Raw genomic sequence first — 57,671 nt, 5'->3', positions numbered from 1 at the left:
CCTCTTTTTCGATCACATTTTACGTTCGGCCATATTAGCATATAATACTCTGTACGTAGCTTATAATTTACAAACCATCCTTCGACAGGAAGCATCCACCCTCTCTGCAACGAATTAATCTCAAAAGCAAACGTATCAATATCTGCATTACTATAATATAGTGCCGCTTTCTCGTCGATAAGAAACTTTTTTGAATCAACGTCAATGCAAACATCAATTCCCTCTAACTGCTCTTTCGCATCATGCTTTCTCTCATATTTTAATTTACTGTCATCTTTAGTAGGTGTAATCCTACTATATAAATACGAATCCATAAATTCAGCTAATTTGCTCTCTGCTCTCATGTCTTGCTGCCTTAATGATCTAGTCAATTTCTGCCTCCCCTATCGTTGTCTCAAATATAGCTTCTTCTATTACTTTTACGCATTCATCAGTTTTATTTAAAATATCTTTTCCCCAAAAATGTATTACCGTCCATCCAAGGAATAAAAGTTGTGCATCTTTCTCTTTGTCCCTGCTACGATTTCTTTCAATCTTCTTTATCCAATAATCAGGATTCTTTCCCTTCTCGAGCTTTGGTCTAAGAACTTCCCAATCTTTTCCATGAAAAAACTCTCCATCACAAAATATAGCAATGCGATACTTAGTCAGAGCAATATCAGGACATCCTGGTATAGTCTTATAATTCTTCCGATATCGATACCCTTTTTCCCACAGAGCTTTGCGAAGCACGACTTCAATCTTCGTGTCTTTACCGCGAATCTTACTCATATTCCGTGATGTCTTTTCAGTTGTTGTTCCGTGAAAACGTGGTTCTTTTTGATGTAAACTCATAATTTTTCTAAGTTAAATACTATTCAAAATGATTTATTCTGTTATATGTCTTTAGTGAATACATCAGTAATTCATAGAATGATTTATCCAATCGATATTGTACAAATGTTTCATCCCCATGCTTAACTAGACGCAAAAAAATGATAGGATTATGATTAAAATATTTCTGTTGCAAGTATCCATATAAAAAATCCGTAGTTTTCTCAATTACTTGATTTCCATTCCGGGTAAATTCCCTAATAAAACTAATCTCTTCAGCCTGCAATTCATCCATAAAAGTCCAAATATTCTCAACTGCTTCCCTCATCTGTTTTTTCTCATATTCTTTATCTTCAGCATAATCTTTATATACTGAAAGCCAATGCCTTATGTAATATGTAAGAGTTTGAATACACGTAAGTACAAGAAAAACAATACCAGCCCACACAAGCCCATAACCTATTTTCCCAAGTTTGATAAGCAACCAATTATTTTCAGAGCTAAAAGCATAAATCAACGCACCTGAAACAAGAGCTGCAACTGTTGGAGTCAATCTTTTTTCTAGCAACACTTTCAATACCGTTGAAAAATCCTGCACTATATAATCTCCTTTTACTATAACAATTTTATTGATACACGTTTTCCTCAGTTAAGTATTCAAAACTCTTCTTCACCATCTACCTTAACAATTATATACTTAATCTTCAAATCCTTTAAATCAATTTATCGTTCTCTTAAACAAAAAATCAGGGAGCCCTGCATCCCTACAAAGCTCCCCAAACCAATTCCCACTATTTAAACGGAAGTCCATCAAAGCCCTCCGGGACTTCGGCGTACTCTTCGCTGAATCCGGCATCTGAAGATTTTTTGCTCTCAGCAAACTCAATCTGCTCCGCTATGACATCCGTGGTGTAGACACGGTTTCCGTCTTTTTCATAACTGCCGGTCTGAACGCGTCCGATCACTATGAACTTCACGCCTTTTTTGCCAAACTTCTCAAGAAAGTCCGCGCGATTTTTGAATCCGACGATTCCGATGAAATCTGCTCCGGGCTCTTCTCCCTCTTTTTTGTAATCTCTGTTTACCGCAAGAGTACATCTTGCTACCTTCTTGTCGGAGTCGGCATTTCTGATCTCCGCATCTCTTGTAAGTCTTCCAGATAACAGTATTTTATTCATGTATCTATTCCCTCCGTTCTCTAATTTTGTTTCCATAACATCTCAGCTAAAATCCAGTCGTAGCGCCGCTTCTCAAGAATCCCTACGAGGGCTATAAAAGAAGTGGCAAGCAGTGCATTTGTGGGACAAATGCTCTTGCCGCTTGTTGGAGGCGTACCGCCCCAAACCCCTTTAACCGAAAAATTCGGAACGGCGCTAACGCTTAATAACTTCGTTTTTATATCACCGAGAAGGCTTCGACCTCTCGATTTTCTTTTCTGTATCTTTTGCTCCAATCTGCAAAAACATCTCCACGTTTCTCTTAGCTTCCTGAAGATTTTTATTATCATCCCGCTTAATGTAATAGTCTTTGTATAAAGATTTTTTCTCTTGCAAGAGACTTCCGATTTCATTGTTCAGCTCTTTTATTGAAGGAAGCTTTTTCCCATATTCGTTAAAAGCATTTTTTGCCGCTCTGCACTTTGTGATTTCCTCACGATGAGCTTCAAAGAACTTTTTGCTGTAACGAGATTTCTTGTATTCTTCGAAAACAGCTCGCGTCTTATTGAAGTTGATCATGTGTTTACGAAGCTTTCCCGGCCCATCAATTTTTGTTTCAAGAGCTCTTATGCCATCAGTAAGTTTCCTAAAATCTGTAGCCGATACATCTGCCTTTTCCTTGAGCTGCGCATAACTTCTGATTCCCCTATCATTCAAGAAGAGCAAAGTTTTCATCATAGCCTTATTGTTGAATTTTTTACTCCAACGAACGTAACCTGTGCCCTTTCCCTGCTTGATTTTTTCCTGAATATCAACGAGAAGGTCAAAAGAAATATCTTGCTTGGAATCTTTAATCTCAAGACTTCCTTCAATCTTATTTTTAAGAGCTTCCAACGAATACTCTTTTCCCAAAGATTTAAGCCTGACAAAATTTTTCCTTCCATGGCCTCTTAGTGCCAAGTGCTTTCCGCGCTTTATCTCATACCCCGATTTAACAAGTTCGGATAAAAGAGCTTCAAGATTTTTGGGCTTACCTTCAAGAATCTTATCAATGGCATCTCTTATATCCTGCCGATAGCTCTTTTGATAAATTGGTTTCTTTCCCTTGTGCTTGTATGGTTCTATTACAGATAAGCCATGTTCAAGACAGATCATATCGGACAGGCGCCTAAGACCAATCCCGCAAAACCATGAATCTCTGAACTTCTTGTCGCAGTGAAGATTGACAGAGTTATATATAACATGATTGTGGATATGATCCTTATCAACGTGAGTACAACAGATGAATTGATGATTTCCTTTGGTAAACCTCATGGCAGTTTCGAAGCCAATCGCATTTGCTTCTTCAGGCGTAACTTCGCCGGGTTTAAAGGATTGCCTGATCTGGTAAGCAATAATATCGCCCTTATATTCTCTGCCTGTAGTTCTTATGTATTCATTTCTTGAATCCAAGAACTCTTTTTCCACAATATCCACATTGCATGCATAGGCAGTTATGTACTTTCCATCTTCGGTCTTATCTTCATCCTTGGCATAATCTGTTCGAGCAGCCAAGCATTGTCCCACCGACTTTCCTATATTCTTATGCATAGCAATCAGTCTCGTCGCTGCCATTTCCGTTTACCTCATTTCACTCATTGCATGTTGTTAAACTTATCGAGAATTTCTCCCAAAAGGCGGATAAGCTCCTTATGAGATTTCTGCAAGCTTTCGATATCCGCCTTGTAGATACTTCCGGTCTCGTTCGCTCGTCTTGCATATTGATTGAGATTATTACTCTCGATACTTACAAGTCTCCTTAACTCCCTAAAGTCGGACATGTCCACTTCTATCACATGCCCCGTTAGCACAAGTCTTCGTATATAGGCACTGATATTTTTTTCGCCTACACGCCCAATCTTTTCACTGATTATCTCCTGCTCTTCCGGTGTAATTCGCACCTTCAGATTAATCACACGGTTACTCATCATCCCTCACATCCTCTGCTTCAATCCTGTTAAGATAATCATTCTCATCATCCATGTAGTCCACATCGGGATCTGGTTCATCCTTTGGCTGCTGTCTCTTTTTCTTAAGAGCAAAATATGCAAATATCATTCCGATCGCAGTAATGGGAAGAACGATAAGAAGCAGAGTATAGTCTTTCTTCGCAGGCTCAGGAGCAGGTGTCGGCTCTGGTTCTGGAATAGGCGCGGGAGTCGGTTCAGGCTCAGGCTCTTTATTCTCTTCCTTCACAAGTTCCATATACTCTTTTACTTCCTCATCATCCATCAGAGTAAGAAGGTCTCTTTCATCAACCATATTCAAGAAATGAACATTCTCGTTACCCTCATCATCTCTGTCGATTATGATGTAGAAATAATTTCCGCTCTTGGTAACGACCGTTATGAACTGCTTGCCGCCGCACTCCAAACTTCCGTAATCATCAACAAGCTCCATATTTCCGTCGGGTGTAAGCGGCCCATATTCTTCAGGTAGCTCATCCGTTTCTTTTCCCTCACAATCATGGAAATCATTTCCGCATACCTTGCATTCTTTGTTGATGCAATCCTCGGTACATTTTGTTTCACAAGTACACTCCGGTGCATTCGCAGATACATTTACCGGAGTCATTCCAATAAAAAGAGCTGCAGCACCCGCCACAGCTTTCATACCAAACTTATTAAGCTTAAGATTCCTCATAACCCGTTTCCTCACTTTCATCATAGTCTTTACCCAAGTCCGCATCGTTTACATTTGCAGTACCCTCTACAGGATTTCCCGACAAAAGAGCTTCCAACCTTCCGTCAGCCGCTATCTGAAGAAGTTTAGCCAGCTCTTCGGGGCGAAGTTTTCTTTTGGCAACTTCCGATATGATCTGATTATTCTCAGCTTCTTTTAACTTACTCTCACAAACTTTGACTCTCGCCTCCGCCTCAGCTCTCCGCATCTTGGCTCTCTCAAGTTCGTCTCTTAATCTGTCAATTCTCTCAAACATAATTACCTCCTTCATCCGTTTATTCTTCCATAGGTGTAAAAGTGCTTTCGCCAATAGTTTGTATTTATAGACGTATACTGAATCGGATTTCCTGCATGAAGCATCATCCCATTCCCGACGTATATTGCAACGTGACTCGCACCCTTCACATCATAAGTTCCTTTGAAAAAGATAAGGTCTCCCGGCTGTGCTTCCGATGCAGAGACTCTTGTACATCTTCCAAGAAGTCCGTTCGCAGTTGTCCTTCCGACATTCCATCCGTTGTTGCTATGATTGATTACCCAGCACACAAATCCTGAGCAATCAAACGACGTTGAAGGTTTGCTTCCTCCCCAGACATATGGATATCCAAGATACTTCTCAGCCTCTCTTATCATGTTGGAAAATCTCGTATTGGTAAGAGCTTCAGGCGGAACGTCATACTCACCGTATCTTCCCGGCTCCACAATGGAATAAATATCTTCCTCAAACAGATATCTCTTATTTCCATATGTCTCAAGAAGAACTTCATACCTTGCCATCTGGTCTGCAGATAATCCAAGCCCTCTTATAACAGTATCCAGCGTTCGATTGACCAACGTAACCTTTAGGATCCTATATTCGTACTGAGCTCCCTTATCTTCATCAGTTCTTGTCTCCGTAACAGGGTTAAAAGAAAGATAATACTGCCGCTCAAATATCTCAGCCAAAGTTCCCCTCACATAACTGTCTTTATACTGTTCATAAAGAACTGTGAGCACTGCCGCAAGCTGATACGGATTATGCCCGATGTTATCAAGGTAATATTGATACTCGTCATAACCGGTATGATCGGTCTCAACATTGTCTATTATTTCTTGCAGTGCCTCTTCAAGTTCCCTGTAGTCATCCTCAACCTCATATATATCCTCATCATCGGATGTATAACTTGTTGTGACTCCCACATGGGAAGTACCTGTAAGCGCCGAACCGCACGAGGAGAAAAGAGCTCCGATTACAAGGATCAGAACCATCACGACCATGACAACAAAACTTTCCTCAAAATGTTCCGTTATAAATTCGGCAAACTTTCCCGTCAGATCTTCGGCTTTATCCACAAATTTTCTGCTGATATCCCCAAACTGATTTGCCGCCTCTTTGGAGCTTCGGTTCTGTACTTTTCTCTGAGCCTCTTTTTTTACCTGTGCGCGCTGCCTTGCTTTTGACTGAGGATTGGATTCAGACTTCTGCACAGCTCTGTCCTCTGCCATATGCTTACGAAGCTTTCTTGCTCTCTGCTTTTTCTTATAGTTATATTTCTCAAGCTTTTCTGCATAGACATGAGCTACAGATAATCCGGCTTCAATACTTTGGACACCGGAGTTCTTATCTTCACTATTCTTTTTTCTTTCATCATCCATTCTTCTGCTCCTTTGCTTCATGAATCTCCTGCGGCTTCGTAGTCATGATTCGATAAAGTTCAAGGTCTTTAGGGAATCTGTCCACAAACGGCAGAATGACATTTCCATAAAACAACAGCCCTTCACCTTCTCCCGAATGTGTTACATACGAGAGCTGATGAGGGCTTATGTTAAGCTGCTTGGCAAGAATCTGCCTGTCTCCGACCGCCTGATTGAGCATGAGAATAAAATCCGAGTTTTCAAAAACGTTCTCAATCTCGCGCGAAGCAAGCAGATCCTTAATGTTCTGAGTTATACCTGTCGGGATTCCTCCCCACTTTCTGAATCGCTTCCAAATCTCTACCGTATAAGCGGCTGTCTGCTCTTCTTTAAGGAGCAGGTGCATCTCATCCGAATAGTACCTTGTAGACTTTCCGGCTTCTCTGTTGGATGATACCCTTCCCCAAACTTGATCCTGAATTATGAGCATCCCAATCTTTTTGAGCTGCTTTCCAAGTTCCTTTATGTCATAACAGACTATCCTGCTCTTTATGTCCACATTTGTTCTGTGGTTAAAGACATTAAGTGAACCCGATACATAAATCTCAAGCGCCGTAGCTATGTGTATAGCCTCCGCTTCTTCCTGTTTAAGGAGCTCATTGTATAAATCTTCAAGTATAGGCATATTCTCAGGCACAGGATTTTCATAATACCTTCGGTATATCTGGTGAATACATCTGTCGATGACCGTCTTCTCCACAGGAAGAAGTCCCTCTTTTCCTCCGACAATAAGCTCACATAATGATAGGATAAAATCCGCCTTTAGCATGACCGGATCGTCATCATCGGAATAATTGTTGTTGATGTCCATTGGATTGATGTACTGCGTCGATGTCGGACTTATCTTTATGACCTGGCCTCCGAAATGCTCGACAAGCGGACTGTACTCGCGCTCGGGATCTGATATGACGATATCGTCATCCGTAACAAGAAAAGCATTAGCAATCTCTCTTTTTGCCGCAAAAGATTTACCGGAACCGGGAGTTCCAAGTATAAGTCCGTTGGGATTCTTAAGGAGCTTTCTGTCTACCATGATGAGGTTACTCGAAAGTGCATTCACACCGTAATACAGAGATTCTTTTCCCGTCTGGAACAGCTCCTGAGTCGTAAACGGAACAAAGATAGCCGTCGAAGAAGTGGTCATTCCTCTTCTTATCTCGATAAGATTGCTTGCAAGCGGAAGCATACTCATAAGTCCCTGCTCCTGCTGAAAATCGAGTCTTATAAGATTGCAGTTATGCTTCTGAGCTATACTGTTTGCCTGAAAGAAATTGTTCTCAAGCTCCTGCTGTGTTGTCCCGGTGTTCATGACAAGAAATGTCATAAGGAACATTCTTTCATTCTGTGACTGTAATTCCTTCAGGAGTTCTTTTGCATCTTTTCCGTAAGTCGCAAGATCGGATGGAATTATATCCATGTCATATCCGGAGCGGACAGCCCGTTTCTGCTCATCTATCTTGGATCTGTCAAGTTCAGTGATGGTGTGTTTTATGGTCTTTATCGCTTCATTTTGATTGACCGACTGCAGATGTATCGAAACTATCTGACTTGATTCCATGGAAAGAAAATCAGCAAGCATCCTGTCGCTTATATCAGATGCCGTTATATGCAAAAAACTCATGCAACCGTAAGTACTTCCCATCTTAAAGACTCTTCCGTTCTTGAAGTAGAAGCTGCTTGGTGCAATGGCATCCTTAACGGAGGATCCCGCTTTAAAAAAATCATTCCAGTCAAAATAGAACTTGGAATCATCCCCCATATGGAACTGAGCATGCATAAGCTCAAGTCTCTCCATTCCATTAAGAGTTGCGGCTACCGCTCCTATTCTCTTAAAGTTGTTGAGAAGATCGTTCTCAATATGTGCAAGCCTTGGCTTAGCCTCTTTCATACCGTTTGCATGTATTCCAAAGGTAAGGAACTTCGTCTTGGTAAGTCCGTTGTTTCCTGCCTGCATCTGATGAAACAGCATGTAACTGTACTCGTCACGAACTCTGTCGTAGCCGTCGCCCCTGTGCTTTATGGCTATCTTTTTCTCAAACTTCTCCACATCTGTCGTGAGGTTCAAGAATGATAGCTGGAAGTGCACCGAACTATCGAAGAAGTTAAGGAAACTGCACCATTCCTCAAATATCTCCGTCTGATCTTCCTGCTGAGCAAGTTGGTAATTGATATCCTGAAACTGTATTGTCTTAGTGTAAAAGTTCTTCCCTACGCGGCATATGCCATCGGGAAACAATCTGTCAAAGGGAATGCTTTCCTGTGCGGTCTGAGGCACGTCTCTTTTTTTCTTTCCCTTTTGAAATGGTTTTATCATCTGTCTTCCTTTCCTGCTCTGCTATTGTTTCAAGCAGTGCATAATAATTTTGTGTTCTATACGGGCGTACTTTAGGTCTTTTGAACGTAGCATCAATGAAATGCTCTATGTACACCTCAAGCGGCTGCTCATTCTTTTCATACATGGCAAGAAAAAACAGCGGCATCATGGTGATCATCATCCCAAGAGTTGCCACTGTTACATTTCCAAACCGTTTTATGAGAAAGAAGGTGGGAACACCTATCATTGCTCCCAGCGAAAAGCATATGAGCTGTCTTTTTGTCAGATTAAAAAATACCTTGGATTTCACTTTGGAAAAATCACGAGGTACACTGATATAATTTGCCATAAATCCTCCTTATGTTGCATGAAGAATCGATTTTGCTATCGAACCCGACTTAAGCAGCGTAAAGCCAAGAAGCACCGTAAATCCAAATACTTTCCACATTGATGCCATGATGTCTGAGCTAAATGCGACAGACTGTATCATCACGGCATATATGCCAACGCAGACCATGATAAGAAATCCCTGAAGCCCAAGAGCCCACAGAGCCTTAAAATAGTTCTGTCCCATCTGCGATTGTTCCTGATTTCCAAACGTTGCGAACGGGATTGGAGCCATTGAAACGTACAGATAAATCTCAATCATCCTTCCATTCACCACAATGAAGATGAACACCGCCGCCAGTTTTATAAGGAACTGTAAAACAAATGTCTGCAAGAAGATACTGAACAGTTCTCCAGTATCCATTGCTTCAAGTACAGGTTGCATTGATGCAAGAGTAGATGCATCCACTGCCGTGCTTGCGGCTATGATTCCTCCACTTCTTTCTATAACCCACTTGGCTACATCAAACACCGCCATTGTTATCGTAAAAGTATTTGTTATAAGTGTTACCGCCACAAAAGTCTTAAATACCCATTTGAAAAATATAAAGGTCTCGAAATTGGCAAGGTTGTTGTGACTTATCACGAGCTGGATAAGCTCATAACATGCAATGATAGTCAGGATAATCCCCGCTATCGGCATTATCAGATTCTCTGACAAGGTTCTTATCAGGTTATATACCGACGGTAAGAACTCTGCAGGTGTCTGCCCAACTACATTTGATATCTCTCCAACCTCTGTATTCAACGATGAAAAGGTATTTGTAAGATGTTCCATTATTCCTTCAATGAGCATGTTTCTAAACCATTCTTCAATCTGTTCTAATACTGATTCCATGCATGCCCTCCATTACTTTTAAATACGACCGGAGATTTCTCTCCGGCCGCTGTCTGATTACTCCTACCAATCTTAAAAAAGACCTGCAAGAAGAGGTACAAGAGTAGTTCCGATAAGTGCGATTCCGCCTCCTGCCATTAGCTGCTTCATCCCCTGGCTCTTCGCGGCGGGATTGTCTCCGCCGTATCCTTCCATAAGGTTTATGCCGCCCCAGATGCCAAGACCTGCTCCAAGTGCAATCACGAGTGACTGAAGTACTGTTACTGAACTCTGAAAAAATGCCATAATAAATTCCTCTCTTTCTTTTAAACAAAAATGAGCGCCTCGAAAGATCTTTATTCCTCTTCCGGTACGCTCTCCAATTCATCTGCTTCGATGACTTCATATTCGTCATCGGGTCTAAGTATTAAGTTGTCTCCGCGCTTTACGAACTGCTCAACATCAAAGTAGTTCTTTGCGCTGTAGTCTGCAGTCAGGTGATACTTGGGATGTTTGGTAAGGTCATACTTATTTGATATGAACGGCCTTACACCTCTCACCTGAACTATGCACTTGCCTCCGTCAAGGACAGCAAGCTCATCCATACTCATAAGGTCATGCCCTACCTTCTGATAATTTGTAGATATCGAAGGCTGCATCCCTTTGGTATCTTGGATGTTGTAATAGTCAATTGTCTCTTTTCCAAGGACTGCACTTAAGTCTTTTAATGTCTCAGTCTCACTTCCTCCAAGGAATATCTGCGCATCCATGTTTCCTATGATTGTTTCACACTGCTCTTTGTACAATGCTTTTAGCTGTGACTTCGCCTGAAGGACTAAACAAGCCGATATCTCCCTGCTTCTTATCGTAGCTACGATACGTTCAAGATTCGGGATTGTTCCGCAGTTGGCACACTCATCAATAAGGCACCTTACATGAACAGGCAATCTCCCGCCATACTCATCATCTGCTTTTTCGCAGAGTAGATTAAAGAGCTGCGTGTATATCATGCTTATAAGGAATGAGAATGTACTTTCCGTATCAGACATGATGAGGAAAAGAGCTGTTTTTTCATCTCCGAGAGTATCGAGCTCAAGGTCGTCATAAGCCGTTATCTCACGAAGTTCCGCGATATCAAACGGAGAAAGCCTTGCGCCGCAAGATACAAGGATTGATTTCGCTGTCTTTCCGGCAGCCAACTTGTATTTCTTGTATTGTCTTACAGCAAAGTGATCGGGCTTCTCTTTTTCCAGATCTTCGAAGATAAGGTCTATCGCGTTCTTAAAATCCTCATCATCCTCCCTGACTTCCATAGCATTGATCATCTCAAGCAGCATCTTGAAATTCTGCTCTTCTTTGGGAGCTTCATAATGAATGTAACCGATAAGCGCCGTATAAAGCATTGTCTCTGCTTTATCCCAAAACGGATCTGAGCTCTTTCCTTCACCCTTCGTGTTCATCATTAGCACGTTAACCATCTTAAGGATGTCTTTCTCTGAACGGATGTATTGAAAGGGGTTATAATGTTGGCTCTTTGCAAAATTTATAGTGTTGAACACCTTTATCCTGTAGCCGTTCTTATATAGCGCCATACCCGTTTCCGGAAGGAGCAGCCCCTTTGGATCCGTTACCACGTATGATGAATGCATCTGAAGGAGATTTGGCTTTATGAAAAAGCGCGTCTTACCTGAACCGGAACCGCCTATCACGAGGACATTTTTATTCCTCGCATACTTGGGATTTGACGGTCTTGAATTCATGGTAAGCATCTCACTTTCAGAAAGAATAACGTTATTTTCAAACACAGGGTCAATGTACGGCTCTATGTCTTTCCTTGTGCCCCACCGGGCTGAACCGAATTCCACCCTGTGCCTGTATTTCTTTTTATTCTCCCTTTTATCCCAGATGAAAAGAATGAGCATCAGAATCGCAAATCCAATAATTCCGACAAGAACTCTTGGACTCTTGAGCAAAGTTTCATACGTTATCATCTGCTCTTCTCCTTTGCCTTGCTTCTTGTTCTCTTTGGTCTTTCCGCAAGCTTTTGTTTAAGCTGCTTTATCCTCTCGTGAAGCGAAGGTCTCTTCTCTTTCATGAGCTTCTTTTCTGTATAATAACGGATAACATCAGCAATCGCGTCCTGATCCCTTGCCTTAAAGAAAACGGAGTAGACAGGCGGTTCCGAGCCTTTATGCTTGACCACCGCAAAATCTACTCCGTATCTTTTGGCAACCTTCTGAAAGTCCCGCAACTCCGTCTTGGCAATATCTACGCTTGTTGCGCCCTCATCTTTACGAATAAGGTGTTTGATTTTCATCTTGCCATGTCTTACCTTGGGATTTTTGCTTATAAGTTTCTTTGCACCCTCCCTCAGATTTTTTTCAACCTCCAAAAGCTTCATCACATTCTTTTCCGTAAGCTCATATGACTCTCTTGTAAATCGATAGCAAAATCTGATTGCATCCTGTGTAAGCTGCTCATTTTCCACGTATTCATCACCTCCCTTCGCTTTTTACAAAGGAAAGCCAAAGTCACTCCAAGCTGATATTTGGATTCTCCTCCTTCCACTCCTGTATTCCTTTCTGCCCCAAAAGATTCTTGTAACAAGGAAAACATATCCTGTGGTCTCTGCCATATGGGCAACCACGGCACGGATAATCGCTCCTTATGTAAGCTTCCAGCGCCTTTTGTCGGTACACACAATTTCTTTTTATGCCATTGCAAACAGCCTTATGTTCGCATCCTCGGCAGTTCTTTGGCTTATCCTTTGAAAAAATCATATTATTTTACTTTTCCTTCCTTTGCCTTTGGCTCTTTTCCGGGCGCTTCCTTCTTTGGAGCCTTGGCAATTTCTTCTTTCTTTGCTTTTATCTCAGCAGAAAGAGATTTCTTAACTTCCTTGGTACTCTGGCGTTCCACAAACTTCTCCCCAAGCTCAAAGATCTTGTCCTTGGCATCATAGTGATAAACGCTGTCCGTAAGCTTATCTGCAGGATCTACCGTTGTTGTATTCACTTCTTTGACCATATTCTTCAATTCCTGAAGATCGAACTTTCCATTGTCAGGAATGATCAAAAGCTCATGGATACTGCTCGGAAGAATAAAGAACGAGCTGTTTCCAACACGCTCAGAAGCCTTCTCCATAAAATCCTGATAAGCAATAACTCCGGCGCCGTTCACATATCCCTCGACAGAAGCAACATATGTCTGCTCCTCTTTAGGAAGATTGCCAAGGCCAAGCACATCCACATCATCAATTCCCATCTGCTTAGCAAGAACATTAGCCATGCTCTCGATAACGATTGGCTTAAACTCCTGAGCATTACTAAGCGCATCCACATGAAGCTGCTCTGCCGTGATCCCGTACTGTTCGATCATCCTGTTCGTCACAAGCACGGAAGTTCTTCCCTCATCGGTCTGTGTAAGCTCAAAACGATAAACAACCGACATATCCTCGATATCCTTATGCGGAACTTTCTGCAAAAGATCTGCGTTTCTCTCAGAAGAGACAACCTCCATGGTCAGCTTTTCCTTCATCTTGCCGTAGTCATTAAAAGAATCGATATCAAAACCAGGCCCGCTATGAAGTGATCTGTTGGCAAATTCCGCCGCAGTAGAAGCAATACAATCAATGCTTTTTCCCTGTTCATACTCCTTAAAAAGCTCGTTAGCATTGAGGTTCACACCAATATTGCTGCCATCCGGCTTTACTGTTATCGCTTCGTAAGACTCATTCATCTTCTCCACTGTTCTCACATCCACAGATGTTTCCATTCCATACTTGGAATCGAGAGCCTCCTTGATTTTTTTTGCCATTTCCTCCTTAAATTGTTCAAAGTCCATATGCTTTCCCTTTCCTATTTCTTCTGAGCCGTTCTTGTTGCATGAAAAAAGCGCCAACCCATGACTTATTAGTCACGAGCTGACGCTCATTCTTTTATTATCTTCTACGCAAAAGAAAACAAGGAAGCACTTGGCTCTTACCTGCTCCCTTGTCCACTATAATAATAACATGCCTATTTTAAGGTATCAACGGACAATAGCGGGACAAAACCGAGACAATTTAGGGACAAATAGGGACAAAATCGGGACATTACTAATTATCTTGCCTGGGTGGAACATATTCCGAATCCTTTTCATATTCTTTTAAAAGTTCAATAACATCGTTATAACTTAAATCATCATAAAATTCATAGCCCTGTTTTTGAAGGAATGCATTTAAGCCTCTACCAAAATCACGTGTTTTATCCTTATAGTTCAGAAACCAGACAATATAATTTTCAACATTTTCCGGGCGCGAAAAAACTCTTAACTTACCATTCGAAGAATATTCATCACCAAGATAATCTATTATTTCTTCGAGCGATAATCTTAATTGTTCATCTGACCGATTGTAATTATATGCATACAAATCAACAACAAGCATAGATAAATCTATTTTTTCACTCGTCTGAAAGCAACACCTTTCTTCATATATACCATGGATTTCAAAGGCCTCATTCTGTAGCTCATATAAATATGCTATTCTGCTTTTCTTCTCTTCCGACTTCTTAGTTTGATATATATAAAAGCTAATAACAGAAAATATTGCTATTATAGCCATTCCTATAAATATAATTTTTTTCTTCATAATCATTTTCCAATTAAAGCAGATATTTCTTCCTCAAGTTCTTCTGCGCTCAAAGAATCAACATATTCATCCCCTAATTCACGTTTTATCTTTTTAATAACTCATGTGAAGCATCTGTTCCATATTTTTATCAATCTTAAATCCCCTCATAGTACAAAAAAGCACCTACCCTTTTGCAGATAAGTGCCTTGATACAAAGTACAATAAAAATTGAAATAGGGTATAAAAGTTCCTTTTGAATTGATATTCCCAATCTGCGATATTCAGCCAACCCCAAGCCTTACCATTACTATATTGTAGTGGTCTTCACATCTTGACGTAGAACTATTACTCTGATTCCTTACACTCATCAGTAGCGTTAACAAAAATTAGTTCTTTTTCACTATTCTCTTTGTATATATCCATGAGATTAGCTTCGTATTTCTCAAGTTCAGCTTTTTTCCTCTTTATCGCTTCGAGAATAACCTCATTTTCTACAGGCACTAACACTTCGTATGCCTGAATTCTACTATTTTCGACAATATTATTTAATTCTTCCTGTGTATATTTACAAGGCAGCTCCTTTGTCAAAATCTCTTCAAAATTTTCGCTAAGCTTTATACAGCAATCATGCTGCATAATTGCCCCCATTAACTTTGCCGAAAGATCAGGATAATCAGAAACAGCCTCACTGACCTTTCTGTATTTTTCATCTTCTTTCAAACATTCAAGATATGTCATACACTTCTCCTTCTTGAACAAAAAACTTTTCTTACATTATCTTCTCTTGGTACCACATAGTCCTCAAAAATATTTGTGAAATATTCTCAATGCCCCCTCAAATCAAACTCACTGGATATCCCGTAATAGTCTCCCCAAGTATATAGAATGTAATAATTATCACCATCAATATTTGTATCAAAGTACACAATCTGTGTCTCAATTTGTTTTATTTCGCTATCACTTTGAGGTTTAACATGGTATTTTTCACTGAACTGAGTATAGTATAAATTTAAATCATCCTGTGACAACTCACTTTTTAGTAATAGTGCTCCAAAATATTGCATTCCATTGCCATTTCCACACAGTTTCGCCGCCATAGATTTTTCTTCAACTATGACTGTTTTTTCGGGAAGAGGAATCTGTTGTAATTCATTTACAATATTTTTTGCGACATTATCATTATTGATAGGGCACAAAATATATAGCAAAAGTACTCCTGCTACTATTAATACGGGAATAAATTTAATAATTTTAAAAAAAACTTGATTTTTCAATATAGTTTCTCCTTACAATTACAGTGTATCAGTTATTATATTCAGAAAATGCATTATAGTAATCTTGTACCGTATAACCGTATGCAATTGCCATGGGATTTTCCGGATCCCCATTATATCTTGTAAAAACTACTCTTTGTTGTTCAGTTGATAAATTGTTTATATCATACCCAAATTCATCAGCACCTGCACATAACACCAGTGCAGCCATTTCTACATTAAATTCTTCATCCTGTAGTTTGTTCCAAAAAAATTCTACGTCCTTCCAATTTTTCCTATCATAATTTGTTCCGTAATGTAAATTATATGAATCTATTGCAGTTTTACCGAATATTTGTCCTACTCCAGTAGATGAATCTGATCTATATTTAAGAGGACGCGTAGGTGGTTGCTTAGATGGCTTTTTCCAATAATTCTTTGGATCTATGTTTGAAAGCCATTCGTCATATTCTTCTTTTTTATGCTCGTAAGCATATGTTTGCCTAACTTGTGCATCGCCAAGTGGATCGTCATATCCATAGCATCTTATTTCTCGAAAAAGGACAGCTTGAATCATAGCTTTATCAACATGATATTTTTTTGAAGCACTTTCTATATAAGCATCCAAAGAAAACACTTTATTTAAGGCCCTAGCATCATCATAAATGCTATCCTTTATTTTTTGTGGTGCTGTCATATCTCTATCCGAGATAGCTTTTAATTCTTCTTCTAATTTTGTAGGCTTTGGTTTTATGGGGATTGAATGTAATCCAGGCGGATAAAACGGTATGCTAAATGGATTCAAGGAATTTACGCTTGCTCCCAGCGCCATAAGACTTACTTTTTGCTTATCTATTTCAACAGCCTGAGGATTTATTAAATCAAGCCCCGCTGTTATTTCTGATACCTCATCTATATGCTCAATTATCGCATTCTTAAGCCCAGAATTAATTACTCGTCTACTCGCTTCGTCATCGAAATCCTCCATTTTTCTGATACAATCCTGAAGGAAACCACCAGTACCGCAGTAATCATCATACTTAACTATCGTGTTTCTGAAATATACTTCCTCTACGCCACAGCCGTATTTGCTAAGCCTATCAAAGACATCCATTGATTTTTGCTGAATATTAAATCCGCTTCTTTCAAGTCCTTCAAGTTGTCCCTGAAAGCGGGCTTGTACCTTTTTAACTACATCGGTATCTATTCTTGCATCAGCGGCAGGGTCGACCATAACCTTGAATGTTTCATCAAGATCCGTATATTTTTTGAGCATTTCTTTTGAAAGTTCGTATTGTTGGCGGTTTACTTCTTTTTGCTTTAACCCTATAAATGTCTTGGATTTTTCAGCAGCCTGTCCCACAAAAGTCTCATTGTTCTCATATTTTTCATAAGCTGCACGAGCCGCCGCTAATGGCTCCATATAATTATGGACTGCGTGCTCAAAATATTCTATAAAATCATTTACTTTCTTTGTATCCCAACAAATCCCCATTTCTGTTTCCTCAATCCTACATTTTACTTAAGCTGCTTTCTCTTGCACGAAGCTCCTCTTCAAGAGCTTCAATCTCTTCTTCACATTCTCTTATGAGCTCTTGGAGCTTTTCCATTGTCCGTTCAATGGCAGATAAGAGATTCGATGTTTCAGATATCTTTCCGCTAAGCTCTGAACAGATATCATTCCTATGATCATCTGCATCTTGTTCGAGTTTGCCAAGCCACTCGCCGGAATTTGTAATATCATATGCTTTATCAGGATTATAGATATCATCCTCAATAACTCTTAGGTTTTGGCTGATATATTCATACGCTTCTTCGCAATAAGCAAGGTCGCGTTCATAACCTCTTTTTTCTGCTTTCTTTTCTTCTATTCTTGAATGAAGTCCCATTTCTTACCTCCGATTTGTATCTACAGTAAGTCCGTTACTTAGAATCCTATCTTGCTCGATCATACTATCGCGTAGAGTAAGAAGAGCCCTCGGAAGTGATTCGGAAGCTTCGTGTCTATACGTATCTGTAGACTTATAAAAAAGCTTAAGAATCTCGTTCATCTCACGACCAACTTTTGTTTTTTCGAATACGTCAATCTTGCTAAGTGATTCTTCTGAGAGAACGCAATTAGCAGTCGTGCCGCCTATTTCTCCAACTATATCGGTAAACACTCGCGTGTCCATGTATACGCTATTTTCTGCCATATTACTCCTTATTGTTTATTTTATAGAAAACTATTTTAATAAATCAGTAACATTTTATCACGCCAAAATACGCTTTATCAAGCAAATTTATCGCCACACATCAAACACAAATGGTCACCAGCACCATCTATATTTCCCCCATCTCTCTGTCTCTGCATGCTATAAATGGAGATTTCTTATACTGTTCAGCCTGTTTACCACAACTAACTTCATTCTTGAAATAGTTCAGATAATTATGATATGATGTTAATACTATTTTTACATGCTCGTACTATAGTTTTATAAAATCAAAATAATGAGGTAGCAAAATTGAATCGAAGCGATAAACGCTCAGAAATTAATAAGCTGGATGAGCAGATAAAAGAATATGAAGCAAAAATCTTTAAACTCGAAGAAACATATAAAGAAGTAAAGATACATTACAACAATATTATAAAAAAAGTCTATGAGCCGCAAAAGGCTTACGATATGTCCCCTTTTGCCGTCTGTGGAAAAGAAGCCCAAGCCGAGGCAGAAAAATATAAAGAAAGAATCGTCACTGAATTAGAAAAAAGTCTCAGTGATACTTCTAAATTCTTGTCTCAAATTGTTGCTATCAAAGAAAAGATACTAAAAGAAAAAAAGGAATGCGAAGATAGGAAAAAAGCACTTGAAACAGAACTTGACGCAATTTCATAACGCGTCCGGAATTCATAAAAGCGCACTGTTAGAAAATGCGCTTTTACAATTCTCTCTCATATCCGTACCAATACTGCAGATTCCATATTGCAGCTATGATAGTGCCAATAACAACTACTGTAAGCTGCGCATGCCTTGAATCATAGCTTTTCCAAATAGCGCAAAGAAACGCTATAGCTACGCAACTTATCACTGAAGCAAGTATTTTGGCAATCGTAAACATATGCTGTATTATCAATGCCAAAAGCACTGCTATCCCGAAGATAATCAAATTTGTCTTTTTATCAAATCCCTGTTCTCTTACAAGAAATACCGGGATAGCTCCGATAACCAAAGAATTTGTCAAATCAACTCGCTTTATCAGGACAACCACGATTCTAATTATAAATTCGGTTACCAACAAAAGAATATATAAAAAAACTGTCATTTGATTTCCTCCTTTTTCAATTTACTCCGCCTTTCTTACACGATCATACATATACTCTGCCTGATAGTAACTTCCCATAGTTGTTGGCGCATTAAATAGCGCAGATAACAGATAGTTCTTTATATTCCTAACCTTAGTCGTATTATCCTTCATACATCCCATGACATACTCAAGATGCATATGGTTGAGCTTTAGAAACTTGGACTTAACCAGGTTGGTCGGATACTCATTCTTTGAAATCCAGATTGTAGGCTTTCTGCAAAGAACTGTCTCAAGTACAAGGTCATAAATCCCCTCAATAATATCTACATCTTGTGGATAGCGTTCACTCATACTATCAATATCTAGATTTTCTCTTACAATTTCAGCATACGCACTGTACTCATCATTCATATCCTGATTCATCGAATAGATATGATTTGTATGTATAACTAAATTATTATTATTTATATTATTATAATTAGCATTGGTTTTTCCCATGTCTAGACCTTGTTTTTTCCCATCTCCAGACATTGTTTTTTCCAAGTTCTTGACCTTGATTTTTCCCATGTCTGAACATTTCTCTTCAGAACTTGTTTTTTCCAATATCTGCTCTTGAACAAAGTCCTTAAGATAAATCAATGACGGTTTACCTTGTCCTTGCTTTCTACGTTCCAATAGACCTATCGCCTCCAACTCCCTAAACAAATTGATAGCTTTGTTTTCCTTACAATTAAGCATTTCCATTGCTTCAAGCTGAGAATATATGATATAGGCTCTATTTTCGGCATCTAACCACTTATTCTTCTGTGAAAGTGACATTCTATCAAGCATTAAGCCATATAGAATCTTGGCATCAGAGCTTAGCTTCTTAAAATGCGCATTGGTAAAAAGAAGCTTTGGAACTCTGTAAAAAGCATGCATCTCAGATTCTTGACCATAGAAATAATCAAATATTATCTTTTCGCCCATGCTTCCATATCCTCCCTACAATTACTTTCTATTACTTTTAATTCCCTTAGTGGTGCAATATCTGCACTACCCTATCAATTGAAATCTACACATCCTATTGAAATTTTTAACGTAAATCTTACTTGGTTTTCCTTTAGTTTGAATCTTAAAAATGAGTCCTATATCTTCAAGCTCATTCATACAATCAATAACTGTATGTTTTGAATAATTGATATCTTCTTCAATCTCTCTTAGCGGATATATAATGTAAATCCTATTATCTTCATCAAACCAATTATGCCTTCCGGCTTCTTCCATCTTTGCTAAAAGAACCGCATACAATATCTTTGCCGATGGAGATAGGGAAGAAAACTTCTCCCCTGTCAAAATCTCTTTAGGTATCTCTACAGAAGCAAATTGCTCTGATTGTGTGTTATAAAAATATTCCAACATCATTTGTTGCCCTCTCCTTCCTGTGATTCCTTCCACTGTTCCAATAAGCCTACTATTATCCTTTCTATTTCTGGCTGAGTATAGTAAGCCGGAAAGTACTTATTAAGCTTCCTCTCCGAAAACGTGATCTTTTTTCGTTTATCTGTAGAAGAACGTCCCTGAATAATGATTTCCAAAAGCTGTTCATGTGTTAATGAACTATCTTCTCGGTACTTCCTCAGATCCATTAACTGTTCCTGTTTTATCATTCCGTTTTCGCAGATATACTCATATATCCACTGCTGATAAGCATGATTGAGATATGATAATTCTACCGCCACCCCTAAAGCTAATCTTTTTACATCAACTAGATTTAGAAGATTGGGAATTAAATATGTTAGTCGTATGAACCTTTGTACTTGAGATCCACTTACTCCGGAAGCTTCTCCTACAATATCAGCCGCTTCCAACTTCCCCCCAGTCTGGGGGGAAGTTTCTCTTTTTGCTCCCTGATGCTTTATTGCATCTAATTTCATCTTGTAAGCGAATGCTCTCTCACTTGGAAGTATCTCTTCCCTCTGCATATTGGCATTGACCATTGCAATAGTCGCATCATCATTAGTCATTTCCTTTATAATTGCCGGAATCTTTCGAAGTCCTGCTCTTCTAGCCGCATGTAACCTTCTGTGACCAGAAATCATTTCATATGTCCCCTCATCATCCGGTCTTACAAGGACAGGAGTTAAAACTCCGCTTTCTTTTATGCTTTCTACAAGTTCATCCATCTTCTCATCATCGACAACCTTAAATGGATGATTTTCAAAAGGATATATTGATAAAACTTCCAAATCCACTGTACCTTCTGTACTTGGAACCCCAAGAAGTTCATCTATACTTGAAAGCTTTACTTTCTGTCCAATCCTACCTGCCATTTTCCACTACCTCCTCAATCAGATATGTATACGCCATCGCTGCTTTGCCCTTTGGATCATATACATAAAGACTACTTCCTGATGCACTTATCTCAGCTGCTCGTACCGATAAAGGTATTTCTTCTTTAAAAATTCTTATATTTGATGAATAGTTCTCGTATATCAGTGTTGTGATATCCTTTGCATAATTAGTTCTACTGTCTACCATCGTTATAAGTATTCCTTCAATCTCAAGCTTTGAATTAAGCTGCCTCTTTACTCTTCCGATTGTCTTAATGAGCTGCTGAAGACCTTTTACAGGAAGGTACGCCGCCTGAACAGGAATCAATACTGAATCTGCACAAGCCAATGCATTTATAGTCATCATTCCAAGAGATGGCATGCAATCGATTATGATATAGTCGTAAAACTCTCTTGCTTTATCCACATATTCTCTTAAAATGGTTTCTCTGCTGATAACACCTGTCAGAGTTATTTCTAAACTGGACAGATCTATATTACCCGGAAGAACATCTACATCCTCCATATGATGAATAAGCCCCTTTTTCACATCTATGGGTTCATCATTAATAATGTCTACCATCGCATCTGCAAGTGAATAATCAAGACTGTCCGGTTCACTACAACCAAGACTTATTGTCAGAGACCCCTGTGGATCTGCATCTATCATAAGAACCTTATTTCCTTTTCTGGCCAATCCAATGCCAAGATTCACGCAAGTTACTGTCTTTCCGACTCCGCCTTTCTGATTTGCTACCGCAATAACTCTGCACATATCAATAATCCTCCTCAAATGATTCTATGAACGCATCGATCTTATCTGTATTTACAAGTACAACTCCTTTTATCCTTCTTGCTGCTTTAGCTTCCTCAACCCAAGATTCAAAGGTATGTTTTCCGACTGAATAGAGCTCAGCTCCTTCTGCTATACGAACATATTTCTTTTTACCTGAATTAACCAATTCATCGATGTTGTCTATCTTTTTTCTTTTTTTAGGCATATCATTTCCCTCACTTTTGCTTTTAAACTCGTATGGATATTTCTCTATGTATTTTTCAACGATATCCATATCTACTATTGATGTTTTTCTTAATGGAATATTTGCCCCAATCTCCTGACAGAATCGGACAAAGCCCCAATAAGCCATTCCCAAAGCTCTTGCTCCGTCTTCATATGTGACGTAATGATGCTTTCTTCCTCGGGCTTCTAAATATTTTTCTAAATCTACTGGTGGGGATTTTGATTTGTTCATCCAGTGCCTCCTTTTTGCTCCGGATGTGCAAGAAAAAAGAAAATAAAAAAGGACATATATTATTCTCCATTTCTTGGAGAACACATATGTCCTTAGAATATTTGATCATATAAGGTTTTAATATAATAATTGCCTTTTTCGCTGAAAGAATTCTTTGCAGATAACCGGTATTATCTCTTTAATTTTCAACTGTTCCTCATCAATTATCACAAAAAATAAACACTTTTTGTTTAATTAAATCAACTCCAAACAGCGAATAGAGCGGAGCTCCATTTTGGGCAATCTAGGCACCAAAGTCCATTGAAGGGTATAGAAATCCAATGAAATAGATGTACTTTTTAGTACAACATGTATCTGATTGGACCTCTTTACTCACCGATTCTTCCCTATTCCTCCATACGTCAATTCAAAGACTTAAGCGTAGGGAACAACAACACGTCTCTTATACCCGCACTGTTAGTCAACAGCATGCAGAGACGGTCGATACCGTAGCCGATACCGCCTGTGGGGGGCATACCGATCTCGAGGGCGTTGAGGAAGTCTTCGTCTGTGTGCTCGGCTTCTTCGTCACCTGCTTCGGCGTTGGCATCCTGTGCTGCGAAACGCTCACGCTGGTCGATAGGATCGTTAAGCTCTGAGTATGCGTTGCACATCTCCCATGTATTGATGAAGAGCTCAAAACGCTCAACCTTCGAAGGATCTGTAGGCTTCTTCTTGGTAAGAGGTGAGATCTCAATAGGATGATCCATGATAAATGTAGGCTGGATCAGATTCTTCTCACAGAACTCCTCGAAGAAGAGGTTTACAATGTCGCCCTTCTTGTGACGGTCTTCAAACTCGATGCCACGCTCTCTTGCGATAGCCTTAGCTTCTTCATCTGTTGCAACAGCGTCAAAATCAACGCCTGCATACTTCTTGATAGCGTCGTTCATTGTAAGACGCTCGAAAGGCTTTCCAAGGTCGATGATATTATCACCGTAAGGGATCTGTGTTGTTCCACAAACCTTCTCGGCAAGATAACGGAACATGGACTCTGTAAGTTCCATCATTCCTTCATAATCAGTATATGCCTGATAGAGTTCCATAAGTGTGAACTCAGGGTTATGTCTTGTATCTGTACCTTCGTTTCTGAATACACGGCCGATCTCGAATACTCTCTCCATGCCGCCTACGATAAGTCTCTTAAGGTAAAGCTCAAGTGAGATACGAAGCTTTCTCTCTTCATCAAGTGCATTGTAATGTGTGAAAAAAGGTCTTGCTGCAGCACCGCCTGCATTCTCTACAAGCATAGGTGTCTCAACTTCCATGAAATCTCTGTCTGCAAGGAAATTACGGATCTCGCGGATGATAGCGGATCTCTTCTTGAATGTTTCCTTTACGTCCTCATTCATGATGAGGTCGACATATCTCTGTCTGTAACGAATCTCTGTATCTGTAAGTCCGTGGAACTTCTCAGGAAGTGGCATAAGAGACTTGGCCAAAAGAACCAGCTCCTTAACATGAACAGAAAGCTCTCCGGTTCTTGTTCTGAAAGCAAATCCCTTAACTCCGATGATATCTCCGATATCCATTTTCTTAAAATCAGCATATGCTTCATCTCCAAGATCGTTTCTTGAGATATAAAGCTGCATACGTCCGTCTCTATCCTGAAGGTTAGCAAAAGACGCTTTACCCATTACACGCTTACTCATCATACGACCTGCAAGTGATACGATCTTGCCTGCCGGAACTTCTGAAAGAGGTACTGTAATTGCTTTACCGTCCTCATCTACAGGAACTACGAACTCAAGTGCTTCAAAGTTATCCCTGATATCCTTTGTATGATGCGTCTGGTCGTACTTCACGATCTGAAAAGGATCTCTTCCCTCTGCCTGAAGCTCAGAAAGCTTATCTCTTCTGACCTGGCGAAGACGTCCAACGTCTTCCTGTGTGTTCTGGTTGTTTTGCTGATTATTGGCTTCCACTTTATTTCCTCCGTATCATCTTATATGGCCTTTTCATCTGCCACCATTATGCATATAAAGAGCCAGCGAATGTTTAATCGCCGGCTCCAAAAAATTCACTGTTTAAATCACCAATTCTTTGAGAGTCACGCATACACTCAAACAGGTACAGCTACTCAGTTTTCAAATCTCTCAATTCCAAGCACCTTGTATTTGATGACGCCAGCCTGTGTCTCAACTGAAACAGTCTGTCCTTTTTTTGCTCCAAGAAGTGCTTTTCCTACAGGTGATTCGTTTGAAATCTTACCTTTAAGGCTGTTTGCCTCTGATGAACCTACGATTTTGTACTCCAGGTCCTCGTTGAACTCGAGGTCGCGGATTTTAACTTTACATCCAATGCTGATTTTGTTGAGGTCAACGTCTTCCTCTACAACTACCTCAGCGTTTTTAAGGATTTTCTCAAGAGTTTCGATTCTTGCTTCGATATCACGCTGCTCGTCTTTGGCTGCATCATACTCAGCGTTCTCTGAAAGGTCGCCCTGCTCTCTGGCTTCCTTGATTTTCTCTGCAACTTCTTTACGCTTAACTACTTTAAGCTCGTGAAGCTCATCCTCGTATTTCTTAAGTCCTTCGTAAGTTAAAATGTTCTTCTTCTCTTCCATTACTCTGTCCTACCCTTCATATATTCAGGTCTGTGGAAAGCCGCTGTGGCACCACACTCAAATGCAAGCGCATATTTATGTCAAGTCAAAAATATACAAATCAATATTCTATATTAACTTGGATATTATACAGTCTATTATTTACTGTGTCAATCACATAGAAATCGGCCTGTCAATACAATTTCAAAAATATTATTAAATATGATATATTTACCCGCATTAATGAGAAAGCATCACTGCTTCACAAGCTTTTTTCAAAGAATCCATATCCGTCATCTGATTGATCTCATTTCTGAACCTGGCACTTCCGGGCATTCCGTAAGTATACCACGAGACATGTTTTCTCATTTCTCTTATTCCGATATATTCGCCTTTATATTTAAGCTGAAGATCCGCATGTCTTATCACAGTGTCGTAAACTTCCTCAGCACTTGGTCTGTCACACGCTTTGCCGGTCTCAAAAAAGCTCTTTATCTCCCTAAAGATAAACGGATTACCCTGCGCGGCTCTCGCAACCATTACTCCGTCACATCCTGTCTCTTCGAACATCCTCTTTGCGCTCTCACCGTCTGTGACATCTCCGTTTCCGATAACGGGAATCCTGACTGCTTCCTTCACTTTTCTGATGATATCCCAGTCAGCAACACCTGTATAATACTGCTCCCTTGTCCTTCCATGAACGGCAACGGCCTCCGCTCCGCCTTCCTGCGCCGCAAGAGCACATTCCACAGCATTTATACTGTTGTCGTTAAATCCTTTTCTGATCTTAACCGTGACAGGTCTGTCAGAAACTCTGACAAGAGCGGCAACTATCTCCTCAATGAGCTCAGGCTTTTTCATAAGTGCAGAGCCTTCCCCGTTACTTACAACCTTGGGAACGGGGCACCCCATATTTATGTCAAGGATGTCATATGGTCTGTTCTCGATCATTCCCACGGCTTCCTGCATTACAGCAGGTTCAGATCCAAAAAGCTGCAAAGACACCGGATGCTCATCTTTGTGAATTTCTATGAGCATATCCGTGTTCCTGTTCTTGTAGATTATGGCCTTGGCGCTCACCATCTCCATACATACAAGCCCCGCGCCCATTTCATGGCACAGAATCCTGAAAGGCAGATCCGACACTCCCGCCATAGGCCCCAATATTATATTGTTCTCCAAAGTTACGTTGCCAATCTGCAACTTACCGTATCCGGGCATCAGTCATCTTCCCCTAAAAGTTCACTCGGATCTTCGTGAAGCACGTAGATTCTGTAGTACAATCCAAGAGCCTCAAAGAGGTCCTGTCTCTTTCTTCTAACTTCACTGACAAGAAGTCCCGCTGTGATCTCATCGTATGTGATATCTTCTTCATCAGCATTTGTCTCTATGCTGATGCTTCCGTCTTCCTCAAAGAGTATGGTGAATATGCCGCCTGCCTCCTGAGTAAAAAGAACACTTATAATATTGAGTTCTTTTTTTATACTTTCAGGAATCCCTCTGAATAAAGGATTGAAGTAATACTTAAGCTCATAAGCATTTGCTCCGCATAGAACAACTCTTCCTCCTGCATTTTCCTCAAACACACGACCTTTATTGGTCTTATCCATCTTATCTATATGAAGATCTTCTTTTCCGTTGTCTTCACGAAATTCTTTTTTGTACTCTTTTTCAAAATCGGTCTCGCTGCTCTTTTCCTCAGTATACTCTTCCGAAAATTTGGGTCTGCTGCCGATTTCTTCATTATATTCTTCCGCAAAGCCCGACTCTGAGCCAAACTTCTTACTAAATTTCTCAAAAAAACCTGCCATCTATACTAAATTCTCCATTTATTATTTTCTTCTGTTCTTGTCATAAAGAACCTTAAGTCCTTCAAGTATAAGTATCGGATCGTAGATGTCGATCTCGTCGGTCTCATTTGATATCAGTCTTCCGAGTCCGCCGGTCGCTACAACCTTCATTTCAGGCATGCCTGCCTCATTTTTCATCTCTTGTATTATATACTTGGTCTGTCCTATCTGTCCGTAAACAAGACCTGCCTGCATACTTGAGATGGTCTCTTTTGCAAGAATGCTCTTTGGCTTTGCTATCTCTATCTCGGGAAGCTTCGCCGTATCCTGCCAGAGCGCTTTTGCAGATATTCCGATTCCGGGAGCCACAACTCCCGCAAAGAATTCGCCCTCTGCGTTCACTGTAACGTATGTTGTCGCAGTTCCGAAATCAATTATCATAACAGGTCCGCCGTAAAGCTCAAAGGCTCCCACAGCACCCGCAATAAGGTCAGGACCTATCTCTCTTGGATTATCGGTTGCGATCTTAATTCCCGTCTTGATTCCGGGGCCTACGATATAAGGTTTTTTACCTATATATTTCTCTATCGCATTGACAAGAGCGTGCATCGTCTTAGGCACAACGCTTGCGATCATTACACCCTCTATATCATCTGTTGTAACTCCGTTGGAATTAAGCAGTGTCAAAAGATTAATCCCGAACTCATCTGAAGTTCTGGGCATCTGTGTAGTCATTCTAAAAGAGCTGACAAGCTCATCCTGCGAAAAAACGCCAAAAGTAATATTGGTATTTCCCACATCAATTACAAGAATCATATTGTCCTCCGTTCATAATCACACATATCCGTACAATCCGCGCACAGATACTTCACCCGCGTTTATATGCATGACGTTTCCGTCAGAAGTCCTGACTTTGAGTGCACCATCATCCCCTATTCCCAGGGCAACAGCTTCGTATTCTCCCTTGTGATCAATGATCTTAACCGTCCTGTCTCTGTTTATGAGTCTATCCTCATATTCTCCCTTTAAAAGAGACAGATCAAAGGTCTTCTCAAATTTCTCATAATTCTCTTCAAATCTCTTCATACAGGCCGCCACAACGCTTGACCTGTCGACCTTGAATCCAGTCTGGGTATAGATCGATCCCGCAATATCTTCGATCTCCTCCGGAAAAGAATTCATATTGGCGTTGATTCCGACTCCGATAACCACGTTGTTGATGGTATTATCGTTATTCATATGTAGTTCCGTCAGTATTCCACAGATTTTTTTGCCCGCGATAACTACGTCGTTGGGCCACTTTATCTGTGGGAAATCAGCGAACTCCTCGTTGTCTGCAAAAAGATCTTCCACACCCTGAGCTATTGAAAGCCCCATTATAAGTGTAAGCACCGATATCTTGTCAGGAGGTGCCGTCGGGCGCACAAGAAGGCTCATTGCGATATTACTGCCTCCGGGTGTCTCCCAGCTTCTTCCTCTTGAGCCCCTGCCGCTTGTCTGTACATCGGCAACGACAAGTGTTCCGTGCGGTGCACTCTCTTCTCCGAGTATCTTTGCATCATCATTTGTAGATTCCGTTACTTCTTTAAAAATAAGGTTTTGGGCAGCCCATTTGGTATCGAGCTGCCCCCTTATATTTTCTGCATTCAACATCATTCATTTCCCTTAATTGTTGCAAGCATCACAGCCTTGATAGTGTGCATGCGGTTTTCTGCTTCATCAAACACAATTGACCTGTCTGACTCAAACACTTCATCTGTAACTTCCATCTCATCAAGGCCGAACTTCTCCTTGATCTCTCTTCCGATTACCGTATTGAGGTCGTGGAATGAAGGAAGGCAGTGCATAAATACGCTCTTTTCTCCCGCATTCTTCATGATATCCATAGTAACCTGATAAGGATGAAGGTCTTTTATCCTCTCCTCCCAGATACTGTCGGGCTCACCCATTGAAACCCAGATATCTGTGTAAACAATGTCTGCTCCCTTTGTTCCTTCAATGGGATCTTCGCAGAAATTGATGGAAGATCCTGACTTGGCAGCGATCTCCTTACATGTATTTACAAGTTCCTCTGAGGGGAAATACTTCTTATTTGATACAACGGTAAAATCTAGACCGAGCTTAGCACAGACAACCATGAGTGAATTACCAGTGTTATATCTCGCATCACCTAAGTAAGCAAGGTGAAGTCCCTTAAGTTTGCCGAAGTGTTCCTTGATAGTCAGCATATCTGCAAGCATCTGTGTAGGATGGAACTCATTTGTAAGTCCGTTCCATACAGGAACTTTACTGTACTTTGCAAGAGTCTCAACAATCTCCTGGTCAAAGCCTCTGTACTCGATTCCATCGAACATACCTGCAAGAACTCGTGCAGTATCGGCGATACTCTCTTTTTTGCCTATCTGAGAGTCTGTTGGATTGAGGAAAGTAGATCCCATTCCAAGATCCGAAGCTGCTACTTCAAAAGAGCATCTGGTACGCGTACTTGTCTTCTCAAAAACAAGGGCAATATTCTTTCCTCTGAGTTCATCGTGAAGAATACCTTCTTTTTTCTTTCTCTTAAGCTCTGCTGCAAGATTGATAAGATATTCAATCTCCTCGGCAGTGTAATCAAGAAGTTTCAAAAAATCGCGTCCTTTTAAGTTCATGTAATGCTCCTCCGTTCAGGTATTTTATGTATGCACTATTATTACACTCTGCCTTTATATTGTAAATAAGGGACTGCATTTCTGCAATCCCTCATAATATCACCAGAATACATGCTCACCGATGATAATTCCCTGTCGTCCGTTGATTCTTCTAAAGTGAAGTGCGGAACCTACGGTAGTTTCACCGTTAAGCGCTGCCTGAGCAGCCTGATAATTCATATCATATATTTTTCCACTGTCATAAACTTTGGCAACTGTACCGTTAAGTGCCGGTGTGAACTGACCCGATGCATAGATAACACCATAAATCGTGTCGGGATAAGCACCACTCTTAACTCTGTTCATAACAACCGCTCCGACTGCAACTCGGCCATCGTATGGCTGATTGCCCGCCTCGCACTGAATAAGTGCTGCAAGAAGTTTAAGTTCATCGGGACTTGCCTCCATTGCACCTCTGTTCTCTCTAAGTTCAGGTGCTGTGGCAGCCGCTCTGCCCTTCTTATGATTCTCACGAATCTTGATCGCTGCCATGGATTCACCCTGGTCGATCTTGAAATCGGTAGTTACATAATCGGACTGAACATAACCCTTTCGGTCATTATAATCTACAGCTATCCATCCGTTACCCAGATCTTCGATCATATCTACGAATGTCTTTTCAGAAAGAACACCGATAACATCTGCTGAATCGGAATCTCCCGATCTGACATTAAGTGCACTGCTCTGACTCGTAACGATCTGCTTTCCTACTTCGGATGCAAGTTTCTCGGCGTCATCTTCAAACAAAAGATTCTTATCTTCCGTCCATCCGATAACATCGCCGGAACTGATCTTAGTCCATCCGTCTTTTCTTTCTAAAATTTTACCGCCACAATCCTTGTAAAGAACACCGACCTTGTTGCTGTCCTCATCTGATGCAGCATCAGGCGATGATAAAATGTAAGTAGCTTCCGCTCCTTTTGACATTACAAGCTTGCTCTCTTCATTTGTACTCGAAGATGCAGCACTTGTGGCTTCGGAGGATCTTGCGAGATTCCCAAGTACTCTAGCTTCCGTTGAATTGTCGTCAACACCAAGAGGCGCTATAGGACTGACAATATTTGATATTCCTGCCGAACGGAGACCTTCACCCGCACGACTTCTGAGTGAACTTCTCTTAGCCTCTGCTGTTATTCCTTGGGAGATAAAAATTACAAAGATCAAAGCCCAAGTAAATACAGGCTTCAACACCTCCGAGAATAACTTCATAACTCTATTCATTCGTTTGCTTCCTATAAAATAACCTTAAAAATTTGTTTCGACTTGTTAACGTCTGCAAAACACTGTAGTAGAGATATTAGCAAATATATCTTTTTTTGTCAAATTTTGTACTTTTTCTCAGCTTGTTTTTAGAGACTCTTACTCTTCTCAATGCAGGCGGTTACTGCATTCATCACGGTTCCTCTAAAACCGTTTTCTTCAAGAACATGAACAGCTTCAATTGTTGTTCCCGCAGGTGAACATACCATGTCTTTTAATTCACCCGGATGCTTACCGGTCTCAAGTACCATCTTGGCACTTCCGAGAACAGACTGCGCAGCGAACTCATATGCCTGTTTTCTGGGCATTCCGCCCTCTACAGCTGCATCTGCCATAGCTTCGATGAATAAGAATACATATGCAGGTGATGAACCGCTCACTCCTACAACAACGTCCATAAGTGATTCGGGTACAGTGTATGCTTTTCCGAAGCTTCCAAGCAGCTCTTTTACAAAACTGTAGTCATCATCGCTAACAAGGTCGTTCCTGCAAACTGCCGAACATCCCTCAAGTACGAGCGCCGGTGTGTTGGGCATAACTCTAATTATCTTAACGGGCTTCTCAAACTCATTCTGAAGCCACTTTATTGTCTTTCCGGCTGCGATGCTGACAATCAGCTTGCTATCATCAACGCTGTCCATGATATCTGCGATAACAACCTTTAAATACTGAGGCTTAACAGCAAGAATGATTATGTCAGCCTCCTTTGCCACGGCAGCATTTGAACTGCGTGTCTGAATCCCGTATTTAGAGGCAACCTTTTTGCATGTTTCTTCTGTAGCCGCTGTTCCTATGATCTCACTCTGTTCCAAAAGTCCCTTGGCAAGTACTCCTCCGATCATAGCCTTTGCCATGTTTCCGAGTCCGATAAAACCTATTGTCATTTTCTTTATTTCCTCCTCTGTCTTGATGCTTCAAATGTTAGTATTGCCGCGGATGTAGCGGCATTCATGGATTCTACCTTGCCTTTCATCGGTATCAGAACATATTCCGACGCTGCATCGGCAGTCTCCTTGGATAATCCGTTGCCTTCGTTGCCTATAAGAAATGCCGTAGGCTCCGTATAATCGAATTGGTCATAATTCTTTTTCCCTTTAAGGTGCGCCGCATAGGTCTTAATGCCCAATTTCGAGAGTTTCCCGATAAATGCGGGGACATCATCCACGTACATAAAGGGCATTCTGAATATCGAGCCCATAGTTGAGCGGATTACCTTGGGATTATAAACGTCGGCAGAGCCCCTGCTGAATATAACCCCCGTTACACCGGCGCCCTCCGACGATCTCAACATGGTTCCCAGATTTCCGGGATCCTGAATATTCTCAAGTATGAGTAAAAGAGGCTTCTCATCCCCCAATTCTTTATATCCTTCGAGAACCTCTTCCTCTGAATAATTATACATACCGACTACCGCCAAAACTCCTTGCGGTGTCTGCGTTCCTGCCATCTTCTTCATGACTTCGGCAGTTACTGTCTCAACTCCGTATCGCCAGAGGATCTCTTTGTCTTCCTCAGACGCGTCATCTAAAAATTTCTCGGTCACATATACTTCTCTGACCTGAAGTACCGGAGCTTCTCTCAGCATTTTCATGCCTTCTATGACAAAAACCCCGCTTTCTTTTCTGGCCTTACTCTTTTGTATATAGCTTACAACTTTACGTACACGTTCGTTGCTCAGACTCTTTATCATATGTACCTCTTCTATTCACTTTATACACACTTATTCATAATAGCGTGTATAAACAGTATAGCACATTAAAAGAATTTATATCACAATAGTCACGATATAACGTGATTCTGCAACGCGCGCTTCATATAAACCATCGTATTTTTTGACAACATCCTTGATATTCTGAATGCCAAAACCGTGATTATCCTTGTCTTCCTTGGTAGTAAAACGGCCTTCTTTCACGGGCGGAAGCTTTTTAAGAGTTGTATTGTTACTTATAAGTATGCCTGCTTTGTCACCGACATTTTTTACTTCAACACAAACCTCACGAACAGACTCATCAAGTGCTTTTGATGCCTCAATTGCATTCTGAAGAACATTGTAAAAAATCGTGCAAAAATCAAAATCAAGGATGTCTTCTCTTTTTCTGAGAACTCCCTCGTATTCAAATTTGATCTTAGCTTCTTCCATATTCTTGGCAAGTTCATTTATGACCGCATCAACAGCCTTGTTTCCTGTGTAATTCTTTATTCCCGAACTTGCAAGCTTAGCATCGATAGCCTTCAGATACTCCATTATCTTTTCATCTTTGCTATCCATGGCAAGTTCCGAAAGTGCCGTTACATGCGCCTTCATATCATGTCTGAACTTTCTGATCTCATCATAGTCTTTTAAAAGGCCATCAAAATACGCCGCCTGCGACTTTACCACATACTGATATCTGATCTCACGTTCTCTCATGCTGATATTCTTTTTAATGATATAGCTCTGCCAAAACATGACTCCGATAAAAAGAAACATCACAAGAAACAACGAAATGCACATTTTTAAATACTCTGACGAAGAAAGTTCTTTTCCCATGCCCATATCTTTCAGGGGCGGAATAATCAATACCATTCCAAAGAAGAACACAAATATCATTCCCCACTGAGCTGTCTGAATTGTGTAGCGAACTTTTTTTCGTATTAAAATATTAACTATTCCATGATAAAGAATTACCACTAAAATAGCACAAATCTTTGCGTTAAGTGCCCCCCACTCCAGCCTCTTTAAAAGAACTTCATTTCCGAATCCAATAGTCGATGCAAATAATCTGATCACCTGTGTCAGCGAATCCATGATTATCCACGACAAAACGACATACAATACTCCTTTTAGTCTTTCTCCTCTTTGGATCAAAAAAACAAAAAAGAGCATAAAAACATTAGGTAGCGCGTAGCATATATCCGCACCTTTGCCCATTTTAAAACCAAGACCGCATAAAACTGAAGCAGTCGCGATCAGTGCAAAGACCGAATATTTTCTGCGCGTTATATGTATGTCAAATACATATATCAGGCAAAAATAGTACTTAAGCATATCCAATATACAGTAAACTACTACAGCAATACTCTCGTTCATTTTTTCAACTCACCCAACAGATAATCATTGTAACCTTTTCTCACTTTTTCCCTGTAACTTCTACCTATCCTTATTGCCGATCCGTCTTTGAAACATACCGTTTCGCCGGTAATATTTTTGATATGATTCAGATTGACAATGTAGGATCTGTGCACCCTCAAAAAAGGCATACCTCCGAGTTTCTTCTCGCATTCCTTGAGTGTGCACGTTATTATTTTTTCGCTATCTCCAAGATATAAAATCGCGTAATTAGAATCCGACTTAACGTATACAATGTCTGATTTCTTATAAAAAACCGAACCGCTATAATTTGGAAAATCTATAAAAGAATCATTTTTCTTGTTCTCATATGCCTGATCGAGATATTTACAAATTTTATCTTTATTAACAGGTTTTTGAACAAATCCTCTCGTTTTATAACCAAAAGAATCCCATACCGCTTCAGAATGAGCGGAAACAAAGACAATGCAATGGATATTCTGCATCTTTTCAGCCTTATGCATTACATTAAGGCCGTCAATGCCCTCCATCTCAACGTCAAGAAAAAGCAAATCAATGGATTTATCGTGCTCATTAATCACTTCTTCGCCGGAAAAATAAGAACTAATCTCGTAATTGATACCTTTGTCAGCAAAATGCTTCTCGCATATTTCCATGATCTTGCGATGACATTTCGGATCGTCGTCGCATATACCAACACTAAAATTCACCATATTGCCACCTCCCAAATTTACTTGAGAAAGCTCATTGATACTATACTAACATATAGTGAATACGCCTACAACGTTCACAACAGCAATTTTTGACCACTAGTTTTTATGTCATTTACACAAAAAATATGTCATTTACTAAATCATTCTTTTCTTTTTTTCGACAATATTATACTCTAACACAAAGAATTATTTTTTCGAGGGGAAAAAGGAAAGGGGAAACGGACAAAGACCACAATGATGTACTATTATGATATTTGGGATTGGATCTCAGGACATTGATCTTTCCCAAAATAAAACCACGAAGGGCTGTAAGAGTATTCTTACTCATGCGGCTCTTCGTGGTTTTATTTTATTATGATTTTATTCTTATTTTTTATGCTTGTACTTCCATAAGCATCTGTCCCACAGTCTTCTTGAAGACCGGATGAACAAGTTGCGAACTTATCTCAGCAAGCGGTTTAAGTACAAATTCCCTATTCTGCATATCTGCATGAGGAATCGTAAGTCTTTCGCTCTTCATTACAAGATGATCGTACATGATTATATCAAGATCGAGAGTTCTCGGTCCCCAGTGTACATCTCTGACTCTTCCGAACATTCTCTCAACATCATGGATCTTATCAAGAAGCTCTTCGGGAGTGTAAAGAGTTTTTATTTCAAGAACACCGTTCAAAAAATCTTCCTGATCTTCATTTCCATATGGTTTGGTTGTAATAAATTGCGACTGCTTACATACTCGTATAAGCATGTCTTTCGACAGTTCGCTAATAGCTCCTGTCAGGTTCTTTTCTTTTTCTCCCATATTGGAACCGATTGACAGGTACGCCGTATGCCATCCTCTTGTAATGTCAACAGACACGTAGCTCAGAGGAAGGCCGATAGGTGCCCATGGCTTTTTTACCTCTACATCTACTTTTTCAAGAATAGGAAAACTGATAAGTATCTCTTCAGCAAGTTCCTCACTCACAGTCTCTATAAGTCCAAACGTATTGTCCTTAACATAATCATATATGAGATGACATACCTCATTGTAATCCACGGATAACTCCATATCGTCGCAAATTCCGGCTTTTCTCGTATCCAGATACAGATTGGCGGAAATGAGAAATTTTTGCCCAAGTGTGTTTTCTTCTTTTAAAAGTCCGTGATTAGCGTAAATCTCGAGATCAACAATCCTAATGCAATCCATACTTTCCCCTCCTTCTCTATCCACAGATACTGTCTGCAACAGTAAGTGCACGTTTGTTTGCAAGAACATCATGCACTCTGAAAATTCTGCTGCCATACTCTCTTCCGAGAACATTGAGAGCTATCGTTCCTTCTTTTCTCTGATCAACTTCAAGGCCTGTTATCTTGCCGACTATCGACTTGTTGGATATCCCCAAAAGCACCGGATATCCCAAACTCTTAAGTTCTCTTATAAGAGAAATACACCAGATATTTTCTTCAAGATTCTTGGCAAAACCAACTCCCGGATCAAGGATAATATTTTCATCCTTTACGCCGTTTTCCGTGGCTATCCCTATTCTCTTTATCATATCTGCAATTATTTCCCGGTTAAAAGTATCCCTGTCCATGCTTATTATCCTGTCGGATTTGTTATGCATGATACATACCGGAATGCCTGCGTCAGCAACTACTTGTGCCATATGATGCTCGGGATCGTCGTAATAATCAAGTCCCCAAATGTCATTTATCATATCTGCACCGCATGCTATTGCCGCATCTGCAACCTGCCATTTATAGGTATCAACAGAGACAGGCACATCAAATCTAGCTTTTATCGCCCCGATTACAGGCTCGATTCTTTCTACTTCATCCTGCCACGATATCTTAGTATATCCCGGCCGTGTTGATTCTCCTCCTACATCTATAATGTCTGCGCCGTCTTTTATCATCTGCTCTGTCTGTAAAAGCGCGCTATCCACATCGAAGTATTTTCCACCGTCCGAAAAAGAATCGGGAGTGACGTTCAAAATTCCCATGATCAGCGATTTACCCGCGTCAAGATCAAAAACTCTTTTCCCTATCCTCATTTTCTCCCCCGTCAATTTTTTAACAGATCATTTTAAAAAAAGTGTCTCTTAAATCCCGGTCGTTCTCAAAGCAGCCTCTCGCTGCAACTGTGACAGTCTTACTTCCGCTTTTCTTTATTCCTCGCATAGAAACGCACATATGCTCAGCCTCTACATAAACTATAACGCCTTTTGTCTTGAGATTCCCGGCAATAGCATCGGCAATCTGTCCCGTCATCTGCTCCTGAATCTGGAGCCTTCTTGCAAATACCTCAACTGTTCGTGCCAGCTTACTGATGCCGACAACTTCATCTACCGGAACATACGCGATATGCACCTTACCAAAGAACGGAAGAAGATGGTGCTCGCACAAAGAATAAAATTGAATATCTTTCTCAACGATCATTCCGCTGTCCGTGACAGGGAAAGTTTTCTCAAGATGTCTTTCGGCACTATCCTCATATCCCGAAAGAATCTCTTCATACATTCTTGCCACTCTGTCCGGAGTATCCTCAAGCCCCGGTCTCGCAGCATCTTCCCCAATCCCTTCAAGCAACAATCTGACTGCTTTCTCAATCTTTTCTTTGTTGATCATTTCTCCACCCACATATATTTTGTTTATAATCCACCAACAAGGCTAGTACATTACGCTTTTGCGGTCAATCCCTATCGAGTAAACAACAGATTTTTTTCGTGAACGAATAAATTGTTACTTTTTTGCATATATGAAACCCCTTACCGAATTAACCGATAAGGGGCAAACCTACTATCTATTTTGTTTTTCATCAAAGAATACGAGCGATCTCATACATGTACTCATTGATATTCTTCTTCATTGCAAGAGCTTCATCAATATCATAATCTACGAACTGACCGTTTCTGTAACCAACAACTCTGTTAGTCTTGCCGGCAGCGAGGATGTCTGCGGCATAGCATCCCATCATAGATGCATAAACACGGTCCTTACATGTAGGGCTTCCGCCTCTTTGCATGTATCCGAGGATTGTTGCTCTTGTCTCAAGACCTGTAGCAGCCTCAATACGACGGGCCATTGATGTTGAGTGACCGATACCCTCAGCATTTACGATGATATGGTGTGTCTTACCCTTCTTACGATTATCAATAATGTTGTCAATAATACGCTGCTCGTTGTAATCATACTTCTCAGGAAGAAGTATATCATCTGCACCGTTGGCAATCGAGCACCAAAGAGCGATGTATCCGGCATGACGTCCCATAACCTCAACAACGCTTACTCTCTCGTGAGATGATGATGTATCTCTGATCTTATCTATAGCACTCATAGCGGTGTTGATAGCTGTATCAAAACCTATTGTGTAATCTGTGCATGAAATATCAAGGTCGATTGTTCCGGGGATACCTACTGTGTTGATACCCTGCTGAGAAAGTTTCTGAGCTCCGCGGTATGAACCGTCACCACCGATAACGACTATACCGTCAATGCCGTGCTTACGGCAGATCTCAGCGCCCTTAGCCTGTCCCTCGGGAGTTGTGAATTCCATACAACGTGCTGTTCCAAGAACAGTTCCGCCGCGCTGAATGATATCGGATACGCTTCTTCTGTCCATATCCTCAATCTCTTCATTGAGAAGTCCCATGTAACCTTTTTTGATTCCCTTTACCTTGAGACCGTTCGCAAGTGACTTACGTACAACTGCTCTGATGGCTGCGTTCATTCCCGGTGCATCGCCACCACTAGTCAGTACGCCGATTGTTTTGATCTGCTTTGCCATAATTATTTCCTCGATTTCTATAGATTAAACCCTAAAAGTGCCAAACGTTACATTTGACAATTTATTGACATACTCTTTTCATATATTAGAGCAATTTTTTTTAAAATGCAATGATTGGCGCACCGTTTTCATAATTTTTTTTATTTCTTATGTTATAATTTTTTCATCTGAAAAACAGGGAGTAGTACTATGGCATTTTCGCATCTTCACGTCCACACAGAATACAGTCTTTTGGACGGTTCCAATAAAATTAAAGAATATGTTAAGCGCCTTAAAGAGCTCGGCATGACCTCAGGAGCCATTACAGATCACGGCGTCATGTACGGTGTTATTGACTTCTATAAAGCATGCAAGGATGCAGGAATCAATCCTATCCTTGGTTGCGAGGTATACGTTGCACCCGGCTCCAGGTTCGACAAAGAAACCGGAAGCATGGACGAGCGCTATTATCACCTCGTTCTTCTTGCCGAGAACAATACAGGTTACGCCAATCTCTCGCACATCGTAAGCCGCGGCTTTACCGAAGGCTATTATTACAAGCCCCGAGTTGATATGGAGCTTCTTGAGCAGTATCACGAAGGGCTCATCTGCCTCAGTGCCTGTCTTGCAGGTGAAATCCCCCGCAATATCATTAAGGGAACTCCCGCTAAGGCAAAAGAGGCCGCTTTGAGACTCGACAACATATTCGGACACGGCAATTTTTTCTTAGAGCTGCAGGATCACGGAATTCCGGCTCAGAGAACGGTGAACAGTGCCCTTCTGTCTCTTTCGCAGGAGCTTGATATCCCTCTTGTCGCAACAAACGACTGTCACTACACTTATGCGGATGACGCGGAGGCACACGACCTTCTTCTCTGTATCCAGACGGGCAAAAAAGTTTCCGACGAGGACCGTATGCGCTATGAGGGCGGTCAGTACTACGTAAAGAGCGAAGAGGAAATGAGAGCTCTTTTTCCATATGCACAGCAGGCAATTGACAACACCGCGAAGATTGCGGAAAGATGTAATGTCGAGATCGAGTTCGGCGTTACAAAGCTCCCTCATTTCGAGGTTCCGGAAGGATATGATTCCTGGACGTATCTAAATAAGCTGTGTCTTGACGGACTTAATGAGCGTTATCCCGGTGATGACGGCACTCTTAAGAAAAAGCTCGACTACGAACTTGGCGTCATCAAGAGGATGGGCTATGTCGATTACTTCCTTATTGTATGGGACTATATCAACTACTGCCGCGAAAACGGCATTGCAGTCGGTCCCGGAAGAGGTTCTGCCGCAGGAAGCATTGTTTCCTATTGTATGCATATAACAAATATCGATCCTATCAAGTATGATCTACTCTTCGAGCGTTTCCTTAACCCGGAACGTGTATCCATGCCCGATATCGATGTGGATTTCGAGTACGAAAGAAGGCAGGACGTTATTGACTACGTCACCGAAAAATACGGTGCAGATAAAGTTGTACAGATCATAACCTTCGGTACGCTCGCCGCAAAAGGTGTTATAAGGGATGTCGCCAGAGTAATGGATCTTCCCTACAGCTACGGCGATCAGATTTCCAAGATGATCCCAAACGAGCTCAACATGACACTTAGCAGAGCTCTTGAGATGAATCCCGAGCTTCGAAGCAGGTACGAGTCTGAAGAAACAGTCCACAAGCTTATCGACATGTGCAAGAAGCTTGAAGGTCTCCCGAGGCACACTTCGATCCACGCCGCCGGAGTCGTTATCTGTCAGGCTCCCGCAGAAGACCTCGTTCCGCTCTCGCGCTCGGCCGAAGGAAATATCACAACTCAGTTCACCATGACAACCATAGAAGAACTGGGACTTCTTAAGATGGACTTTTTGGGGCTTCGCACCCTTACTGTAATCAAGGACGCCGTCCGCTTTGCAAATGAATCTTTGGGCTCCAAGAAAGGCGATGCCAACTTCATAGATATTGATAAAATAGACTACAACGATCCCGCAGTACTTGCTCTTATAGGCAGCGGTAAGTGCGACGGTATATTTCAGCTTGAATCCGGCGGAATGCAGGCTTTCATGAAAGAGCTCAAGCCCAAGTCTCTCGAAGATATCATCGCGGGAATTTCCCTGTACCGTCCGGGCCCGATGGACTTCATCCCGAAGTACATTTCAGGAAAGAACGATGCCGGTTCTATCAGCTATCTCACACCTGAGCTTGAGCCGATTCTTAAGCCGACTTACGGTTGTATCGTATATCAGGAGCAGGTTATGCAGATAGTTCAGCAGCTCGGCGGCTATACCTTAGGCCGTGCCGACCTTGTTCGTCGTGCCATGAGTAAAAAGAAACAGCACGTAATGGAGGTTGAAAGAGCCAACTTCGTAAACGGAAATCCCGAAGAGAACGTTCCGGGTTGTGCTTCAAAGGGCATTGCACCTGAAATCGCAAATGCGATCTATGATTCCATGATGGACTTTGCAAAGTATGCTTTTAATAAATCCCACGCTGCCTGCTACGCGGTTGTCGCGCTTCAGACGGCATGGCTTAAATGCTATTATCCCGTGGAATTTATGGCAGCTCTTATGACTTCCGTTATTGATAATCCCGGTAAGGTTTCGGGATATATTATGAGCTGCAGGAATATGAATATTACTCTCCTTCCGCCTGATATCAATGAAGGTTTTGAAGGTTTCTCAGTAACTGAGATTGGTGCAGATGAAGGCGATTTAGTTAATAATACTACCGGTAGCGCTCCCTCCAAGAAGAAAGCTATCCACTACGCCCTTACAGCAATCAAAGGCGTCGGCTATCCGGCTATCGCCGCTATTGTAAAAGAGCGTTCGGTGCGCGGGAAATTCAAGGATATAAACGACTTCCTCACCCGCATGCAGGGCAAGGATACCGATGTAAACAAAAGAGCTATTGAGAACTTTATAAAAGCAGGTGCCTTCGACAGTTTCCCCGGTACGAGAAAGCAGCTAATGACTGTCTATGCGCAGATCATGGACCGCCTGCATAACACCGGAAGAAACTCAATGGCAGGACAGATGACTCTTTTCGACATAGTAAGCGAAGATGACAAGAAGCAGTACGAAGTTCCGCTTCCCGATGTAGGCGAATTCCCGAGGGAGCTCCTTCTCGAATTTGAAAAAGATGTCCTTGGAATCTACGTTTCAGGCCATCCTCTCGATGATTACATTTCGATGTGGAAAAAGAGAATCTCGAATACCACTGCAGACTTTTATCTGGACGATGAAACGGGCGAGCCCGCGGTAAGAGACAACGAAAAAGCAATCATCGGCGGCATCATAAGCGATAAGAAAATCAAATATACAAAGAACGATCAGATCATGGCTTTTCTTACCGTCGAAGATCTTGTCGGAAGTATCGAAGTAATCGTATTCCCAAAGACCTACGAAGCAAACGCACCGCGCCTTGACGCAGATGCCAAAGTCTTCATCGAAGGCCGCGTTTCAGTAGAGGATGACCGCGACGCCAAACTAATCGCGCAGAAAGTTACTCTTTTTGATGAGATACCAAGGACTGTGTGGCTAAGATTTGACAACAAGAATGCTTATGAAGAAAAAGATCCGGAACTTAAGCGCATCATCGCAGACTCCGACGGACGCGATGAGATCGCGATATTCTTAAAAGACACCAAGCAGATCAAGAAACTCGGACGCTCCGCTACGATAAAAGCAGATAAGATGATGATCGAGCGCTTGGAAGAGCTCGCGGGAAAAGACAATGTGCAGGTAGTATAAGAAATTAAGGGAATGCCGATTTCAGCATTCCCTTTTTACGTCTGATATTATTCTTCATCAGTGAATTGATTCCACTCGACTGCCTTATCATCTCTTAAGTAGTCGTTTGCTTCAATTTTCAATGATACGTAACTTTGATCAATAAACTCAAAGCCGTACTTCTCATGCATTTCCTGAATCTTATTCTCACCAAGATCGTAATCTACCACGTAATAGTGGTTCATTTGCCTGTCTTCTTTTTCATATATATCAAATCGAATAATCCCCGCAAGATCTGCTATATCGAGCGTTTCAGCCATAGATTTAAGCGCAGCTCTTTCAATTCTTGGATAACAAGCCAAATTATCCTTATCCCCCAAAGCCGACACCTTGCTTGTCTTAATCTCTTCGTACTGCCTATTCAATACTCCATTGCCGGAAAGCTTATAATTCATATGGCACTGACAATCCGCAGTATATTCACGTATAAAATCCATAGATCCGTCATATCCGAAATCAGCTTGATCCGATCCCTTAAAACCAATACACCATTCTGCACTCGTTTTACCATCAGCTAATCTTATTGGCAAAACCACAACATATTTTACAGCGCCTTCATTCAGAAGTTCATATTTTACAAGCATGCCATCAGAATATTCTCCGGAATTATCGATACTTATCAACGCATACCTGCATGCAACATCGTCATATCCATAATTCGGAGCAATTTCCTTTAACAAAGCCACCAACTCTTTAACACTGAATTTATGATCTGTATTTCTTAAATCAACATCATTCCAAATATTACTTATAACCTCTAAATCGTCACTCCCATTACGGAATGGACATGTTACAGCCATACGGTATTTAAACTCAACTTCATTCTTGATCAGGTCATTTATGTTTCCATTTGGAGAAACAATATCCGGAAACGGAATCATCTCAGAAGGAGTTTTTGAAATGTTATTTATGTTCAATGCAGCCTCAAAAGTTTCTGTTCTGACATCCTCACGTTGACATTTAATATCGCCAATAGTTATTTCTTCAGAACGATCATCTACGTCTATTCCGGACACTACAACCCGCTTAAGATCAGAAGTGCTTGCATCAAAAACATATGTAGCTCTGTCGATCACACTCTTCCCCTTGATTTGGGAACCAATCCCATCAAATGCCGAATCAGCTGTACCGACTACTTCGATAACTATATGCCCATCTGAAACAGTAGCACTTTTTACAACAAGCTGTGACACGTCAGGCGCAATAATCTTTTCTATATTGATTTTGTCGCAGATATCTCCGCTTCCGTAGTATATAAGCGAATCTCTGGCATTTCCCCCTATATTTTCCTTGTAATATTCATAGCGTACTTCTTTACTTTCTTTTGCGGGATCCGGAGTACCCAAATATCCAAAATGCACATCTTTCACATAATCTACATTTCCCATAAGAATACTTGAAGTATTGCCTTCTGCATCTCTTACTCCGGTGTATTCCATTTTGCCCTGGCAAGTCTCACTATCTTGGTCGGTATTATCCGATTTTATATTCGGTCCTGTAAGCCTAATATTCGAATAGCTATACTCTCCGGTTACCTCAATCAGCCCGGCAAATTTAATCTTTTCTTCCGAAGCACCCATAATTTTTCTGGGAGTTGTTTCCGTATTTAAATGTGTAATCGTATCATCAATTATATTAACAATCTCTTCAGGAGAATCTTCGTTCATACGCGCACTTTTTTTATCAGAACGATGTTTTCCGTTTACCATTAACACACATACGCCAATCATAACAAGCACAATAAAAAGTAAAAGTGGATTCTTTTCTTTATTATTTTTCATAACGCTCCCCTTAAACATAAAAAGGAGTCAAGACAGTTATCGCAAAAAACAACTGCTGTCTCAACCCCTTTATTAGAAAAAATATTAAATTCTCTTCTTAATTACTGTACTGCTGCCTTAAGCTCATCAACCTTGTTTGTCTGCTCCCAAGGAAGATTGAGGTCGTTACGTCCGAAGTGTCCGTAAGCTGCTGTCTGCTTGTAGATAGGACGACGAAGGTCAAGCATCTTGATGATTCCTGCAGGACGAAGATCGAATACCTTACGAACTGCCTCTGTAAGCTTCTCATCTGAAACCTTACCTGTTCCGAATGTATCTACAAGGATTGATGTAGGCTGTGCTACACCGATAGCATATGAAAGCTGGATCTCTGCTCTGTCTGCAAGTCCTGCTGCAACGATGTTCTTTGCAACGTATCTTGCTGCATAAGCTGCTGAACGGTCAACCTTTGTGCAGTCTTTTCCTGAGAAAGCACCGCCGCCGTGACGAGCTGCTCCGCCGTATGTGTCAACGATGATCTTACGTCCTGTAAGTCCTGCGTCACCCTGAGGTCCGCCGATTACGAAACGTCCTGTAGGATTGATGTAGATCTTTGTGTTGTCATCAACCATCTTAGGATCAACGATAGCGTCGATAACCTGCTTTCTGATGTCCTCGTGGATCTGCTCCTGTGTAACCTTCTCATCATGCTGAGTTGAGATTACGATAGCTTCGAGACGGATAGGCTTTCCGTTCTCATCATACTCTACAGAAACCTGGCTCTTACCGTCTGCTCTGAGATAAGGAAGTGTTCCGTTCTTTCTAACTTCTGTAAGCTTCTTTGTAAGCTTGTGAGCAAGGCTTACTGCGTAAGGCATATACTCTTCTGTCTCGTTTGTAGCATATCCGAACATCATACCCTGATCGCCGGCACCGATTGCTTCGATCTGCTCATCTGTCATCTGGTTCTCTCTGGCTTCAAGAGCCTTATCAACACCCATAGCGATGTCTGCCGACTGCTGATCAAGAGCTACGAATACAGCACATGTATTTCCGTCGAATCCCTTTGCTGAATCATCATAACCGATCTCTTTGATTGTCTCTCTTGCGATCTTAGCATAATCAACGTTAGCCTTTGTTGTGATCTCACCTGTGATAAGCACGAAACCTGTGCAAGTAGCTGTCTCACAAGCAACACGGCTCATAGGATCCTCTGCCATGCAAGCATCAAGGATTGCGTCTGAGATGTTATCGCAGATTTTATCGGGATGTCCCTCTGTTACTGACTCTGAAGTAAAAATAAATTTATCCATTCTATTTTCCTTTCCTGCGCCTGTTGCGCCATAAAAATAAAAACCGCTTGTTTTGCGTGCACAAACAAGCGGAACTGATTGATTTTCAGATCCTCTTATTGCTCGTCGTCCGTTAAAACGGAAATGCACGCTCAGGTTGGCACCTTCCTGAATAAATCAAGGGGTTGCCGTGGCTTCACAGGTCCTATGTACCTCCACCACTCTGAATAAGAGAACGTCTTATAAAATTACAAAAGCGAACTTGCTTTTTAACAAGTTCGCTTTTGATATTACAATAATAAATCAACAAAAGCAATAGAATTAATAATAATATTTATCTAAAACATTTTCTTGCGTTATGTTATAATTCTACACTTTGCCGCTCCCTATACCGGCACAGGAAAGAAAGCAATTCGGATATTGATGCCCCAAACCGTCGATCCACCGTGTACTTACCTGTACACCTTTTTCTTTTGCCGCTTCCGCAAATCTCTCTGCCAAAGTCATACAATCATCGTCTTTTTTCCCACATATTACTTCTATCCATATGGAATTATCCTTCATAAATTCAAGCAGTTCATCCATGCCGGTTTCTATGACAGGTATCCATGGCGAAACCAAGACTATTCCCTCACATTTGATTTTTGCGCACTTAATACTTTTTAATATTTCATTGCAACCTGCCGAAAATCCGCACAGAACGCGAGAATCATACTTATCCCATTGAATTTCCTCAATAACCTTATCAAGCCGGATTGGCGCTTCTTCATCCCAACGATAAAGATTATAAGAATCCACTATCCCGGATTGTACATATTCTACCTGATATCCTTGATCGGACATACCGTCCCAATGCGCTCTGCACATGCCGATATTCTGCTGGTTTCCGTGCAGTACCAATGCCAGTTTCCTGCTTTTTACACTTTTCCATGTGCATATTGTCTTTGCTTTCGCTGATTCCCGCAAAAATCTTTCCTCAGAAAGTTTTCTGCATTTTTGAAAAATCGCTTCACTGCGAAGGCTCTCCAGATCACTGTCGTCAAATACCTCCGGCCTGTACCAAAAACCTTTTTCTTCTATCGCCTCTTTTAGCCACGCAAGCGCATCTTCCTTCTTCCCCGCCACTGCGCTAAGGCAATATAGATAGTTGTACAGCTGGCTGCTTTGACATTTTATTTTTTCTTTTTCGGTCAAAAGATATTTATATGCCTCAAGTGCATCGGATTCCCCCAATATCTCCACTGCTCTGTCCAAAAGCATCTCTTCCTGTAAATATAAATTGTTCTGCCAAACTTCATTTTGATCTCGCATAGATTTTCCTCCATAGATTATTCGTGTTGATCGGTTTCTTGGTCTTGTATGAATATCTATGAAGGTCGGAGCAACGTTTATTAAGAAAGGCCGCAGCAACTAAGCCACGGCCAAAATCGTTATATATAACTATTAAAACGCAACCGAGGTCTTCAAAAGATATTCAGATTTTCTGTTCATTCTGTTTTTTCTCATAATGAAGCACCTCGCTTTCTATCAGATTTTTAATACATCTTTCATTAATATACAAAGCATAAGCTATGTCAAGCAAAAAGCTATTCGCCTTCTCCCGGATTTTCTGTTGGTACAGCTTCCGTCTTATATTGTTTTTTTACAATTTTTCTTATGAACACTGCCCTTATCAAAGCCCTGCCGATAATTACGACTGTAAATACTTTGCTTGCGTTCTCTCTTCCTGCTATCACAATAACAACTATAAATAAAACTATTACATTATAGATTACCCATCCGGCATCAGGTGCACCATCAAATGTTGAAGCTATCTTATAAAAAGCCTTTAATTCAAAGAAGTATCCGACAAGTGCCGTTATCCCAAAAAATATAAGAAAACCCGTATGATCACGATAAGATTCAACATAAACACCGGACATTACAATATTAACTATCCATTCCAAAAATGATACTCCGGCAAATATCATAATGTCCCCACTCGGATGCCATTTCCCCTTTGTTGTATATGCATTCGCAAGATAGTATGAAAATGCAATAATAACAAGCACTCGCACAAAATCCAATGCATACATGAAAACAGGCATTATACATCCGTTAAACGCCTCATACATATGAAGAAGAAAGTTTATAGGCAAATAAAGCGCATAAATCAAAGGCACATATTTTAAATATTTCTCAAATTTTTCCATCCAATTCTCCATAACTTTTCCGTTAATTTTCATCCTCATCATCTTCATCTGCATTCAAATCAGCGATTTTGCTAACATCCACTTTATTACCTTCACTGTCAAGCACCATATGGCTATCGTTTTCGTCTGTTACATCCAATAAATTATCATTCCTGATCTCAATTTTTTTATATTTAGGTTCCAATATCAAATTACCATTAAGATCGTATAGACCACATTTATCACTATGTGTATCCCAATCATAATTTTTTACCATTATCTTTTCATTTACTATATCTATTTCCCGATAACCTGATACAAGATAATTCAAATCTCTGTCCACAACTGCCGTTCCGCCCTTTTCAAGCGAATAATCTCTCAAAATCAAAACACCGTATTTTTCATAATAATCCGTTCTGATACTTTGATATTTCGGCTCTATTAGCCAATTCCCTTTTCCATCTGTAATTCCATAGCCTTCTTCCACCCCATCATAAAGCACCATATACCGATCATCCACATATTCATAGCCTGGATGAAGTGCCCTCTTACCGGCTTCTTTATAATCAGAAAAGTGTGTGAATTCCGTCCAAGCACCTTCTTTTGCAGATAATAAATTATAGTATTTATATGGAAGCACAATATCACTATTTTTCAGTGACTCACAATGTTTGCTTGAGTAGTCATCTTCAATACCACGAAAATCTACCAGCTGCGCCTTATCCGCTATAATCAAAAAAACACCAAGACTTATTCCTGTAATAACAAACGCCTTGAGCATTCCATTTAATTTTTTAATGAAATCCTCTTCCACTGTTTCCGGCACATCTTCTGTCTCTGACTCCTCTAAAGATGACTCTTCTACAGATGTATCTTCAACAACTGCTTGTTTTTTTGCAAATTTAAATATAATCGCTGCTCTTATGATGGCTCTGACAGCAACCATAAAAATAATTAAAGGAACCAAATCATGAGTTTCATTAATGTATACCTTCCAGCACCTAACTACCAATAATCCATTTATTCCCAACCAGCAAAAAATAATAAAATTCCCACACATTTTAGAGACACTATAAAATGCCCTAAATTCCATGTAAAAACCGATCACAGTTAAAAGACCAAATACTACAAAAAATGATTTATGAGAATAAGCTTCAACATATGCATCTGACATCATTACATTAAAAATCCATTCCAGGAATGAAGCTCCTGCAAATGTCATCAACCTTGCACCGGGATGCTTTACTATTTTTTCCTCATAGTCTTCATATGTTTTCATAACATAGAACGAAAAAGCAGCAATAACAAACACTCGCAAAAGATCTAATACATTCATCACAAAAGGTGCAATAGCCCCTTCGTTTACTTGATATACATGTATAAAAAAATCCAGCGGCAAATAAAGTGCATATAATACCGGCATGTACTTCAGATATTTTTCTGATTTCTTAATTATGTTATCTATGTTAACCATTATATTTTTCTCCGTCATAAGTTAAATAATAAGAGTCGTCAAAAGTTTCATGCACCTCAATGTACTCCTTATGAAACTTCAATCCATATGGATTCTTTATTGTAAATGGCACTTTTCCTTTTGGAATTACCACTTTAATATTACTTTCTTTTGAATCAAAACATGCTACATCACGCTCATCAAAGTAATAATACTCTCCCTTTTCATTAATAAGATCCGTCGGTTCTGCAAAAAAGCCGTCTTCTTCAGTATATATCCCAATTTTATCGTCCATTGTGGTAAGTATATATGCATACTTTGCATAAGAACTGTTCTTTTGTTCCTTGCTCGTATTAAACACTATATCGATATCTTTATAAGCCGGCTCGACAGCTATGCCTTTGTTCATAGTAACCATTCCAACCATATTATCCATTGTGGTCACTTTAAACAAACAATCCTGTGGTTTATTATCTTTTCCTCTAATCGCACAAAAGAAAGACACGTCTTTATAATTCGGTTCTACTATAACCTAATTATCCAACGAAACTATACCAACTTTATCATCCATAGTAGTTACTCCGATTATATAGTTCGGATCTTCCTCATCTTTATTAATCTGATATACCTGCAAAGATTTGTAATTTATATCCAGTATTACCTCACCATTAAGCGCATTTACAATTCCTTTTTTTCCATCTTTTTCCGCAATCAGTATTCCGAAATTTCCAATATTTTCGTCCTCTGATACTAACTCATCATACCTCTCTGACATGTACTCATTTCCTACTTCATCACAGGTATACCACTTCTCATCATTATCCTGTACTATGAAATAATGATCCGGTAAACCATCTTTTTCACAAGAAACATATTTTAAATCCTTAAAACCGCCTTTAATCTCAACATCGTTGCCTTCACCATCAAGCAATCTATAATCCCCATCCGGATACTTAAAATAAAACCAACCTTTACCGTATTCCATGTCTACACAAACAGGCTCTACAATACAGTTGCCGTTCAGATCGTATAAACCATAGCGCTTATTCGGGTAGTCATTCGTTTTAACTATTATTTTTCCATTCCAAATACCTACTTCATCGTACCATTCTTCTTTTAAAACCCGGTTTCCTTCTTTATCTATCAACGCATAGCCGCTAAGACTAAATAAGCCATAGTCTTCGTAATAGTAAGTACTAATACGATACGGGGAAACAAATAACACTTTCCCATCTTTTTCCATCAAAAAATATCTTTCCTCTATGTGATCATGAAAAATCATTAAATTATCATCCACATTTTCATAATCCAGTCGAAAATCATCCATACCAACCGAATCCCAATTATCAGCTGCAACAACTTCTGTAAACACACCATCTTTTGCAGATAAGTAATTATTGACTTTATATGGCAATTTAAAATCCGCGTCATTCAAAAAACAAATTGAGTCATAAGTCATTCCATATCCCTTATACTCACTTACATCTCCTCGAAAATTCACCCAACCTGTCTTTTCCGCAACAATCAAAAATACAGCCCAAACTATCCCCAGAAAAAGATAAATCATAGCAAGTTTCTTTAAATCTTTAATTCTCTCTTCCACTGTTTTCATTCTTTAAACTCTCTCCAATTTATGGACAAAAAAATTCCCAACCTGCATTGGCTGGGAATTTCTCATGTCTGTTATATTCTAGTGTTTCCCTAAAAACACTATGTATTTTATCATATAATCTTGTCAAATGTATCAGCAAGAGCAGGATAAATATTCTTGAACTGCTGATATCTTGCTTCGTACTTGGCAACGAGCTCAGGATCGGGCTTCTCAGTCTTGTCTACCTTAACGATAGCTGCTGCAGCCTCTTCTACGCTCTTGTATGCTCCGCATGCAACCATAGCGAGCATAGCGCCGCCCATTCCGGGACCTTCTTCGCATGAAGGAACATCAACTTCTACGTTGAGGATGTTAGCGATCATTCTTCTCCAAAGAGGGCTCTTAGCACCGCCACCACAGATCATTGTTCTCTTGGGAGCTACTCCGATGCTCTTGGCAACTTCATACATATCTCTTGTTGCGAATGCAACACCTTCAAGAACTGCCTGTGTCATATCCTCTCTTGTTGTATCCATTGTGATACCTGTGAAAGTAGCACGAGCATTAGGATTGTTCCAAGGAGATCTCTCACCCATAAGATAAGGAAGGAAGAATACATGGTTCTCACCAAGCTTGTCGATTCCCTTCTGCTCATCAGCATAATCCTTAGTCTTAAGGATTTCATCCATCCACCACTTATTGCAGCTTGCTGCGCTGAGCATGCATCCCATAAGATGGAAGTGTCCGTCAGCGTGATCAAATGAATGAAGTGCATTGTTGCTGTCTACTGCAAAGCTGTCAGAAGACATGAAGATTGTTCCGCTGGTTCCAAGTGAGATATTGCACTTGTTGTTTCCAACTGTTCCTGTTCCTACAGCTGCTGCCGCATTGTCGCCGGCACCTGCTGCTATAACAACACCGTCTTTAAGTCCGAGTTCTGCAGCAAGCTCATGCTTTAACTCGCCGACTTTCTCAAAGCTGTCAAAGAGCTGTGGAAGCATATCTTCTGTGATTCCGCAGATATCACACATCTCTTTTGACCACTTACGGTTCTTAACGTCCAAAAGAAGCATTCCTGAAGCATCAGAATAATCTGTGCAGAATGTTCCTGATAACTTATATGCAAGATAATCCTTGGGAAGCATGATCTTCTTGATCTTCTTGAAGTTCTCGGGCTCATTCTCTTTTACCCAAAGGATCTTGGGTGCTGTAAATCCTGCAAATGCGATGTTTGCAGTGTACTTAGAAAGAGTCTCTTTTCCGATCTCGTTGTTGAGATAATCAACCTGTTTCTGAGTTCTTCCGTCATTCCAAAGAATTGCGGGACGGATAACTTCATCGTTCTCATCAAGAATTACAAGACCGTGCATCTGTCCACCGAAGCTGATACCTGCAACTTCTGACTTATCAACATCCTTAAGAAGATCCTTAAGTCCTGCAATAGCCTCGTTGTACCAGTCAGCAGGATTCTGCTCTGACCAGCCGGGCTGAGGGAAGTAAAGTTTGTACTCCCTTGATGTTGTTCCGTGAATCTTACCTGTCTCATCCATAAGCACGAGCTTAACCGATGACGTTCCCAAATCTACTCCAATATAAAGCATATGTAACCTCCTATTAAATATATAAGCGCCTCCGGCAGGCGCCGACATATTATTTACACTATATGATGCCCTTAATAAATAAGAATTCTCTTTTTACGGCATTATACATATCCATTATACCTATTTCCTTATTACTATTCACGCCATTTTTTGCTGTTACCTAACTAAATATTGTTATAATGCTCAAAGCCCTATTAAGCACTAATTCTGCTTATAATAACTCTTTTTTACCGTAACAATCTTATCTTTTACTATTTAATATCTGTAAAAAATCATTTCTCACATACCCAGAATCCATCTCACACATTTTGCAATTTCCCGTATATTTAGCGGGCAGCCACCCGACTCATATGTTATAAAAAGATTCTTCCCTGTAAAAATTCCATTTTTTCTATACTCTTCTATTTTCCGAAGATTATGAAATCTGTATTCTTCATCATCTATAAGTCCCATGTGCTCATGGTATATTTCCTGTCTGTTTGTCACATTAAGAATGGTAAAGTCCGGATAGGTTGTCCTTCCACTTTTGAGCCGAAGCTCAGCTTCATAGCGATAAGGAATTCCCAAATCATAGTACATATCAGCCAACATTGCTTCAGACTTAGATCTCACCATGTCACCTTTCTTAGTTGAATAAACCTTTTCTTCCGTTTTAAATTCATTTTTCTTGTATTCCTCTTTTTCCCATTTCAATGCATATTCATAATTGCTCATAAGCATAGGTTCAATAAGCGCCTTCCTCTCATCGCTCATCAAGGAATAAACACTGTCGGATTTATAAAGGATCTCTTTCCCGCTTGTCCCCTTACTAACTATCTTTTGCAATGCTTTAATTATTCTTTCAATCTCCTCAAGCTCGACATTCGCGCTTTTTAACTGCTTATCAATATATTCTCTTTGAGCAAGATTTCTTATAATCGCTTTGTCGCTCTTCTTCAAATATTTCCCGCAAGTGTCATTCTTCTCAGTGATTCGGTAATATTCCACAACTCCTTTGTTATGATTAATTCTTAGCCTTCCATGCGGTAAATCCATCTTAGCTCTCTTTCCAATAGAAACTACTCTTCCGAGCTCCTTTTGCCTTTCTTCCAAAGTTTGCATTATATCTTGAATCTGTAACATTTTTTACTCCTAACTTTCTTGGGTAACGGTTCACTATTCCGAGAATAGAAGCGCCTTTCCCATTCCTAATATTTTTTATCTATTATTATTTTTACCTGTTTTTGATTCCACAGCTTAATCACTTAACTGCTACCGATTTATCTGTGTCTTTCCTTTTCTTGATTTTCTTTCTTCGTGGTTCTTTCCAATTCACTAATCATAATTCTTTGGTAAAATTTGCAATCCCAGATTAGAATCAATCCATATACATGATTTATCTGTGTTTTTCTAGGATTTTCATGAGACATACGGACGGAGTTCCAGATAAAAAATACTTAGCATAACTGCTTTATCTGTATTTTCAGCACTTCTTTATAGCTGATGCGATCAAATTCCCAGATTAAAACAGCGCCATTTGCTTGTTCTATCTGTGTTTTACAGTAATTTTTCTGAAAAAAAATCATAAATACACAGATAAACACCCCACCTTACGGATTTTTTATCTGTAAATTCTCCAATTTTCTCCGAAAACCTTCTCAAAATCCCAGATAAATGCAGGCCCTTGCGTATTACCTATCTGTGCTCCATAATATCTATCCAAATTCTGGCCGCATTTTCACTGACACTCTCAATGAAAAATCTTAAATAACCGATAATCTAAACTACTTGTGCAATACTTATCTGTAGCTCCCCTGCCAAGTCCAACGCCAATTCCAGCCAAGTCCACTGCCAATTCCAGCCAAGCTCGACATTCCTACTCATATAGCGCATAGGCGCAAAGATTCCCAAATTAAAAAACATACGTTATCCCAAAACACCACATAAATCAACAAAAAGAAAACATGCCCGAACCGGCAAGATGTACGCTTTGAATTGAATTACCAAAATCAAGTCGTAACAAGAAAATTCGAGTAGTGCAGCATTTACCTACCGCACTCTGCTCTATAACACGTTCAAAAAACGTCTGAAAAACATTATATTTCCATTATCTATAATTAGCAAGCAAAACTTAAAATAGCAGAACGCCTTTAATAATTAAAGAACGGGCTCTTAGCTCACTAAGATAACAATGGTATAAAAATTCCCGACCGGCCAAAGCCAATCGGGAATGATCTCATTAACACAAATACTTCAAATACTAGTGTGGTGTCTTGCTAACTCACATTTTATTAATCGTTTGCATTACCTTTAAAGATAACAATGCCTTTTTTCTTGAATTTCTTAGCGGGTGCCGGAGCATCTCCGGTTGCCGGTGCAGTAGCGGTTGCGGGTTTGCCGGCTGCTTTCTTCACAGAACCTGATGCCTCTCCTGCAACAGACTTAGCAGTTTTTGCAGCAGTCTCTGCACTTCCGGCAGTCTTTGCTGTGCTTGCAGAAGTCTCCGTCTTCTTAACCGTAGTCTTCTTAACTACAGACTTTCTTGCGGGAGCTGCGGCTTTTGCGGCCTTCCTGGCCTCTTCGTCTCTTGCCTTTCTCTCTGCTGCCTTTGCGGCTTCCTGGGCAGGTCTCTTTGCAGCTTTTTCTGCTGCCTCTGCAGCTACCTGGGCAGGGTCTCTTAGCTTCATTGAAAGAGAGATTCTCTTCTTATCAACTTCTACATCAAGAACCTGAACATCTACGATATCTCCTACGCTCACAGCCTCAAGCGGATGCTTGATGAATCTGTCTGTGATATGTGAGATATGAACAAGTCCGTCCTGATGAACTCCGATATCTACGAAACAACCAAAGTCGATTACATTGCGCACAGTTCCTTTAAGCACCATTCCGGGCTTAAGATCTTTCATATCAAGAACGTCACTTCTAAGAATAGGTGCAGGCATGCTCTCACGAGGATCTCTTGAGGGCTTCTCAAGCTCGCTGAGAATATCGGTAAGAGTGATCTCACCTACTCCAAGTTCCTCAGAAAGTTTCTTCTTCTCGCTCTCTGTGATCTTGTGTGAAAGAGAACCTGTAGAAACGCCTTCCTTAGCTGCTCCGTTATTGTCATTTGCCTTTGAAGCGGCATTATTCTTGCTCTTAGCATTTGTATCATCTTCAACAACAGCAAGATTGCTTCCCGCAAGTGCTGCTGCAAGAGCTGCACCCATAGCTGTATTGGTGTTCTTGATAACAACCTGCTTGGGCTTTTTCTTGGGTGCTGGTTTATTCTCGGGACGTGCAGCGGGCTTTTCAAGAACTGCTTTTGCTGCGTTCTTCTGCGCTGCGCGAACATCATCAAATGTTATTCCAAGCTTATCCATAAGCTTAAGTGTTGCCTCGTATGACTCTGGATGCACACTTGTTGCATCAAGAGGGTTCTCTCCGTCAGCAATTCTGAGGAATCCGGCGCACTGCTCATATGCCTTGGGTCCGAGCTTCGGAACTTTAAGGAGCTCTTCCCTGCTCTTGAACTTACCGTTCTCTTCTCTGTAATCAACGATATTCTTGGCAATAGCCTTGGAAATACCTGAAATATACTGAAGAAGAGGTGCAGATGCAGTATTAAGATCTACACCTACTTTATTAACACAGTCCTCGACAACACCTTCAAGTGTCTCGCCGAGTTTTTTCTGATTCATATCATGCTGATACTGACCGACACCGATTGACTTGGGATCGATCTTAACAAGTTCTGCAAGAGGATCTTGCAATCGTCTTGCTATAGATGCCGCGCTTCTCTGTCCAACATCGAATTGTGGAAACTCCTCGGTTGCAAGTTTACTTGCAGAATAAACAGACGCACCGGCTTCATTTACGATTACATACTGAACCGGTCTATCGAGTTCTTTTATAAGCTCTACAATAACCTGTTCAGACTCTCTTGAAGCTGTTCCGTTTCCTACAGAAATAAGATCTACGTTATATTTATCTATAAGTTTCTTAAGATCTGCCTTGGCTTCCTCAACTTTGTTCTGAGGTGCTGTGGGATAAATAACCTTTGTATCAAGCACTTTTCCGGTTGCATCAACTATCGCAAGCTTACATCCCGTTCTGAACGCGGGATCCCAACCAAGGACAGTCTTTCCTACGATGGGAGGTGCCATAAGGAGCTGGGTAAGATTCTTACCAAATACTGAAATTGCACCGTCCTCGGCGTTCTCTGTAAGCTCATTTCTGATGTCTCTTTCAATAGCAGGTGCTATCAATCTCTCATAGGCATCTCTTGTTATTTCTTCGATGACCGGAGTAGTCACCGGATTATCTTTTTTAATAAGTTTTGTATTAAGATATCTGAGGATATCTTCCTCAGGAGCCTGTATCTTGACCACAAGGAACTTCTCGGCCTCACCTCTGTTAAGGGCAAGTACTCTGTGTCCCAGAACCTTCTTTACAGGTTCGTCGTAGTCGTAATACATTTCATAAACGCTCTGAGCCTTCTCATCCTTGGCTCTTCCGACAAGGATACCGTTCTCCATTGTAGCTTCTCTTATATACGTACGATAGTCGGCGTTGTCCGAAATATCTTCGGCGATAATATCCATTGCTCCGCGGATAGCCTCATTTTCGTCTTCCACACCCTTCTCGGCGTCAACGAAAGCTTTAGCCGCTTCTTCCAAAGAGCCTGTGATCTCCTGCGCAAGAATGATCTCGGATAATCCCTCAAGTCCTTTCTCTCTGGCAATGCTCGCCCTTGTCTTTCTCTTGGGACGATAAGGAAGATACAAGTCTTCAATTGCAACCATTGTCTCAGCCGCAATGATCTTGGCCTTGAGCTCATCCGTCATCTTGCCCTGCTCCTCGATAGAAGCAAGAACCTGCTCTCTTCGCTCCTCAAGTCCTCTAAGGTACTTAAGCCTTTCATCAAGGTTACGAAGCTGCTCGTCGTTTAATGAGCCTGTTACTTCCTTTCTGTAACGTGAGATAAAGGGAATGGTATTACCTTCATCAATCAGCTTAATTGCGGCTTCAACCTGCCACTTTTCTACATTAAGCTCTTCTTTTATCTTTACAACTATATCCATACCTACCTCGCAGTATATATATGCTTTGCATGCCGAATTTATGATAAAAACAATAACTTTCGATTAATTTTTCATAAATCACACACTTCCATATTATACCAAGCCTTGCGGACGTATTTCAAGAGTCCTTAAAATGTCGAAGCATTGTAAAATAAGGGGTTTTATACTAAAATTTAAGTAACTGACGAAACCTTTAAGAGGAGTAATTCATAATATAATGGCAGAAAACGACGACGAGAAGTACTACTATAACAACTATAACTACAACAAAGCGCATAACGAGTTGGACAAGCATGTTTCGCTTGCTTCTTTTGCCAGAGTTCTGGGGATGTTTTCAATCCCGCTTTGCTTTATTTTTTATACCTCAATAATTCTGGGAGGTGTTGCGATCGTTCTGGCTCTTTTGTCCAAGGGAGCAATGAAGACATTTCTTCCGCAGGCCAAAAAAGCTCTTATATTCGGAACAATCGGAGTCGTCCTTGGTTACTTCGTTATGATAACCAGCGTACACACGATATTGACCAACCC

Annotated in this window: 56 protein-coding genes, 2 pseudogenes and 1 riboswitch (2 of these 59 cut by a window edge); of the genes and pseudogenes, 3 read left to right on the top strand and 55 right to left on the bottom strand. The window is 40.6% G+C overall.

The annotated features are described in order from the left end of the window. From T356_RS18465 to T356_RS0105210, 23 genes and pseudogenes are all read right to left on the bottom strand, one after another. Positions 1–371 carry the 5' portion of a hypothetical protein gene (locus tag T356_RS18465; protein ID WP_155838975.1) on the bottom strand. 358 nt of this gene lie to the left of the window's left edge, so 371 of the gene's 729 nt are visible here — the first part of the coding sequence; it begins with the start codon at positions 369–371; the stop codon falls past the left edge of the window. After that, positions 364–834, bottom strand: coding sequence for a very short patch repair endonuclease (locus T356_RS0105315; protein WP_026513599.1), 471 nt, complete (start codon positions 832–834; stop codon positions 364–366). The genes T356_RS18465 and T356_RS0105315 overlap by 8 nt, the downstream gene beginning before the upstream one ends. Positions 835–853: 19 nt before the next feature. Beyond that, positions 854–1,411 (bottom strand): hypothetical protein, encoded by a 558-nt coding sequence (locus T356_RS0105310; RefSeq protein WP_026513598.1) that lies wholly within the window; start codon positions 1,409–1,411, stop codon positions 854–856. 193 nt (positions 1,412–1,604) lie between these two features. Continuing rightward, positions 1,605–1,991, bottom strand: a complete 387-nt coding sequence (locus tag T356_RS0105305; RefSeq protein WP_026513597.1) for a single-stranded DNA-binding protein — start codon at positions 1,989–1,991, stop codon at positions 1,605–1,607. A 222-nt stretch (positions 1,992–2,213) separates the two neighbouring features. Next, positions 2,214–3,584 carry a relaxase/mobilization nuclease domain-containing protein gene (locus tag T356_RS0105300; protein ID WP_026513596.1) on the bottom strand — a complete coding sequence of 457 codons (1,371 nt, stop codon included), beginning with the start codon at positions 3,582–3,584 and terminating at the stop codon, positions 2,214–2,216. A gap of 20 nt (positions 3,585–3,604) precedes the next feature. Beyond that, positions 3,605–3,940 carry a plasmid mobilization protein gene (locus T356_RS0105295; protein WP_026513595.1) on the bottom strand — a complete coding sequence of 112 codons (336 nt, stop codon included), beginning with the start codon at positions 3,938–3,940 and terminating at the stop codon, positions 3,605–3,607. After that, the gene (locus T356_RS18460; protein ID WP_051563163.1) at positions 3,930–4,652 is read right to left on the bottom strand and encodes a DUF4366 domain-containing protein; all 723 of its coding nucleotides are present in this window, start codon (positions 4,650–4,652) and stop codon (positions 3,930–3,932) included. The genes T356_RS0105295 and T356_RS18460 overlap by 11 nt, the downstream gene beginning before the upstream one ends. Next, entirely contained in the window at positions 4,639–4,947 is a 309-nt protein-coding gene (locus T356_RS18455) for a DUF4315 family protein (RefSeq protein ID WP_197020878.1), read from the bottom strand. Before T356_RS18455 ends, T356_RS18460 begins: the two co-directional genes overlap by 14 nt. Positions 4,948–4,958: 11 nt before the next feature. After that, entirely contained in the window at positions 4,959–6,326 is a 1,368-nt protein-coding gene (locus T356_RS21675) for a C40 family peptidase (protein ID WP_051563162.1), read from the bottom strand. After that, a complete protein-coding gene (locus tag T356_RS18445) occupies positions 6,319–8,679 on the bottom strand; it encodes a VirB4-like conjugal transfer ATPase, CD1110 family (RefSeq protein WP_035780466.1) in 2,361 nt (786 codons plus the stop codon). Before T356_RS18445 ends, T356_RS21675 begins: the two co-directional genes overlap by 8 nt. Then, positions 8,606–9,028, bottom strand: coding sequence for a PrgI family protein (locus T356_RS0105270; RefSeq protein WP_026513594.1), 423 nt, complete (start codon positions 9,026–9,028; stop codon positions 8,606–8,608). Before T356_RS0105270 ends, T356_RS18445 begins: the two co-directional genes overlap by 74 nt. A gap of 9 nt (positions 9,029–9,037) precedes the next feature. Then, positions 9,038–9,904 carry a VirB6/TrbL-like conjugal transfer protein, CD1112 family gene (locus tag T356_RS0105265; RefSeq protein ID WP_026513593.1) on the bottom strand — a complete coding sequence of 289 codons (867 nt, stop codon included), beginning with the start codon at positions 9,902–9,904 and terminating at the stop codon, positions 9,038–9,040. A 72-nt stretch (positions 9,905–9,976) separates the two neighbouring features. Beyond that, entirely contained in the window at positions 9,977–10,189 is a 213-nt protein-coding gene (locus T356_RS0105260) for a Maff2 family mobile element protein (RefSeq protein ID WP_026513592.1), read from the bottom strand. 50 nt (positions 10,190–10,239) lie between these two features. After that, positions 10,240–11,838, bottom strand: a pseudogene (locus T356_RS0105255) (VirD4-like conjugal transfer protein, CD1115 family); the annotation flags it as partial. A 32-nt stretch (positions 11,839–11,870) separates the two neighbouring features. After that, positions 11,871–12,371 carry a PcfB family protein gene (locus T356_RS18440; protein ID WP_051563161.1) on the bottom strand — a complete coding sequence of 167 codons (501 nt, stop codon included), beginning with the start codon at positions 12,369–12,371 and terminating at the stop codon, positions 11,871–11,873. A gap of 43 nt (positions 12,372–12,414) precedes the next feature. Beyond that, entirely contained in the window at positions 12,415–12,663 is a 249-nt protein-coding gene (locus tag T356_RS0105245) for a hypothetical protein (protein WP_026513590.1), read from the bottom strand. 1 nt (position 12,664) lies between these two features. Further along, entirely contained in the window at positions 12,665–13,726 is a 1,062-nt protein-coding gene (locus T356_RS0105240; RefSeq protein ID WP_026513589.1) for a DUF5688 family protein, read from the bottom strand. Between the two features lie 253 nt (positions 13,727–13,979). After that, on the bottom strand, positions 13,980–14,513 hold the full coding sequence (locus T356_RS0105235) for a hypothetical protein (protein WP_026513588.1): 534 nt from the start codon (positions 14,511–14,513) through the stop codon (positions 13,980–13,982). A 327-nt stretch (positions 14,514–14,840) separates the two neighbouring features. After that, positions 14,841–15,233, bottom strand: a complete 393-nt coding sequence (locus T356_RS0105230; protein ID WP_026513587.1) for a hypothetical protein — start codon at positions 15,231–15,233, stop codon at positions 14,841–14,843. Between the two features lie 86 nt (positions 15,234–15,319). After that, a complete protein-coding gene (locus tag T356_RS0105225; protein WP_035780464.1) occupies positions 15,320–15,769 on the bottom strand; it encodes a hypothetical protein in 450 nt (149 codons plus the stop codon). Positions 15,770–15,797: 28 nt separating this feature from the next. Beyond that, the gene (locus T356_RS0105220; protein WP_026513585.1) at positions 15,798–17,243 is read right to left on the bottom strand and encodes a hypothetical protein; all 1,446 of its coding nucleotides are present in this window, start codon (positions 17,241–17,243) and stop codon (positions 15,798–15,800) included. A 16-nt stretch (positions 17,244–17,259) separates the two neighbouring features. Beyond that, positions 17,260–17,637, bottom strand: a complete 378-nt coding sequence (locus T356_RS0105215; RefSeq protein WP_026513584.1) for a hypothetical protein — start codon at positions 17,635–17,637, stop codon at positions 17,260–17,262. 3 nt (positions 17,638–17,640) lie between these two features. Continuing rightward, the gene (locus T356_RS0105210; protein ID WP_026513583.1) at positions 17,641–17,943 is read right to left on the bottom strand and encodes a hypothetical protein; all 303 of its coding nucleotides are present in this window, start codon (positions 17,941–17,943) and stop codon (positions 17,641–17,643) included. A 309-nt stretch (positions 17,944–18,252) separates the two neighbouring features. On the opposite strand from T356_RS0105210, the gene T356_RS0105205 reads away from it, so the two are divergent. Then, entirely contained in the window at positions 18,253–18,621 is a 369-nt protein-coding gene (locus T356_RS0105205; protein ID WP_026513582.1) for a hypothetical protein, read from the top strand. Between the two features lie 43 nt (positions 18,622–18,664). Here T356_RS0105205 and T356_RS0105200 read toward each other — a convergent pair whose 3' ends face one another. The 22 genes from T356_RS0105200 to pfkA all read right to left on the bottom strand — a co-directional run bounded on the left by T356_RS0105200 (position 18,665) and on the right by pfkA (position 38,468). Then, positions 18,665–19,048, bottom strand: coding sequence for a hypothetical protein (locus T356_RS0105200; RefSeq protein WP_026513581.1), 384 nt, complete (start codon positions 19,046–19,048; stop codon positions 18,665–18,667). A gap of 21 nt (positions 19,049–19,069) precedes the next feature. Further along, a complete protein-coding gene (locus T356_RS0105195) occupies positions 19,070–19,999 on the bottom strand; it encodes a DUF6017 domain-containing protein (protein ID WP_026513580.1) in 930 nt (309 codons plus the stop codon). Between the two features lie 66 nt (positions 20,000–20,065). After that, on the bottom strand, positions 20,066–20,434 hold the full coding sequence (locus T356_RS0105190) for a replication initiator protein A (RefSeq protein ID WP_051563160.1): 369 nt from the start codon (positions 20,432–20,434) through the stop codon (positions 20,066–20,068). Then, positions 20,431–21,342 carry a ParB/RepB/Spo0J family partition protein gene (locus T356_RS0105185; protein WP_026513578.1) on the bottom strand — a complete coding sequence of 304 codons (912 nt, stop codon included), beginning with the start codon at positions 21,340–21,342 and terminating at the stop codon, positions 20,431–20,433. The genes T356_RS0105190 and T356_RS0105185 overlap by 4 nt, the downstream gene beginning before the upstream one ends. Next, positions 21,332–22,117 carry a ParA family protein gene (locus T356_RS0105180; protein WP_026513577.1) on the bottom strand — a complete coding sequence of 262 codons (786 nt, stop codon included), beginning with the start codon at positions 22,115–22,117 and terminating at the stop codon, positions 21,332–21,334. Before T356_RS0105180 ends, T356_RS0105185 begins: the two co-directional genes overlap by 11 nt. A 1-nt stretch (position 22,118) precedes the next feature. Then, positions 22,119–22,595 carry a DUF6462 family protein gene (locus T356_RS21465; protein WP_242846557.1) on the bottom strand — a complete coding sequence of 159 codons (477 nt, stop codon included), beginning with the start codon at positions 22,593–22,595 and terminating at the stop codon, positions 22,119–22,121. A 401-nt stretch (positions 22,596–22,996) separates the two neighbouring features. Next, on the bottom strand, positions 22,997–24,559 hold the full coding sequence (gene lysS / locus T356_RS0105165) for a lysine--tRNA ligase (protein ID WP_026513576.1): 1,563 nt from the start codon (positions 24,557–24,559) through the stop codon (positions 22,997–22,999). A gap of 155 nt (positions 24,560–24,714) precedes the next feature. Further along, positions 24,715–25,200 carry a transcription elongation factor GreA gene (gene greA / locus T356_RS0105160; RefSeq protein WP_026513575.1) on the bottom strand — a complete coding sequence of 162 codons (486 nt, stop codon included), beginning with the start codon at positions 25,198–25,200 and terminating at the stop codon, positions 24,715–24,717. 219 nt (positions 25,201–25,419) lie between these two features. Beyond that, positions 25,420–26,400 carry a tRNA dihydrouridine synthase DusB gene (gene dusB / locus T356_RS0105155; RefSeq protein ID WP_026513574.1) on the bottom strand — a complete coding sequence of 327 codons (981 nt, stop codon included), beginning with the start codon at positions 26,398–26,400 and terminating at the stop codon, positions 25,420–25,422. Continuing rightward, positions 26,400–26,990, bottom strand: coding sequence for a DUF6145 family protein (locus T356_RS0105150; protein WP_242846556.1), 591 nt, complete (start codon positions 26,988–26,990; stop codon positions 26,400–26,402). Before T356_RS0105150 ends, dusB begins: the two co-directional genes overlap by 1 nt. A gap of 21 nt (positions 26,991–27,011) precedes the next feature. Beyond that, positions 27,012–27,785 (bottom strand): type III pantothenate kinase, encoded by a 774-nt coding sequence (locus tag T356_RS0105145; protein ID WP_026513572.1) that lies wholly within the window; start codon positions 27,783–27,785, stop codon positions 27,012–27,014. A gap of 18 nt (positions 27,786–27,803) precedes the next feature. Then, positions 27,804–28,622, bottom strand: coding sequence for a biotin--[acetyl-CoA-carboxylase] ligase (locus T356_RS0105140; protein WP_051563159.1), 819 nt, complete (start codon positions 28,620–28,622; stop codon positions 27,804–27,806). Then, on the bottom strand, positions 28,622–29,617 hold the full coding sequence (gene argF, locus T356_RS0105135) for an ornithine carbamoyltransferase (protein ID WP_026513570.1): 996 nt from the start codon (positions 29,615–29,617) through the stop codon (positions 28,622–28,624). The genes T356_RS0105140 and argF overlap by 1 nt, the downstream gene beginning before the upstream one ends. 99 nt (positions 29,618–29,716) lie before the next feature. After that, complete coding sequence (locus T356_RS0105130) at positions 29,717–30,877, bottom strand: cell wall hydrolase (protein WP_026513569.1); 1,161 nt, start codon at positions 30,875–30,877, stop codon at positions 29,717–29,719. Between the two features lie 128 nt (positions 30,878–31,005). Continuing rightward, the gene (gene proC / locus T356_RS0105125) at positions 31,006–31,800 is read right to left on the bottom strand and encodes a pyrroline-5-carboxylate reductase (protein ID WP_026513568.1); all 795 of its coding nucleotides are present in this window, start codon (positions 31,798–31,800) and stop codon (positions 31,006–31,008) included. A 5-nt stretch (positions 31,801–31,805) separates the two neighbouring features. Continuing rightward, on the bottom strand, positions 31,806–32,606 hold the full coding sequence (locus T356_RS0105120; RefSeq protein WP_026513567.1) for a TrmH family RNA methyltransferase: 801 nt from the start codon (positions 32,604–32,606) through the stop codon (positions 31,806–31,808). Positions 32,607–32,681: 75 nt separating this feature from the next. Continuing rightward, positions 32,682–33,986: a sensor histidine kinase gene (locus T356_RS0105115; protein ID WP_026513566.1), complete on the bottom strand. Its 1,305-nt coding sequence runs from the start codon at positions 33,984–33,986 to the stop codon at positions 32,682–32,684. Beyond that, positions 33,983–34,699, bottom strand: a complete 717-nt coding sequence (locus tag T356_RS0105110) for a LytR/AlgR family response regulator transcription factor (protein ID WP_026513565.1) — start codon at positions 34,697–34,699, stop codon at positions 33,983–33,985. The genes T356_RS0105115 and T356_RS0105110 overlap by 4 nt, the downstream gene beginning before the upstream one ends. A 373-nt stretch (positions 34,700–35,072) precedes the next feature. Further along, on the bottom strand, positions 35,073–35,888 hold the full coding sequence (gene folK, locus T356_RS0105105; RefSeq protein WP_026513564.1) for a 2-amino-4-hydroxy-6-hydroxymethyldihydropteridine diphosphokinase: 816 nt from the start codon (positions 35,886–35,888) through the stop codon (positions 35,073–35,075). 16 nt (positions 35,889–35,904) lie between these two features. Continuing rightward, entirely contained in the window at positions 35,905–36,735 is an 831-nt protein-coding gene (gene folP / locus T356_RS0105100; RefSeq protein WP_026513563.1) for a dihydropteroate synthase, read from the bottom strand. Between the two features lie 19 nt (positions 36,736–36,754). Continuing rightward, entirely contained in the window at positions 36,755–37,309 is a 555-nt protein-coding gene (gene folE / locus T356_RS0105095) for a GTP cyclohydrolase I FolE (protein ID WP_026513562.1), read from the bottom strand. A 190-nt stretch (positions 37,310–37,499) separates the two neighbouring features. Next, positions 37,500–38,468 carry a 6-phosphofructokinase gene (gene pfkA / locus T356_RS0105090; RefSeq protein WP_026513561.1) on the bottom strand — a complete coding sequence of 323 codons (969 nt, stop codon included), beginning with the start codon at positions 38,466–38,468 and terminating at the stop codon, positions 37,500–37,502. 189 nt (positions 38,469–38,657) lie between these two features. On the opposite strand from pfkA, the gene T356_RS0105085 reads away from it, so the two are divergent. Next, complete coding sequence (locus T356_RS0105085) at positions 38,658–42,191, top strand: DNA polymerase III subunit alpha (protein ID WP_026513560.1); 3,534 nt, start codon at positions 38,658–38,660, stop codon at positions 42,189–42,191. Between the two features lie 47 nt (positions 42,192–42,238). On the opposite strand, the gene T356_RS0105080 is transcribed toward T356_RS0105085, so the two are convergent. The 10 genes and pseudogenes from T356_RS0105080 to T356_RS18430 all read right to left on the bottom strand — a co-directional run. Then, entirely contained in the window at positions 42,239–44,011 is a 1,773-nt protein-coding gene (locus T356_RS0105080; RefSeq protein ID WP_026513559.1) for a hypothetical protein, read from the bottom strand. Positions 44,012–44,112: 101 nt separating this feature from the next. Then, a complete protein-coding gene (gene metK, locus T356_RS0105075; protein WP_026513558.1) occupies positions 44,113–45,303 on the bottom strand; it encodes a methionine adenosyltransferase in 1,191 nt (396 codons plus the stop codon). A gap of 92 nt (positions 45,304–45,395) precedes the next feature. After that, positions 45,396–45,516: riboswitch (SAM riboswitch) on the bottom strand. A 135-nt stretch (positions 45,517–45,651) separates the two neighbouring features. Further along, entirely contained in the window at positions 45,652–46,593 is a 942-nt protein-coding gene (locus T356_RS0105070) for a TPR end-of-group domain-containing protein (RefSeq protein ID WP_026513557.1), read from the bottom strand. A gap of 275 nt (positions 46,594–46,868) precedes the next feature. Beyond that, positions 46,869–47,474, bottom strand: a complete 606-nt coding sequence (locus tag T356_RS0105060; RefSeq protein WP_155838974.1) for a hypothetical protein — start codon at positions 47,472–47,474, stop codon at positions 46,869–46,871. 22 nt (positions 47,475–47,496) lie between these two features. Next, a complete protein-coding gene (locus tag T356_RS0105055; RefSeq protein WP_026513555.1) occupies positions 47,497–48,927 on the bottom strand; it encodes a WG repeat-containing protein in 1,431 nt (476 codons plus the stop codon). Continuing rightward, on the bottom strand, positions 48,920–49,342 hold the full coding sequence (locus T356_RS0105050; protein ID WP_026513554.1) for a hypothetical protein: 423 nt from the start codon (positions 49,340–49,342) through the stop codon (positions 48,920–48,922). Before T356_RS0105050 ends, T356_RS0105055 begins: the two co-directional genes overlap by 8 nt. A 96-nt stretch (positions 49,343–49,438) precedes the next feature. After that, on the bottom strand, positions 49,439–50,518 hold the full coding sequence (locus tag T356_RS0105045; RefSeq protein WP_026513553.1) for a hypothetical protein: 1,080 nt from the start codon (positions 50,516–50,518) through the stop codon (positions 49,439–49,441). 110 nt (positions 50,519–50,628) lie between these two features. Beyond that, on the bottom strand, positions 50,629–52,098 hold the full coding sequence (gene xylB, locus T356_RS0105040; protein WP_026513552.1) for a xylulokinase: 1,470 nt from the start codon (positions 52,096–52,098) through the stop codon (positions 50,629–50,631). A 279-nt stretch (positions 52,099–52,377) separates the two neighbouring features. Further along, a complete protein-coding gene (locus tag T356_RS0105035; protein WP_026513551.1) occupies positions 52,378–53,220 on the bottom strand; it encodes a hypothetical protein in 843 nt (280 codons plus the stop codon). 1,537 nt (positions 53,221–54,757) lie between these two features. After that, positions 54,758–57,143: pseudogene (locus tag T356_RS18430) on the bottom strand (Tex family protein); the annotation flags it as partial. 217 nt (positions 57,144–57,360) lie between these two features. On the opposite strand from T356_RS18430, the gene T356_RS0105020 reads away from it, so the two are divergent. Continuing rightward, positions 57,361–57,671 carry the 5' portion of a hypothetical protein gene (locus tag T356_RS0105020; RefSeq protein ID WP_026513550.1) on the top strand. 88 nt of this gene lie beyond the right edge of the window, so only the first 311 of its 399 coding nucleotides appear in the window; it begins with the start codon at positions 57,361–57,363; the stop codon falls past the right edge of the window.

This window comes from Butyrivibrio sp. LB2008, assembly GCF_000621565.1.
Classification (GTDB): Bacteria; Bacillota; Clostridia; order Lachnospirales; family Lachnospiraceae; genus Butyrivibrio.
The sequence above is the reverse complement of the archived record's forward strand: the minus strand, read 5'-3'. Positions and strand labels throughout refer to the sequence as shown.

Coding starts and splice junctions, on each gene's coding strand:
- T356_RS0105315 (WP_026513599.1), bottom strand. CDS start 834: ATGAGTTTACATCAAAAAGAACCACGTTTTCACGGAACAACAACTGAA.
- T356_RS0105305 (WP_026513597.1), bottom strand. CDS start 1,991: ATGAATAAAATACTGTTATCTGGAAGACTTACAAGAGATGCGGAGATC.
- T356_RS0105300 (WP_026513596.1), bottom strand. CDS start 3,584: ATGGCAGCGACGAGACTGATTGCTATGCATAAGAATATAGGAAAGTCG.
- T356_RS0105295 (WP_026513595.1), bottom strand. CDS start 3,940: ATGATGAGTAACCGTGTGATTAATCTGAAGGTGCGAATTACACCGGAA.
- T356_RS18460 (WP_051563163.1), bottom strand. CDS start 4,652: ATGAGGAATCTTAAGCTTAATAAGTTTGGTATGAAAGCTGTGGCGGGT.
- T356_RS18455 (WP_197020878.1), bottom strand. CDS start 4,947: ATGTTTGAGAGAATTGACAGATTAAGAGACGAACTTGAGAGAGCCAAG.
- T356_RS21675 (WP_051563162.1), bottom strand. CDS start 6,326: ATGGATGATGAAAGAAAAAAGAATAGTGAAGATAAGAACTCCGGTGTC.
- T356_RS18445 (WP_035780466.1), bottom strand. CDS start 8,679: ATGATAAAACCATTTCAAAAGGGAAAGAAAAAAAGAGACGTGCCTCAG.
- T356_RS0105270 (WP_026513594.1), bottom strand. CDS start 9,028: ATGGCAAATTATATCAGTGTACCTCGTGATTTTTCCAAAGTGAAATCC.
- T356_RS0105265 (WP_026513593.1), bottom strand. CDS start 9,904: ATGGAATCAGTATTAGAACAGATTGAAGAATGGTTTAGAAACATGCTC.
- T356_RS0105260 (WP_026513592.1), bottom strand. CDS start 10,189: ATGGCATTTTTTCAGAGTTCAGTAACAGTACTTCAGTCACTCGTGATT.
- T356_RS0105245 (WP_026513590.1), bottom strand. CDS start 12,663: ATGATTTTTTCAAAGGATAAGCCAAAGAACTGCCGAGGATGCGAACAT.
- T356_RS0105240 (WP_026513589.1), bottom strand. CDS start 13,726: ATGGACTTTGAACAATTTAAGGAGGAAATGGCAAAAAAAATCAAGGAG.
- T356_RS0105235 (WP_026513588.1), bottom strand. CDS start 14,513: ATGAAGAAAAAAATTATATTTATAGGAATGGCTATAATAGCAATATTT.
- T356_RS0105230 (WP_026513587.1), bottom strand. CDS start 15,233: ATGACATATCTTGAATGTTTGAAAGAAGATGAAAAATACAGAAAGGTC.
- T356_RS0105220 (WP_026513585.1), bottom strand. CDS start 17,243: ATGGGGATTTGTTGGGATACAAAGAAAGTAAATGATTTTATAGAATAT.
- T356_RS0105215 (WP_026513584.1), bottom strand. CDS start 17,637: ATGGGACTTCATTCAAGAATAGAAGAAAAGAAAGCAGAAAAAAGAGGT.
- T356_RS0105210 (WP_026513583.1), bottom strand. CDS start 17,943: ATGGCAGAAAATAGCGTATACATGGACACGCGAGTGTTTACCGATATA.
- T356_RS0105200 (WP_026513581.1), bottom strand. CDS start 19,048: ATGACAGTTTTTTTATATATTCTTTTGTTGGTAACCGAATTTATAATT.
- T356_RS0105195 (WP_026513580.1), bottom strand. CDS start 19,999: ATGGGCGAAAAGATAATATTTGATTATTTCTATGGTCAAGAATCTGAG.
- T356_RS0105190 (WP_051563160.1), bottom strand. CDS start 20,434: ATGATGTTGGAATATTTTTATAACACACAATCAGAGCAATTTGCTTCT.
- T356_RS0105185 (WP_026513578.1), bottom strand. CDS start 21,342: ATGGCAGGTAGGATTGGACAGAAAGTAAAGCTTTCAAGTATAGATGAA.
- T356_RS0105180 (WP_026513577.1), bottom strand. CDS start 22,117: ATGTGCAGAGTTATTGCGGTAGCAAATCAGAAAGGCGGAGTCGGAAAG.
- T356_RS21465 (WP_242846557.1), bottom strand. CDS start 22,595: ATGAACAAATCAAAATCCCCACCAGTAGATTTAGAAAAATATTTAGAA.
- greA (WP_026513575.1), bottom strand. CDS start 25,200: ATGGAAGAGAAGAAGAACATTTTAACTTACGAAGGACTTAAGAAATAC.
- dusB (WP_026513574.1), bottom strand. CDS start 26,400: ATGCCCGGATACGGTAAGTTGCAGATTGGCAACGTAACTTTGGAGAAC.
- T356_RS0105150 (WP_242846556.1), bottom strand. CDS start 26,990: ATGGCAGGTTTTTTTGAGAAATTTAGTAAGAAGTTTGGCTCAGAGTCG.
- T356_RS0105145 (WP_026513572.1), bottom strand. CDS start 27,785: ATGATTCTTGTAATTGATGTGGGAAATACCAATATTACTTTTGGCGTT.
- T356_RS0105140 (WP_051563159.1), bottom strand. CDS start 28,622: ATGTTGAATGCAGAAAATATAAGGGGGCAGCTCGATACCAAATGGGCT.
- argF (WP_026513570.1), bottom strand. CDS start 29,617: ATGAACTTAAAAGGACGCGATTTTTTGAAACTTCTTGATTACACTGCC.
- T356_RS0105130 (WP_026513569.1), bottom strand. CDS start 30,877: ATGAATAGAGTTATGAAGTTATTCTCGGAGGTGTTGAAGCCTGTATTT.
- proC (WP_026513568.1), bottom strand. CDS start 31,800: ATGACAATAGGTTTTATCGGACTCGGAAACATGGCAAAGGCTATGATC.
- T356_RS0105120 (WP_026513567.1), bottom strand. CDS start 32,606: ATGATAAAGAGTCTGAGCAACGAACGTGTACGTAAAGTTGTAAGCTAT.
- T356_RS0105115 (WP_026513566.1), bottom strand. CDS start 33,986: ATGAACGAGAGTATTGCTGTAGTAGTTTACTGTATATTGGATATGCTT.
- T356_RS0105110 (WP_026513565.1), bottom strand. CDS start 34,699: ATGGTGAATTTTAGTGTTGGTATATGCGACGACGATCCGAAATGTCAT.
- folK (WP_026513564.1), bottom strand. CDS start 35,888: ATGGATTGCATTAGGATTGTTGATCTCGAGATTTACGCTAATCACGGA.
- folP (WP_026513563.1), bottom strand. CDS start 36,735: ATGAGGATAGGGAAAAGAGTTTTTGATCTTGACGCGGGTAAATCGCTG.
- folE (WP_026513562.1), bottom strand. CDS start 37,309: ATGATCAACAAAGAAAAGATTGAGAAAGCAGTCAGATTGTTGCTTGAA.
- pfkA (WP_026513561.1), bottom strand. CDS start 38,468: ATGGCAAAGCAGATCAAAACAATCGGCGTACTGACTAGTGGTGGCGAT.
- T356_RS0105085 (WP_026513560.1), top strand. CDS start 38,658: ATGGCATTTTCGCATCTTCACGTCCACACAGAATACAGTCTTTTGGAC.
- T356_RS0105080 (WP_026513559.1), bottom strand. CDS start 44,011: ATGAAAAATAATAAAGAAAAGAATCCACTTTTACTTTTTATTGTGCTT.
- metK (WP_026513558.1), bottom strand. CDS start 45,303: ATGGATAAATTTATTTTTACTTCAGAGTCAGTAACAGAGGGACATCCC.
- T356_RS0105070 (WP_026513557.1), bottom strand. CDS start 46,593: ATGCGAGATCAAAATGAAGTTTGGCAGAACAATTTATATTTACAGGAA.
- T356_RS0105060 (WP_155838974.1), bottom strand. CDS start 47,474: ATGGAAAAATTTGAGAAATATTTAAAATATGTGCCTTTGATTTATGCG.
- T356_RS0105055 (WP_026513555.1), bottom strand. CDS start 48,927: ATGGTTAACATAGATAACATAATTAAGAAATCAGAAAAATATCTGAAG.
- T356_RS0105050 (WP_026513554.1), bottom strand. CDS start 49,342: ATGGATAATATGGTTGGAATGGTTACTATGAACAAAGGCATAGCTGTC.
- T356_RS0105045 (WP_026513553.1), bottom strand. CDS start 50,518: ATGAAAACAGTGGAAGAGAGAATTAAAGATTTAAAGAAACTTGCTATG.
- xylB (WP_026513552.1), bottom strand. CDS start 52,098: ATGCTTTATATTGGAGTAGATTTGGGAACGTCATCGGTTAAGCTCGTG.
- T356_RS0105035 (WP_026513551.1), bottom strand. CDS start 53,220: ATGTTACAGATTCAAGATATAATGCAAACTTTGGAAGAAAGGCAAAAG.